Below are 57671 nucleotides of genomic sequence, written 5' to 3' on the forward strand. Positions count from 1 at the left end.
CGGATCGTCGACTACAAGAACCGTCTGCTCACCGCCATGCTCCCCGACTTCGAGCCGTTCGACGACGCTCGGGTCGTCGAGGAATACCTGGGATACGCCGAACGTCTCCGCCCGTTCGTCGCCGACGCCACTTCCAAGCTGCACGAGGCGGTCGCCGCCGGTCGCAGGTTGATGTTCGAGGGGGCCCAGGGCTCTTTGCTTGACATCGACCACGGCAGTTTTCCGTATGTGACCAGTTCCAGCAGCAGCGCGGTGGGAACGGCCCCGGGCTCAGGCGTGCCGGCGCGGTACATCGACCGCTGGATCGGCGTGGTCAAGGCGTACACGACCCGCGTCGGCGGCGGTCCGTTCCCGACCGAGCAGGACAACGAGATCGGCGAGCAGATCCGCCGCATCGGCCGCGAGTACGGCACCGTCACGGGCCGCCCTCGGCGCTGCGGATGGTTCGACGCCGTGGCCGTCCGTTACTCGGCCCGCGTCAGCGGCACGACCGAACTGGCCGTCATGCTGCTGGACGTCCTCAGCGGACACAAGGAACTGAACGTCGCCGTCTCCTACGAGAACAACGGCCGCAAGGTCGACGTCCTGCCGGCCTCCTTGGCCGACCTGGAACGCTGCCAACCGGTCTATGAAACGCTCCCCGGCTGGACCGAGGATCTCACCGCCGCGAGGTCATGGGACGACCTGCCGAAGACGGCGCGCGACTACGTCGAATACCTGGGACGGATCGTGGGCGTGCCGGTGTCGATCGTGTCGGTCGGGCCGGACCGCCGCCAGACGATCATGGTCCCTCGGGGCTGAAGACGCTATGAGAGCAGACGACCGCCCTCCGTTGAACATCACCGAGGAAGGCCGCTCGCGGCTGGACTCCTGGGGATTGAAGCCCGAACAACTCCCCCGGCACGTTGCCATCATCATGGATGGCAACGGCCGGTGGGCTCAGAATCGCGGCTTTCCCCGGGTGGTCGGCCATCGCCGAGGCATTCAGAGCGTCCGCGCGATGGTCGAGGAGGGCGTTCGGATCGGGCTGGAACAGCTCACGCTCTACTGCCTGTCGGTCGAGAACTGGAAGCGGCCGGCGCGGGAGCTTCGGTTTCTGATGCGCCTGCTCCGGCACTTCCTCGTCGCCGAGCGGGCCGAGCTGATGGATCAGAACGTGCGCCTTCAGGTCATCGGCCGACGCGACGGTCTGCCGCCTGAGGTGCTGGCTGAGATGGACCGAACCGTCGCCGAGACGGCCGGCAACACCGGGATGATCCTGCGGTTGGCGGTCAACTACGGCGGCCGGACGGAGATCCTCGACGCCGCCCGTCGGATCGCCGAGGAGGCGCGCGACGGCCGCCTCAATCCGGCGACCCTCGACGAGGCCACGTTCGCGTCGTACCTGGAAACCGCCGGCGCGGCCGATCCCGATCTCCTCATCCGCACGGCCGGCGAGATGCGGATCAGCAACTTCCTCCTCTGGCAGGTTTCTTACACGGAACTCTGGGTGACGCCCACGCTCTGGCCCGATTTCCGAGGCGGCGACCTGCTTCAGGCCTGCGTCGACTACGCAGCTCGCACGCGCAAGTTCGGCGGACTGCCGACCTCCTCGCTGGCCGCGGGAACGTCCGCGGGTTAGAGTGGATCGTTCGCCGCCCTCGCCTGAAGGGCCGGCGCTTTCGGAGACCTCTCGCCCCGCTGGTATTCATGCTTCGCACCCGCGTCGTCAGCGGCGTTCTGCTCGTCGCCTCCCTGATTCTGCTTCTTTACATCGACCAGGGGCTCGCCCCCTGGTTCCCGCTTTGGTTCCTGCTGGCGGCGTTCGTCATGGCGGCGGCCGGATGGGAACTGAACGGGTTGATGAAAGAGAGCCCGTCCCGGCCGAACCCTCAGGTTCTGGCCGGCGGCCTGCTGGCGATGCTCGCAGCCAACTGGCTGCCGCACCTGGTTCAGGACTGTCGCACATCCGAGGCGGTCTCGGCGATCGTGACGGAACCAAGCTCGACGGTGGCGGTCCTGGCCTGGCCGTTCCTCAGCTTCACCGTCGTCGTGATGGCGGCCTTCGTCGTCGAGAGCCTCCGGTTCACCCAGCCCGGTCGGTCGGTCGCATCGATCGCGGGGACGATTCTGGTCGTCGCCTACGTGGGAATCCTTGGGACGTTCATGATCCAGATGCGCTGGCTCGACGGCTCCAAGCACGGACTCGTCCCCCTGGCGTTCCTGATCGCCTCGGCGAAGGGAGCCGACACCGGGGCTTACACGGTCGGACGCATCGCCGGACGTCGCAAGCTCTGGCCGGCGATCAGCCCAAACAAGACAGTCGAAGGGGCGCTCGGCGGGCTGGCCTTCGCCACGATCGCGGCGGTTCTCGTCGAGGCGTTCGCGCGTCGCCTTCCCGTCGACGCACTGGGCTGGGCCGGAGCGGCGTTCTTCGGCCTGACGATCGGCGTGATCGGCCAGCTCGGCGATTTGATGGAGTCTCTCATCAAGCGTGACTGCCAGCGTAAGGACGCCTCGGCGGTCGTCCCAGGTTTCGGGGGCGTGCTGGATGTGCTAGATTCCCTACTCTTCGCCGCGCCCGTCGCCTACGGAATCTGGGCCTGGCTGGGACCATGAACGAGAATTCATCTTGCCTTCCCCCGTATTGTTTTCGACTCCCGGATTGGTAGCATATTTTATATGAAGGAGATGGCCGGGCCGGTCCCGAGTTGCTTCGCCGCCAGGGCGGATGCACTCATTTGGGCCGGTGAAAGGGGAGGTATGCCAGAAGTCACCATCGCGCTCGAGGGCCAGAACGAAGAGCTTGCGGTCTTCGGCAGCCGCGATCAGCACCTCCGGCAGATCCGCGACGCGCTGGGGGTGAAGGTTCTGGCCCGCCACGGCGAGGTCCGCGTCGAGGGCGAACCTACCCGCGTCGAGCAGGCCCGGGAGATTTTCGAGGGCCTGCGCTCCCTTTACCGCACTCGACGGACGATCCTCTCGGCCGACGTGGCCGAGCTCATCGACAAGGCCGTCCAGGCCCCCACCGAGCCCGGGATGGTGGAAATCCGCGAGGGAAGCCGCGTCGTTCGCCCACGGACGTCGGGGCAGAATCGCTATCTCCAGGCCCTCCGCGACAACGCCCTGGTTCTCTGCGTCGGCCCGGCGGGGACGGGCAAGACGTATCTGGCGGTGTCGCAAGCGGTTTCGTTGCTGCGACAGGGCCGGATCAAGAAGATCGTGCTGGTGCGGCCGGCCGTCGAGGCGGGCGAACACCTGGGCTTCCTCCCCGGCGACCTGGAAGCCAAGATCAACCCGTACCTCCGCCCCTTGCTCGACGCTCTCCACGACCTGATGCCCTACGACCAGATCCGCCGCTACATGGACAACGACCTGATTGAGATCGCCCCCCTCGCCTACATGCGCGGGCGGACTCTCAACGACGCGGCGATCATCCTGGACGAAGGGCAGAACGCGACGGTCTCCCAGATGAAGATGTTCCTGACCCGAATGGGCCAGAACTCACGAATCGTCGTCACGGGAGACGTCACCCAGGTCGACCTGCCGCCGGCGACCCGCAGCGGCCTGGCCGACGCGCTTGAGCGGATGTCGAGCGTCCCTGGCGTCGCCGCGGTGACGCTCGACCGGTCCGATATCGTCCGGCATCCCCTGGTTCAAGCCATCGTCGACGCCTACGAGGCGGCGGAAACCTCCGCCGCCGACCCACAGGAACGGATCGGGACGCCTGCGCGTCCCCATACCGAACCGGTCCAAACGCCCGCCTCCGAGGCGGAGCGAGCAACGACGTGAGGAACCTCTCCCGCCCCCCGCAACGTGCCTTCGTCGGCAAGGCCGACGACCCGCCTCGGGGATCGGTCGTGGTGCGCACGAGGCCGTGTGGCCTCGGCGCCGATCAGCGCGGCTCGCTTGAAGCGACGGCCGCGGCGATTCGAGTCGTCATCCATGAGCATCGGTAAACGGCGCCCGAAACCGAATCGGGCCCAACTTCGGTCCTTCCCCAGCGTCTCGCTCCAGCAGAGCCGCAACGCGAGACAGCGAGCGCGCCTCGTGAGCTTTTCGCTCATCGCGCTGACCGCTCTGGTGACCTCCGCCATCGTCCACGGCTCCGGACCGCCGTTCGTCTACCGCCTGGGCCAACGCCCTGAGCGCGAAATCCGCGTCAAGGTCAAGGAGTTCCGCATCCGGAACCAGACCAAGACCAGCAACCTCCGCCAGGCCGCCGCCGACCAGGTGCCTCTGGTCATGGTCAACGATCCGGCCCCGATCCGGGATCTCGCCGAACGGCTGGACGACCTGACCGTCACCATCGCCAAGTCGCAACGCTACGAGGATATGGACCCGGTCCTGATCTCGACCTGGAAGCTCAAGCCCGAAGCGTACCTCGACATCAAGGCCGCGACCGACACCCCCCAACGTCGGGACAACCTGCACGTCCAGATCACCAAGGCGTTTGAGCCGCTGCTGGACGCCGGCGTCCTCGGCCCTGGGGCTCTGCCGCGCAACGAGGAGTCGAGCCGGACGCTCTCGATCCGCAACGTCGGCCAATCGCCTGACGAGGCAAGGATCTTTCAGCGCGAGCGCGTGGTCCCGGAGCGGATCGTCAAGCCGGACGGCGCCGTCGCCAAGGAGTTCGTCGCGGCGTTCACCCCGAGCCGCGTGGGCGAGACCCTATTCCAACTCGTCGCCGACCGCCTGGACGGCCGTCCCACTCTGACCTTCGACCAGGAGGAGACCGCCCGCCTCCGCGAGGTCGCCCGCAACGAGGTCGGCGAGTGGTACGACCCCTACCGTGAAGGCCAGGTTCTGGTCGAACAGGGCCAGGCCATCGGCGAAGAGCAGCTCATCCTGCTTCGGATGGAACACGACGCCGCGATCGCCGAGCTGACCTTCGCCGAGAAGCTCCAGCGGGCCGGCGGCATCCTTGCCCTGGTCTGCTCGTTGTTCGTCCTGGCCGGATTCTACGTCGCCCGTCACGAGCGACGGATCGCGACTGACCTTGGCCGGACCGCCATGCTCTGCGCGCTGGTCGTCCTCTGTCTGGGAGTCGTCCGACTTCTCGCCAGCCAGGCGCTGAACGCCGAGTTGATTCCCGTAGCGGCCTCGGCGATGATCCTGGCGATCGCCTACAACCCGAGCTTCGGCCTGATGGCGACCTTCTCGCTGTCGCTGCTGACCTGTATGGCACTGGGGACGGGGATCGCCCACTTCCTCGTCCTGCTGGGAGGTACGGCTGCCGGCGTGCTGGGACTCAACGAGGTACGCACCCGCACCAAGTTGATCAAGGTGGGAGCGATTTCAGCAGCCGTCTATCTGATCCTCACCTGGGCCGCCGGCCTGTGGGAACACCAGCCGATCGAGCTGATCCGGAACGACGGCCTCTGGCGCGCAGGCTGGGGCTTGATGGCCGGCTTCCTCATGGGAGGCAGCCTCCCCTTCCTGGAGAACGCCTTCGGGATCGTCACGGGGATCAGCTTGCTGGAGTTGGGGGACAACACCCATCCCCTGCTCCAGGAACTCGTCCGACGGGCGCCGGGCACCCACAACCACTCGATCACCGTCGGCGCCATCGCCGAGGCGGCGGCCGAGCGGATCGGCGCCGACGGACTGCTCGTGCGGATCGGGGCTTATTTCCACGACATCGGCAAGATGCTGAAGCCCCACTACTTCATTGAGAATCAGGTGGGCTCCACAAACCGACACGCCAACCTCGCGCCGGCGATGAGCACGCTGATCATCATCGGCCACGTCAAGGACGGCGTCGACCTGGGCCGGCAGCATCACCTGCCCGAGCGGATCATTGACCTGATCGAGCAGCACCACGGCACGACTCTGGTGGAATACTTCTTCCACGAGGCGAATCGCCGGAACGGGGGCAATCCCGACGCCGCCGTCGTGCAGGAGAGCGCCTTCCGGTACCCTGGTCCCAAGCCGCAGACCAAGGAGGCCGGCATCCTGATGATGTCGGACTGCGTGGAAAGCGCCAGCCGCACTCTGTCCGAACCGACGCCGTCGCGAATCGAGGGCCTGGTCAGCGAGCTGATCGACAAGCGGCTCCGCGACGGCCAGTTCGACGAATCCGGACTGACGCTCCGCGAGATCGCCGAGATCCGCGACAGCCTCATCAAGTCGCTGATCGGGATCTACCACGGCCGCGTCAAGTATCCCGAACAGAGGACCGCCTGAACGTGTTCCCGCCGGACGACTCCATCCTTGACGACGAGTACGAAGACGAGGTCGAGGCCCCCGCGCGTCCCGACTTCGAGGTGGACGTCGTCGACTCCCAGACCTTCGTCGCAATCGACCGCCAGACCGTGCGGACGCTGGTCGAACGCGTTCTCCGCGGCGAGGGTGTGGAAGCCGCCTCGATCTCCCTGGCGTTCGTCGACGATCCGACGATCCATCGGGTCAACCGCGAACATCTCGACCACGACGAGCCGACCGACATCGTCACCTTCGCCCTGTCGGACGAAGGGGAAGACCAGCTCTCCGGCGAGTTGGTGATCTCGACTGAGACCGCTGCACGCCTGGCCGCCGAGCTGGGAGTCGACCCCTGGCATGAAACGGCCCTCTACATCGTCCACGGCCTGCTCCACCTCTGCGGTTGCGACGACCTGGATCCCGAGTCGGCCGCCGAGATGCGTATCCGCGAAGAAGCAGCCCTGACCCGCGTCGGCCTTCCCAATCCATTCCCCGCCGGCCGCCGTCCTACTTCCTGAACTGTTCCGACTCTGGAGACACCTCCGCGTGGACGGGCCGAGCTGGACCTGGATTGCGATCGTCTGCACGCCAATCTTCGTGGTGCATCTGATCGCAGTCGCACTGAACAAGGCGATCCAGTCGTATTCGAGGAGCCGCCTGGAAGAGCTAACGGAGGCTCGCGGCCGCCCGGATCGCGCCGAGGAGATCGACCGGCTGGACGTGCGGACGGGCCGTGCGGCGGAGGCCCTCGGCTTCCTGACCGGCCTGTTTCTGGCCACGGCCGCCGGGTTGGTGCTCGACCGTCAGGAGACGCTTGCCGACGATTTGCTCACGGTGCTGGCGATCGCCGCGCTGGGGGTCGGCGGCTACCTCGCGGCGGGCGTCGTTGGCCGTCTCTACGCGGAGTCGATCCTGGATCGAATCTGGCCGGCGACGGGGCTCGTTCGCCTCGCCGGCGCGCCCCTGAACGCCGCCTCGGCCTGGCTGGAGGAGCTTGTCGAGTGGGCCTCCGGTTCTGGGGAGAGCGTGGCTCGGCCGGCGAGCGTCGAGATCGAGGTGCCGGCCGACGTCGAGGACGACGAGGACCAGGAGCCCGAACTCCCCGAACTCGCTCGCGACGTCATCAGCGAGGTCGTGGAGTTGACCCGAACGGCCGTCTCGGAAATCATGCAGCCTCGAACGGCGATCGTCATGATTCCCGCGTCCGCTTCTGCGCGCGAGGCCGCTGAGAGCTTCCGCAAGACCGGCCGCAGCCGGATACCCCTCTATGGGCGTAATCGGGACGACGTCGTCGGCGTTCTCCTGGTCCGCGACCTGCTCGATCGTCTCGCCGCGGCTGCTCCGGGTGAGAACGTGCCCCTGGCCTCGATCGCTCGCGAAGCTTACTTCGTCCCCGAGACCAAGAACGCCTTCCAGCTTCTGGAAGACATGCGGTTCCGCCGCGCCCCGATGGCGCTGGTCATGGACGAATACGGCGGGGTCGCCGGCCTGGTCACGATGGAAGATCTCGTCGAACAACTCGTCGGCCCGATCCACGACGAGTACGACGCCCCCAGCGCCGACGACCCGGTCGTCCCGCTGGGCGACTCGGTGTTCGAGGTCGACGCCAGCGTCGACCTCGAGGAGCTGAACGAACGGTTCGGCATCCAACTCCCCACCGACGAGGAATATCAGACGGTCGGCGGGCTGGCGCTCCACGCGCTCGGCCGTCTTCCCGACCCTGGCGCATCGTTCCGTCGGGACGGCGTCGAGTTCACCGTTCTGGACGTGGGCGACCGTTCCATCCGACGTGTGAAGCTGGATCTCGCCCCGCACCCAGAGAAGGCCCGCGAGGCTGGCTCCTGACCGAAACTTCGCCTCAGCCGGCCACGCCCTTCCTGGACCGGAACAGGGCCGAGAGCAGGTAATAGACGATCGCCACCCAGAGCAACGACTGGAAGCCGCCGACCACCGACAGGTTCTCGCTCAAGCCTCCGAGGATCACGCCGCCCACGTTCGACCCGAAATCGACGTCCGGCCGCTGACTGTCCCGGAACGAGGTCGCGAAGATCACCCCGGCGAAGAAGACCGGCAGAAAGACCACCGTGCAGGAAACGACGGTCCGGATCGCCGGGGCGAGCGCCAGGTATTCACTCATGGGGATGAGGCTGTTCACCCCCAGCAGGAGGATCAGCAGGACGTAGTAAGGTGCGAGATTGCGGGGCCGGACCTTGAGCACATACAGATTGCTGACGAGGATCATCGCCAGGATCGCGCCGAAGACGACCGAGTTGACGACCCAGGTCGAGCCAAAGAGGAGGGCCATGTGGACGACCCCCTTGGTCTCCAGCAGCATGAAGCCCGCCCCCAGGAAGAACATCCTCCCGTTCGGCCGCACCGTCCGCACCGGGGCGAAGATCGCCAACAGCAGGGCGGACAGTCCCCCCACCACGGCCATCCCGCGCAGGCTGAGACCCGGAATCGAGGGTTCCTTCAGATACAGAAACGGCCAGTCGTCGGTCGGCGTGCGGTCGCCCGCGGCGACAGTCACCTGGGCCGGGCCGATCTTCTTGACGTGCTCGTCCTCGGGACCCCGGCCGTTCGACGGCGAGGCGCCGAAGTTCGTCATCGGCCGAGTTCCGTTCGGGTCGTCGGTCATCCAGTAGAATTCAGCCCCCGCGAACTTCGAGCGGATCCGCTCGACCACGTCCGAGCCAGGCTGGCCGACGAGCAGGAAGGTGATGAACCCCCGCTGGTTGTTGTCGGGGGAGATCTCGCCCTGGTAGGGGAGTGAGATCACCAGGGGCTTGGTCCCAAAGACCTTCTCCGCCAGGGTGACCAGGCGTCCGACGACCCATCCCTGGCGATAGTAGTTGTAGAGGGCGAACACGCCGTTGGGCTTGAGCTTCGCCTTTACGTCGCGGAAGGCCTGCTCGGTGAACAGGAAGCTCTCCAGGCGAAGGCTCGAATAGCCCGAATGGAGCACCAGCGAATCGACCAGGGCGTAGACCGCCAGGTCGTACTCTCGATCGGTGCGGCGGACGAAGCTGCGGCCGTCGTCCAGGTGGATCGAGACCCGAGGGTCGTCGTAGGGCTTGTTCGGATGGTCTCGGCGGCCGATCCCGTTGATGACGGGGTCGATTTCGACCGCGTCGACGTGTTTCGCGTCGTCGAGTAGGGCCGCGGAGACGTCGTTGCCCGACCCTGCGCCCACGATCACCACGTCGTCGAACGGCTTGCCGCCGGAGTCGCGGTTGAGCAGGTAGGGAAGCTGATATCCGGTCGCGTCGCCGCCGATCTTGTACATCGCCTGATGGTTCAGGTTGTTGACGTCGATGAACGCCTTGTCGGGCTTGTATGAGACCAGATAGTAGGGCGACCAGGTGTTCTCAACCGTCGTGCCCGCTGGCGCCGGCGGATGATCGACGCGAGCCGCGACCAGGAGAGCCAGGGCCGCAGCCGCCACGTGCGCTGATCGCCACTTCCAGCCGCGAACCAACGGCAGGCTCAGGACGAAGACGATCGCGAACCACGCCGACGAAGGGAGCTGATAGTAGGACGCCAGGCCAAACGCGATGATGCCCGCCAGGCTGCCGAGGATGTCGGCCGTGTAGGCGGCGATGCGGTCGGGGATCGCGTCGAACCGCCGCCCCATCTCCTGTCCCAGCCCGATGAACGCCACGGCGATCAGGACGAAGAAGAGCCCGGCGACGACCTCGATGGGAATTACGAACGAGGCCACGTCGCGAACGCGGGCGTCGGTCCCGAAAAAGATGAGTTGAGGCGACTTCTGGTCGCCCACGTCGATCAGAAGCCTCTCGAACCGGGCGTACGACCAGAGGATCGCGTAGCTGGCGGCGATCGCCGCGGCGGCGATGGGGCCGAATACGTTCGCCAGCGAAATCCGCCGTCGAGCGGCAAGACAGCCGACGGAGACGCCCAGGAACGAGGCCATCAGCACGCAGTTCGTGAAGAACGTCAGGAAGACGACCGTCGCCCCGAACCAACGGATGCAGGCCAACTCGTGGAAGAGGATCAGGAAGCTGACCAGGAAGAGGCCCAGGGCGGGCCGTTGGAAGGTCTCCCCTGCGGCCTCACTCTCGTTCGCCGCCGTCGCCGCACCGTCGCTCGTCACGGGCTTCTCCGATTCGCGCCGTCCTGCCCCTCGGGGTTCGCGACGCCTCTCGTGATCGTCAGGCCGTGAAAGCTCGCGGCCGCCGTCTCTCCCACGGGCGGCGTCCCACCGGGCGCCGTCGTCACGTGAGCATGGTACACGATCGCTCCCGGCCGCCGCGACTCCCCATCGCCCGTGGAGAGCGTGAGGGATTCATCCGGTTTCAAATAGTAGCGGGCGGCCTCCATCGGCTCGCGGATGAACCTCGGATCGCCGGCGTGGACCACGACGACCGCCTCTCCTCCCTGCCCCCGAATCCAGGCGGCGGCCGCTCGCCAATCGGCCTTATGGTTGGGCGCGTAGGTGACGACGGCCAGGCCGTAAGCCGCCAGGGCGGTGGCGGACGCCATGAGCGCGAGCCGCAGCCATCGAGGAACCTCGGCCAGCCCCGACGCGATCAGGAGAAAGTACGCCGGCGCGATGAACAACGTGTAGCGAGCTTGCCCGAAAATCGGCTGTCGAAGCCACGAGTAACCGTATATGAGGGTCGGCGGCACGACGAACCACGCCAGAGCCGCCAGCGAGGGTTCAGGCGTTCGCACGCGCAGGCGACCTTCGGAAAAGGTCGCCAGCCCGACGACGATCACGACGCCCCAGACCAACAGGCTAAGGCTGTTCCCGCCGAAGTATTCAATGGGCGTCGCCAGCAGGAATCGGATCGGATAGCGGGGGATCGGATAGTCGGTCTTCTGACCCAGGTATCGCGGCAGCCACGGCGCTGCGACGGCCGCGGCTCCGATCATCGCGGCCGCCCAACGCCCGGCGGGAAGTTTGCCGCAAAGCACCCCGATGATCCCGACCAACCCGTGCGCGGCGATCATGAAAACCGCCAGCGGATGAGCGTAGAAGAGCAGAGCCAACAACGCCCCATAAGCAATCCAGTAACGCGGTCGAGGATCGCGCCAGGCTGCCAAGAGCGCCATCCATGAGGCGACCGCCAGCAAGACGACCAGGGAGTACATCCTCACTTCCTGCGAGTAATACACCAGCGGCGGACAGACCGCGCAGAACCATGCTGCGATCTCACCGACGCGGTCGCTCCAGGCCCATCGCCCCTGCGCCAGGACCAACGCAACCGTCGCGACTCCCAGCGCGACGCTCAGCAGCCGGGCCGAAACCGACGAATCGCCGAAGGCTCGCATCCAGCCATGGAGCAACAACGGATGCAACGGCGCCCGCGAGCCGTCGATCCGGTCAAGCGTCTGAACGAGCTGCGCGACCGACGGTTCCCGCGCGGTCCGGATCGTGACGATCTCGTCGAACCAGAGGCTCCGGTCGTCGAGCCGGTACAGCCGCAGTCCCAACGCGACGGCCCCAATCAAGGCCCAGCGCAAGAGCCGGGGATCGACCCGAAAAGCGATGAAATCGGCGGCGGCGGGTCGGCCCTTTCGGTTGAACATCGCGGTACAATTGAATAGGGGTCGTGGCGGAATGGACGCGTCCTTGGGAGGGATTGTACCGTGCCCGCGAATCGCTCGCTGGCCCTGGTGGTCCGTACGGTCGACGTCTTCGACACCAGCACGGTGGCGACGCTCTTCACCCGAGAGATGGGGAAGGTCGCCGCGCTGGCGAAGGGGGGCCGGCGGTTGAAGTCGCCGTTCCAGGGTGGCCTTGACCTCCTGGGAGTATCCGATATCGTGCTGCTTCCCAAGGCGTCGGAAGCCCTCGATCTGTTGACCGAGGCCGCGCCGGTGGAGCGGTTCCCATGTCTGCGCCGCGATCTTGCGGCCCTGTATGCCGGCTACTACATCGCCGAACTGCTGACCGACCTGACCGACTACCACGACCCACATCCCAAGCTGTTCGACGCGGCGAGGATCACCTTGCGGCATCTGGGCCACGGAAGTTTGCGGGCGCGACGGGTCCTGAGGTTCGAGCTGGCCTGCCTGCGAGAGATCGGCCTGATGCCGACGCTCGACAGGTGCTCCCAGTGCGGCGAACCCCGGGAGCTGGGGGAATCGACGGCGTTCGGACCGGCGACCGGCGGAGTTCTCTGCCCGGCCTGCCGACCCGGCCAGCCCCACGTCATGACCGTCGCCGAGCGGACGATCGAGGCCCTTCAGGACCTCGCCAGCCCCGGCAACGCGTGGCGAGAGCGGGAAATGGCCGGATCCGAACTGGCCTCGGCCCGTCAAACGGTCGGCGCCGTGATCAGTCACGTTCTGGGCCATCGACCGCGGGTCTGGCCGTTCCTGGGAGTCTGAGCCGGTGGAATCGCCGAAAACGATCGTCGGCTCGAATCTAAACCGCGTCCCCGCGCTTCGAGTACGAGGTACCATGCCCCGATCGTCTCGAATCCAGGTCGTCGCGAAGTCGATGGTGGTCGTGGCGCTCGCGGCTGCGTCGACCGGCTGCCAGAGCTTCTCCCGGTCGTTCGCGCAATGGCGGGCGAGCTACGACTCCGACCTCGCGAAGCCCATCGACAAGGATGAGCTGGCCCGAGCCAAGACCGAAAAAATCGCCGACTCCAACACGCTGCTCAAGCGCTGGCTGAGCCCTCGCGACCCCGAGGCCGGCGGCGACGACAAATCGGGCGGAGCGGCCGCCGACCGCAATCCGACCGGCGAGGTTCTGGGCTCCAACGGCTGGCGGCCGTTCGCCAAACCTCCGCTCAATCCCGACGCCCAGAAGGAGCTCGGCGAAGCCGTCGCCCTTTTCGAGGCGGGCAAGCTCGCGGAGGCGGAGAAGGCGTTCATCAAGATCGCCAAGGATCGCAAGGAATCCCCGTTCGGCGAGAAGGCCCAGCTCTTCCTGGCCGAGACCCAATTCAAGCGCAAGAAGTACGTCGCCGCTCACGACAGCTACGAGAAGCTCTACGCCGACTATCCGGGAACTCTGCACACCGACAAGATCGCCAGCCGCGAGTACGAGATCGCCCAGATCTGGATGGCCCAGAGCGACAGCAAGGTGAAATCCGATGAGCAACTCGCCTGGTACACGCACTTCACCGGCGAGCAGCCGTTGATCGACACGCGCGGTTCGGCCCTGAAGGCGCTGGAGCACGCACGGCACAGGTCCCCCGACGGCCCGCTCGCCGACGACTCCGTCATGCAGATCGCCGATTACCACATGGAAAACGCCGACTTCGAATCGGCCGCGATCTACTACGACGAGATGATCCAGAGCCATCCCAAGAGCCCGTTCCTCCAGAAGGCCTATCTCGGAGCGATCGACGCCCGGATGAAGGGCTACCTCGGCCCCGCCTACGACGGCGAAGGCCTCGAAGAGGCCCGCAAGCTCGTCCGCCAGACGCTGGCCGCCTTCCCAGAGGATCAGGCGAACTCCGAGCACCTGTATCACACGCTCGACCTGATCAACGACCAGGACGCCGAACGGACCTACAACATGGGCGCCTACTATAAAAAGGTCGGGAAGGTCACGGCGGCCGAGTATTACTTCGGCAAGATCCCCCAGCGCTGGCCCAACAGCCCCTGGGCCGTGAAAGCCAAGGAAGACCTGGCGCAGCTCGCCAAGATGCCGCGCAAGGCGACGCTCCCCAGCAAGATCCTCTCGCAGCCCGGCGCCAACGATCCCTACTACAGCGCCGGCTCCGGCATGATGGGCGGAATGGGCGGGATGGGCGGCGGAATGGGCGGCATGGGAATGAATCCCGGCGGCATGATGTGAGCGTCCACGAAGGAACGATCCCGCGGCGCTTCGTAACGGCCGACGGGAAGATGGCCCAGGAAGAGGCTGCCATGCTTCGTCTCCCCCTCCCGATCGCGGTCGCCGGGCTTCGGCTCGGCGTCGCCGTTGCGATGCTCCTGTGCGTCGGCGGCTGCGGATACTCGTTCCGCGCCCCTTACGACAAGACGGTGCAGACGGTCTTCGTACCGATGTTCAAGTCCCAGACCTTCACGCGCGACGTCGAGAAGATGCTGACGGAGCTCGTTCAAAAAGAGATCAGCCGGCGGACCCCCTATCGGCTCGTCTCCGATCCGGACCGGGCCGACACCGTCCTCAGCGGCACGGTGAACTTCGTCGACAAGAACATCGTCGTCGAGAGCCCGTTCAACCTGCCTCGCCAGTTGACCCGGACGGTCAACGCCAGCGTCAACTGGGTCCACAACCCGCCGACGGAAGCCGAGAAGAACCGGCAGCCGACGATCATCTCCGACACCACCAACTTCGTCACCGAAGTCGGCGAGACGTCGCTCACGGCGACCTACCAACTCTGCCAGCGCCTCGCCGACCAGATCGTCGATATGATGGAACAACCGTGGTACACCGAGGAAGACCTGAGGTAATGCGTCGGGGGCGTCGATCGTGGCAGTCGTCTGGGAATCGCGGAACCGGGTCCTGATCGCCGACCCTGTCCCCCGCGTCATGGGAATCGTCAACGTCACTCCGGACAGCTTCTCCGACGGCGGCCGATGGGCCGGTGCGGACGCGGCCGTCGAGCACGGCCTGCAGCTCGTCGAGGAGGAAGCCGACATCCTGGACGTTGGCGGGGAGTCCACCCGCCCCGGAGCCGACGTCGTCCCCGTCGCCGAGGAGATCCGCCGCGTCGTCCCCGTCATCGAGCGACTCGTCGCGGCCGGCCGGCCGATCTCGGTCGACACAATGAAGCCCGAGGTCGCCCGCGAGGCCCTCGCGGCCGGAGCCTGCATCATCAACGACGTCTCCGGACTCCGCGAGCCAGCGATGGCCGAAATCGCCGTCGACGCCGGTGCGGCGGTCGTCGTCATGCACATGAAGGGAACGCCCCAGACGATGCAGGACGACCCTCAATATCACGACGTCGTCGCCGAGGTCTTCGACTACCTCGCCGAGCGGGTCCGATGGTGCGAGTCGATGGGGATCCCCCGTTCGCGGGTGGCCGTCGATCCGGGGATCGGATTCGGCAAGACGTACGAGCACAACCTGCTCCTCTTGCGGAACCTGGATCGATTCGCGACGCTGGAATGCGCCCTCTTACTGGGCGTCTCGCGGAAGGGTCTGCTCAAAACGATGACCGGCAAGGGGATGGCCCAGCGGCTGACGTCGTCGGTCGTCTGCTCGCTGGTCGGCTGTACGCTGGGCGCGAACATTGTCCGCGTGCACGACGTCGGACCGATGATCGACGCGATCAAGGTCTGGAAGGAAATTCGAGGTTGGGGGTCGGACGATGGCTACCGGGACGGAATCGGCGGTTGAAACCCTGAATGAAGACGCCCGGGACGTTGAGACGATCTGCCGTGAGTTGGCCGTCCGCGCCCGCCAGGCCGCCCGCTCGCTGGCGACGGTCGGCCCCGGCGCCAAGGACGCCTGGCTCGCCGCGGCGGCGAGGGCTCTGGAGACCCGCACCGACGAACTACTGGCGGCCAACGCCCTCGACGTTCAGGCTGCGCCCGGGCTCGGCCTGAACGCGGCGGCCATCGATCGCCTGACGCTCAACCCCAAGCGGATCGGCGAGATGGCGCAGGCCCTCCTCGACGTGGCCGCTCTGCCCGACCCCGTCGGCGAGGTCGTCCGGTCGAGCCGTCGCCCCAACGGGATCGAGGCCGTCCAGGTCCGCGTGCCGCTGGGGGTGATCTTCATGATCTATGAGAGCCGCCCCAACGTCACGGTCGACGCCGCCGCCATCTGCGTCAAGAGCGGCAACGCCGCGATCCTCCGCGGCGGCAAGGAGGCGATCCACTCCAATCGAGCGCTTCACCGGATCCTCGCCGACGAGCTTCCCTCGCACGGACTTCCCGCCCACGCCGTTCAGCTCGTCCCCACGACCGACCGCGCCGCGGTGGGGACTCTGCTGAACCTGCCCGAGTACATCGACCTGGCCATTCCCCGGGGCGGCGAGGGCCTCATCCGTCGCGTCGTCGCGGAGGCCCGCATGCCCGTGATGAAGCACTATCAGGGCATCTGTTCGGTCTACGTCGACCAGGCCGCCGATCCGGACGTCGCCACCCGAATCATCGTCAACGCCAAGGCCCAGCGACCCGGCGTCTGCAACGCGGCCGAGACGCTTCTGATCCACCGCGCGATCGCCCCTTCTTGGCTGCCTCAGGCGGCCGTGGCTCTCAAGGCGGCCGGCGTTACGCTCCGCGGCGACGAGAAAGCCTGCGAGATCGTGCCCGACGCCGCGCCGGCTTCTCCGATGGACTGGGACACGGAGTTCCTCGACAAGATCCTGGCCGTCAAGGTGGTGGACTCGATGGACGAGGCGATCGATCACATCGCCCGCCACGGCTCGTCCCACACGGAGGCCATCATCACCCGCGACCTCGCCGCAGCCCGTCGATTCGTCGCCTGCGTCGACAGTTCGGCCGTCATGGTCAACGCCAGCACCCGGTTCAACGACGGCGGCCAGCTTGGCCTCGGCGCTGAGATCGGCATCAGCACCGACAAATACCACGCCCGCGGCCCCTGCGGACTCCGCGAGCTGACCTCCACCAAGTGGATCGTCTACGGCGACGGCCAGATCCGCGAATAACGTCCCTGATCGGGTCGGCGTTCGGCGAAGGTTCGACAAGCGGCACTTGCGCGGCAAGACTGTCCTGAACGAACCACGAGCCGGACACCGACACGATGAGGGCGCATTCATGAAGTCGCGACGAACCCAGGCGTACCGTCCGCTGGCGGAGCAGGTGGAAGAACGATTTCTAACCGCGTCGATCGCCGACCTGCGAGCCGCGCGTGCTGAACATCTGGCCGAAGTCCGCGCCCTCCGGGCGAACAACGCCGCGCTGAGACGCCTGTCCGCGCACACGCCTGGCGTCACCATGCCCGGCGCGAACGGCCCGACCACCAACGTCGGAGCGGGTTCGCTGGGAAATCAGGGCGCCCCCACCGGTGCGGATTCGACCGGCAACGTCTACTACGGCGTCGTCACGATCAAGAACACGACCCAGGCGACTGTCTCGTTCAACATCTCAGCGTCGACCTACCAGGGGGGCAAGTTCTTCGCCTTTACGCTCAAGCCAGGCAAGAGCGAGGTCTTTTACGCCCCTTACGGCGGCCCGCTCAACTCCGCGCCTTCGTTCCAGGTGAGCTTCGACTCAACCAACCGAAACGTGACGTTGCTCGCCGACGTGAAAACCGTCTACGCCTCGGCGAGGTGGACGCCGACCAACGTGAACCTCGGCCGTCCCTACGCGATCATCGCCGGCACCGGCTACCTTCAAGTGGTTCCCACCTGACCGCTATTCGGGCGCATAAGAAAGGGCCGGCCGCCCCCGCATGGAGACGGCCGGCCCGTACATTTGATTGCAACGCTTCCCGAATCAGCGGACGTTCGGGGCCGAGAGTTCGCGGGCCTTCTGCACCATCCGCATGAACTCGCTCCGGTATCCCGAGGGATCGTGGGCGAGCGTCGGCGAGGCCAGTTCGATCACGGCGGAGTAAGTCAGGCTCCCGACCGACGGCGAGTGCCTCAGGAGCATGCCGAACCCGGCGACGGAAGAGGCGAACTTGAAGTCGTCCGAGGCCTCCGAGTAGTCCAGCCCCCGGTCGGCGACCGGACGCTCGATCAGGGCGCTGACGTTCCCCTCGGGCTTCTTGTAACGGATCCGGACCGTGAACGAGTCGGGCGACATCGCGCCGGCCGTGGGTTTGGCCGGGGCTTCGGCGGGGACGATCTCGTAGAGAGCCGTGACGTGGTGCCCAGCGCCGACCTCGCCGCCGTCCTTCTGGTCGTTGGCGAAGTCTTGGTTGGGCATGACTCGGTTTTCATAACCGATCAGCCGGTAAGCCTTCACGAGTTCAGGCTTGAACTCGACCTGAATCTTGACGTCCTTGGCGATGACGTCGAGCGTCGCGCCCATCTCCTCGACGAGGACCTTGTGGGCCTCCTCGGGTTGGTCGATGTAGGCGTAGTGGCCGTTTCCCTTGTCGGCGAGCTTCTCCAGCGTGCCGTCCTTGAGGTTGTCCATGCCGAAGCCGAGCACGGTGAGGAAGATCGGCTGAGCCCCCTTGGCCTTCGACTCGACCTGTTGCACCAGTTCGTCCTGGTTGGTGACGCCGACGTTGAAGTCGCCGTCGGTGGCCAGGATGACGCGGTTGATGCCGCCGTTGATGAAGTTGGACGCGGCCTGGGAATAGGCGAGCTGGATCCCCGCCCCGCCGTTGGTCGAGCCGCCGGCCTTAAGCTCCTCGATCCGGGCCAGGATCTCCGCCTTCTTCAGGCACGAAGTCGACGGCAGGACCAGTCCGGACGCCCCGGCGTAGACGACGATCGCCACCCGGTCGTTTTCGCCCAACTGCTCGACGAGCTTCTGGAGGCCCCACTGCACCAGCGGCAGCTTGTTAGGCTGATCCATCGAGCCTGAGACGTCGACCAGGAAGATGAGGTTGCTGGGCTTCCGAGCCGCCTGCCCCAGCGGCTTGCCGGCGATCCCGATCCGGGCCAGTCGGTGGCCGCCGTTCCACGGGCAGCGGGCGGTCTCGACGTGGATCGCGAACGGGTCCGGGCTGTTGGCGGCCGGCGGAGCGTCCTGATAGGGGAAGTAGTTGAGCAGTTCCTCGATCCGAACCTCGTCCCGAGCCGGCAACTGATTCTGCTGAAGCAGAGAGCGGCGGACGATCGAGTACGAGGCAGTGTCAACGTCGATGGCGAAGGTCGAAGCCGCCTCCTGGCTCGTCAGAACGAACGGGTTCTCCTCGACGACAGGCTCGGGCTCAGACTGTGCGGCCGGGGCGTCCGCGAGTTGCTCGTGGTCACGGACCTGGACCGACGGATCGACGGCCTGCAGTTGCTGCATGACCTCAGACTCTTTCTGGACCCCTGGCTGGCCTGCGGCAAGGGCCGAGGGCACCTGGCCGGGTTGTTGATCAGACTGCTGATCTCGACCGGCTTGCTGGCCCTGCTGCTGACCTTGGCCTTGCTGTCCTTGCTGCTGGGCTTGAGCCTGGCCTCGCTGCCCCTGTTCACCAGCCTGGAGCTGATCCTTGCCGCCCTGCTGGTTCTTCCGGTCTGACCCTTGGAGCCCCGGGATCTGGCCGGCGTCGAACGCGAGGGACTTGTCGGACAACTCCTTGACGGCCATCGAGTCCGACTTCGCTCTCGATGAGGCCGCTGAGAGCGACTCCTGGGACGGCTTGGCTTCGGAAAGTCGGACGTCCGCCTCCGGCTTGATCCCCAGCGCCACCGCGGGGCCAGTCGAGGCGGCCGCGGCTTCACCCCGAGGCTGTGAAACACGCCCTCGGAGCTTCTCCAACTCCTCAGCCTCTTGCTTCATTGGGGATAGGGACCGAGTCGAGTTCTGAGCGAGCGCTAGATCCGAACGCCCGAACGATTCCTGAGTCTGTCCAAGGCTCTTCTGCTCTGGGACAAGGCCCCGTTGATTTGCAGGCTGCTGTCCAGGCTCCCCAGGGTTCGATGCCTGCGCCTCGCGGCCGATAGCGGGCCGACCGCTGGCAAGTCGATTCGCCCGTCTCGCTTCCGACGTGGGGTTCCTCATTGCGATAGGCGCCTGTGGAGGTCCACCAGCCAATCCCGGTCCCGCCATGCCGCCCATCATTCCGGGTCCGATCATGCCGCCCATTCCGCCCATCGATTTCGATGCGTCGCCAGGAGAACCCGGTGTGGCATCGACGAGCTTTCCGTAACGGGGAGCCACAGACGGCCTCGCCGCGGACGCCGAACCGAAGCGTACGTCACTCGGCTGAGAGGCCGCGGGCGGAGCCGGATTGGAGGCGAGAGACGACATTTCGTCGCTCGGCCCAGGATTCGCCATGCGGGCGCGAGTCGCATCGGGGGTCGGCCCAGGATCCCTGGTACGGACATGAGTCGCACGCGGTTGAACTTCTTGAACTTTCCACGCCGCGTAGCGGGCCGTCAGTTCCGGCTGCATCGTCGGCCACAGAACGCCGATCGTCACGGCGACCATCACCGTCGCGGCGAGCGAGAGGACGGCCGGCGATCTCCAAAACGGTCGCGGCTTGCGGGTCGGCTCGTCCGCGGCGACAAGGCGCGGAGCGGTCGAGACAGCCGGCGCGAAGTCGGCGGTCTCGCGGGTTTGCTCGTCGTGGAGTTGTTCGGTCAGCCAGCTTGCGGTCAGGCGGATCTGTTCGACCTCGCGGGCCAGGTCGGGGTGATCGGCCAGGAGTCGTTCGATGGTATTCTTCTCGGCCTCGTCCAGTTCGCCGAGGGCGAAGGCGGTGAGCCGGGGGTCGTCGATGTCGAAGCTCATCTTCGGTCTCTCCTTTCTGGGCTCGCGGTTCAGGCGCCCGCCTCGGCGGGCTGGCCGTCGAACAGGCGGCTCCGGAGGGTCTTGATCCCGGCGTGGATCAGATAGCCGACGTTGGAAACGCTATGGCCGCTGATCCGGCTGATCTCCTGGTAAGAGAAACCGTTCTGAAACTTCAGACGAATGACCTCGCGTTGATTGGGGGGCAGCGTGTCCAGCAACGTGAGGACTCTCGCCCCCATGTCGTGGCGCTCGGCGACGTCGTGCGGCCCTGGGGTCGGGCTCAGGCAGCGGTCGACTTGCTCGTCGTGCAATCGTGTCATGCGATGCTCCTTCCGCAGGACGTCCAGCGCGCGATTGCGGCAGACTGTGAACAGCCATTCGGCCAGATGGCCGTCGACCTCCGATCGAGGCCGGGCGCAGAGGCGCAGGAAGACGTCCTGCACCACGTCGCGGGCCGCTTCGGAGTCGTTGAGGAGACGTCGCGCGTAGAGCGTGAGGGGGCCCTCATAACGAGAGACCGCGTCGCGCACCCACGCGTCGCCTTGGGGGTCGGGTTCACCTGCCATCGGCGTGCTCGATAAGGGACGTGTTCCCGTTCATCCTGACAACGGCCCAGTCCGAAGCCTCTTAGGCCCGGCCGAGAATTTCGTCGAAATCCCCGACCGTCGCCGTCGCGAGTCGCACCTCGGCGCTGGCGTCGGCCGCGCCCGCCTCTTATGCTGGCGATGCGGTCCAGCCGCCCAGAATACCATCGAAAGCCGTACCCGAGCGGCACTTGGAGAATCTCCCGGATGTCCAGACTCCGTCGATCGGCCCCCCTCCTCCTCTCCTTTCTACTCGCCCTCATCGCCAGACCACTCCCCGGCCAGGAGCCGACGCCCCTCGGCTTTTCGCCGGCAGCCCGCGCCCCGCACCTGGACGCCGAGCGCAAGGCCCAGGCCGTCCCGACCGCCGACAACGCCCGCAAGTGGCTGCGGACGATCACCGCCGAGCCCCACCCCGCGGGCTCCCCGGCCGACGAAAAAACTGCGAAGTTCGTCCGCGACAGGCTCGTCGAATGGGGATGGAAGGCCGAGATCGTCCCCTATGAGGTGCTCCTCAACCAACCCTCCGCGCCGCCGACGCTCGGCATCGACCGCCCCGACGCCCTCGATCTGGACATCGACGAGGAGCCGATAGCGACCGACAAGGACTCAGCCAACTCCAACGCCTTCCCCCCCTTCCACGGCTTCGGCGTCTCGGGCTCGGCGTCCGGACAGGTCGTCTACGCCAACTACGGCAAGCCGGAGGACTTCAAGCAGCTCGAGGATCTGGGAATCGACGTCCGCGACAAGATCGTCCTCTGCCGGTACGGCGGCCTCTTCCGCGGATTGAAGGTTCTGAACGCCCAGCGCCGGGGAGCGAAGGGGATCCTGATTTACTCCGACCCCGGCGACGACGGCTTCGCCAAGGGGGACGTCTACCCCGACGGTCCCTTCCGCCCCGATTCGGCCGTCCAGCGCGGGAGCGTCCAGTTCCTTTCGCTCGGCCCCGGCGACCCCTCCACCCCCAACGGCCCGTCGATCGCCGGCGCGGCTCGACTGCCGATCGACGTTCGCTTCGGCTTCCCGCTCCAGTTCGACGAGCAGGTCAAGGAATGGGAGGCGAAGACCGGCCTCAAACGCCACGAGTATTTCGCGACGATCCCCTCGATCCCGATCGGCTACCGCGCGGCGAACGAGCTGCTGACTCGACTGGCCGGCGCCAACGCCCCTAACGGCTGGCAAGGCGGACTGCCGACCGCCTATCACGTCGGCCCCGGACCGGCCGAAGCGACGATGACCGTCTCGACCGAGTACAAGGTCAGGACGATCTGGAACGTGATCGCCGTACTCCCCGGCTCGGTCGAACCCGATCGCTGGGTCATGCTGGGCAACCACCGCGACGCCTGGGTCCACGGGGCCGTCGACCCCGGCAGCGGCACGGCCGCGACCCTGGAGACCTGCCGGGCGCTCGGCAAGGCCGTGAAAGACGGCTGGAAGCCGCGCCGGACGATCCTCTACGCAAGCTGGGACGCCGAGGAATACGGCCTGATCGGCTCGACCGAGTGGGCCGAGCAGTTCGCCGCCGACGTCGACCGCAAGGCGGCCCTCATGCTCAACGTCGATTCGGCCGTCAGCGGTCCCGAGCTGAGCGCCTCGGGCGTTCCCTCGCTCCGCGACCTGGTCCTCGACGCCGCCGCCACGGTGACGGACGCCCGCACGGGCCGCCCCCTGCGCGACATCTGGCTCAGCGCCCGGCGCTCGGGCTGGGTGTCGTCGAGCCCTCTCGTCCTGGCCGACCCGTTCTGGGCCCGCAACGGCCAGCCGGCGAAGCCGCTGGGCTTCGTCCCGCAGATGGGTCCGCTTGGTTCCGGTTCGGACTACACGGCGTTCCTGGACCACCTGGGCGTGCCGGCGATGGACGTCGATTTCTCCGGCAAGTACGGCGTGTATCACTCGATCTACGACGACTTCAACTGGATGGAAAAGTTCGGCGACCCCGAGTTCCTCACGCACGCGACCGCCGCCCGGCTCTACACGGCGATCCTGATGCGAGCTGCCGGCGCTGAGGTCCTCCCCTTCCGCTTCACCGCGTACGCCGACGCCCTCCGCGGCTACGTCGACGAGTTGCGGCTGATGCACGTTCGCCAGGTCCGCAAGGCGGCGACTCCCCCAGCCGACGAGAACTTCGAGGGCCTCCCCGCCCTGGCCGACGCCGTCCTCGCCTTCGACGCCGAGGCCCGCGCGCTCGATGCCGCCCTCGTCGCGGTGGCGAACCAGGACGGCGCGCGTCCTGAAAAGCTAGAGGCGTTGAACGAGGCCCTGACGCGCATTGAGCGTGCGTTTCTGCTCCCCGAAGGACTCCCCGGCCGAACCTGGTTCAAGCACGGCGTCTACGCGCCGGGGCTCACCACCGGATATGCCTCGTGGCCGCTGCCAGCGATCCGCGAAGGGATCGAGCTGAACAAGCCCGACCTCGTCAAAACGGGCGTCCCAGCCACCGTCCAGGCCATCGCCCGCGCCTCCGCCGCGATCCACCAGGCCGCCGCGATCGCGACGCAACCCTGACGAATCGCCGCGACGTTCAACACGGCTCGCCGATCATTTCGAGTATTAGTCGATACATTTTTACATCAATATCAGTTTGAAATCGGGTGCCATGGCCACGCTTGCGTGGCCATGTGATCGGCGACGGCCAAGCGTTCACACACAACGGACGGCCGATCCTTCCTCGGTCGTGTTGAGCGAGGAATGTTCGACGATCAGCCGCCTCGCTCCATCTACGGTTTTCGCCGTTGACAACTACGGTGAAAACCGTAGACTCATACGCACGGTCGGACGAAAGATCGACGACCTTCATCCGGGAAAGGAGTCTCGATCCCCATGGCGCGTCCCCGCGCGGAGCAGCCGACGCCCGGCGAGCTTGAGGTCTTGAAGGTGCTCTGGGAGATGTCCCGGCCGGCGACGGTCCGGGAGGTCCTCGACGTCCTCAACGCCCAGGCGGAGAAGCCTCGGGCCTACACGTCGGCCATGAGTCTGCTGAATGTGATGACGGACAAGGGCCTGCTGCGACGATCGCCGCAAGGTCGGGCCTTCGTCTACGAGCCCGAAAGCGGCCGCGAGCCGACTCTGCGATCCATGCTGGGCGAGACCCTGCGCCGGGCCTACGACGGCTCGGCCCGCCTCCTCGTCGCCCACCTGCTCGACCAGTCGTCGCCCTCGGCCGAGGAGCTGGACGCCATCCGCACGCTCCTCGACGAATACGCATCCAAAACCCCCGAGCCCGACCCGAAAGGAGGCGGATCATGCTCGACTTCGCGACCGAGGCGACGCAAGGGCTAAGCGATCTGATCTGGCTGGCTCTGCTGCATTCAACCTGGATCGGCCTGGCGATCGGCTCAATCTCGGCCGTCGCCGCCTGGCTGATCCCCCCGGCCGCGCACCGCGCCCGGCACCTGATGCACCTCGCGGCTCTCGCCCTCCTGTTCGGTGGATCCCTGGTTGGAGGCGTCGTCCAGACAGGGTTCAGTCGAAGCGAGACCGAACCGCGGGTCCAGGGGGTCCCCAGCGCCGTTGAACGCTCCCCGGAATCGATCACTCTGCGGATCACCCCGACCGAACCGGCGGAGTCGCCGCCGCCGTCTCCCTCACCCCGCGGAGAAACGCACGTCGATGTTGGATGGATCAAGGCCAGGGCCGCGTCGGTCGTCCAGGCATTGCGACCCGTCGCGATGGCCGCGTGGTGCCTCGGGGCCGCGACGTTCGGGTTGATGCTGGTGCTGGGCTCGTCGAGCCTGAGGAGGATTCGTCGGGAGTCGACGCCGGCCGAAGTCCTCGACGGCCGCGCCCGGACGTTCTCAAGGCTGCTGCGACTCCGCCGCGTCCCCGAAATCCGCGTCCATTCGGGGATCTCCGAGCCATGCCTCGCCGGCCTCGTTCGGCCGGTCGTGCTGCTCCCAGCCGACTGGCTCGCAACGGCGACCGTCGACGAGGTCAACGCCGTCCTCGCCCACGAGTTGTCCCACGCCCGACGCCTCGACCACCTGACGTATCCAGCGCTCCGATTCGTCCAAGCGTGCTTGTTCTTTCACCCCTGCGTCTACTGGCTGTCTCGAAACGCCCGACGCGAGGCCGAGCACGCCGCCGACATCCTTGCCGCACGGATCACAGGCGATCCGGCTGCGCTGGCCCGAGCCCTGGAATCGGTCGCGCGCCTTCAAACCCGTCGCCCCACCATTCATCGACTCGGTCTCGCCCTCGGCGGCGAGCGCTCCTCACTTCTGCCTCGAATTCAGGAGTTGCTCGGCATGACGCCCAAACGCCCTCGCCCAATCATTTGGCCCCTCGCCGCGTTCCCGGCCGCCGTCGTCTTCGCGGGGATCGCCGCGACGGCTCGTCCCGTGCCGAACCTGGACGGCCCTTCGGCCTTCCCCTCCGCCGCATCGGCACCGACTCCCAAGAGATATTTCCCACGTCCGAAGCCGCCCGCCGCGCCGGTCCCTCTGACCCGAGAGGAGCGCAAGCGGTTGTTATGGATGGACCGGCAGAAAATTACGGCCGAGGACCAACGGAGGCTCGACTCTCTCGCCAAGATCTCCTTCAAACTCCAAACCTTGAATATGACGGAATCCGCCTGGCGTCGACTCTCCAAAGAGGGATACCACGATCTGAGCACGCTGCAACCCGGCCGTGCCTGGCGAGTAGACACGACGACCCTGAATACGGAACTGAGTCGGCTCGACTCCTCCGAGCTTAAGAGGACGCCGGGGACCCCCAACACGCAAACTTATTACGAGGGTGTTCAGGGTGGAATTCGATTGATACACGGCGGCACGAGCACAGCCTCGTCCTGGACGGCATGTACGAACCAGAGCGACTTCCGCCTGACGGTTGGTCTGCCGTTTCGCGATGGGACTTTGGTCGACGCGCTCCGGACCGAGTACGAACTGAAGATCGAACTCGAACAGCTCGTCGGTGCCGTCGCGTTGAAGGTTGTTCTCGACGTCCAGCCGTCCGTCAGAACACTGATCACATGGAAGGAGGAGGGGCAATCCTCGGAGATGCAAGAAACGCAACTCAATAATTGGATACCTCTCGAAGTCGAGGGCTGGGTGCCTGCAGGATCGTCGGTGCTGCTCGACACAGCGGTGTCGGTCGGTGCTGAGCCGATCGATCCGAAACATCTCGAGGATCGATTGGGGGACAGACGCGACTACATACTCATCACCCCAACTGCGGCGGTCGAGTCGGAGTAGCCGACCATACCCGATCGCCTGGAAGAATGGCCTTTCGTAGGGTGGGTACGGCATTCGGACGATTCCGTATCGGGCGTAGACCATATTCCTCAATCAACCCGGGAGGATGAGGAGGCGAACCATGTCAGGATTCCCTACCCCAACGCTGCTGCAGTTGAGCGATCTGGTCTGGATGTCGCTGCTGCACGCGACCTGGCTCGGGTTCGTCATGAGCCTCGCGGCCAAGGTGGCTGCATCGCTCGGATGGCCTGCGTCGCATCGAGGCCGGCACGCCTTGTTCGTCGCGGGCCTGGGACTCGTCGCAGTCGGCGGTCCAGGCATGGGGGTTGCGCACCGAGTCTGTGTATCCGAGTCAACCGAGCCAACGACCTTTCGCACGACGATCACGCCGGGTTCGGTTGACTTTTCATCATCGGCCGCTTCAGCACGCCCGGTTGTTTCACCACGACCGGAGACCGCGAGGCCGGTGGGCTCTCGCCTCTGGGAGTGGATCGCCTTGGCCTGCGGTTGGGTCGACTCCTCGCGAGGATACGTCACAGCCATGTGGGCGGTGGGCGCGTCGGCCTGCGGCTCGGCGCTGCTGATCGGAGCGCTGACGTTGCCCCGACTACGCCGCCAGGCGAGTCCCAGCCCGATCCTGCAAAGCCAAGCCTTGCGACTGGTGAGGCTGTTGCGCCTGCGTCGAATCCCAGCCGTTCTTGAGCATCCCCGGATCGTCGAACCCTGCCTCACCGGCGTCGTTCGACCGATCATCCTGCTGCCGTCGAATTGGCTGGCCTCGGCTTCCGGGGACGAAATCGACGCCGTTCTCGCCCACGAGCTGGCCCACGCGAAAAGGCTCGATCACTGGACGAACCTTTTCCAACGCGCTGTCGAAGCCCTGCTCTTCTTCCACCCCGGCGTCCTGGGCCTTTCCCGGCGCGCCCGCCTCGGGGCCGAGTTCGCCGCCGACGCCCTGGCCGCCCGCCTGACGGGCGACCCACTGGCCCTGGCTCGCGCCCTCGATTCCGTCGCCCGCTCGAAACCGCCTCGTCAGCGTCCCATGTCCTTCCGTCTCGCCGTGACTGGTGACCGCACCGCCCTGTTCTCTCGCATTCAGGAGCTGCTCGGCATGAAGCCCAACCGTCCTCGCCTGACGTTCGGATCACTCGCGGCCCTGCCGGTCGCTGCGGCAACGGTGATCTTCACCGTCAACTCCGGCGTGGGTTCACCCCCTCCTCAGCCTGCGGAGCCGATGCAGGTCCGAGTCGATGGTGTGAAGACCAACCGCCCTCCCGCCGAGTTGAATGGTCGCGATCTCCCCCAGGATGTCCTCAAGCGGCTCAGTACGACGCGGCCCAGAAACCTTTCACACGACGACCTTGTCACACTCGTCCGAACCATTCCCCATGACAAAGGCGATCCGGCGCGATTGTCGCGTGATGAGTTGTTGGCGATCGCCGCGCCGAACCAGGTCAGCTTCGAGGTGAGGTATTTCAGCGTACCCGTCAACCCGAGCGGCATGAGGCCCAGCGTCGTAGCCATGGAGGACAAACCGGCCTTGGTCTTTCCAAACATCAGCAATTCGATTCTGCCCGACGACCTCTTCAAGTGGTCGTCCAAGACCGGTTTGAGATCGCCCCGAGTCACCACCTGGGAACGTGCTTCCGCGATCCTATCCGCCGGTTCGCTCGTCGTTCCCGACGACCCCATGTTGCTTGCGGTCCGAACGGCCGGCGATCAGGGCCGTCTCGACGAGCGAATCGTCGGTCGCCTCGACGGAGCCACGCAGGACCCGACGACGGTCGCGTCCGTCATCGACGGAGCCGGAGCGCGACTGGTTCTGCAACTATCCGCCGTACGCAAACCAGGAGGCCATGCGGTGGAGGTGCGTTTCCTCGGTTCGCTGCCCGAGAACCGAAACGTCCCTGAGGGCGCGAGGCGAACCGTCCAGCGTCGCGCGACCCTCAACGTTCCCGACGGGTGCGGCATTCAACTCGATACCGGACTGGACATCGTCGGAGCCGGCGACGCACCACCTCCAGGGCCACATCTCCGAACGATCGCCGTCATCTCCCTTCTCCATATACCCAACGACGAGGAAGAGGAGGCGATGGAAGGCCCCGTCGTCGAATTCCCGCCCGTCCAAACCAGCCCGCACTGACGAATCGGCCGAAACCAGCCGACGACAGGCCCCCGACCGCCACGGCTTCCGATGTCCCGAATCCGTGGCGGTCGGCGAACAGCAAGGCAAGCTGTGAGTAAACTCTCTGTAGGGATAACCTCCGCGAGCAGGCTCTTTGACATCTCGGTTGGATTGCCAGGGCGACCGCGCACGAAATACGGGTCGCTGCGAAGCCGCCGTCGGCTGCCGGCACCCCATTCCTCGCCGATCGAAGCCAGCGGCACGTTCGTCGGAAATCGCCATTTGACAACGCGTTACGCCCATACCGCAGGCTTGAATCAAGGGCGATCGAAGCCAAAATCGAAGCCGATCAGCGAGGGGATCGGAGGCCGATGAGGGCTACGAAGGGAGCCAGATCTCGTCAGTCGAAGCGTCCGACAACCCCGACGAGTATCACGGAAAACGAGCGAACGAAGCCACGACGATCTCGGCCGCAACGACTTGATTTCCAAGGCTTTGCAGTCAGATCCGAGCAGAACCCTCGAAGCGATCGAACCCAAAGTCGAGGCTCCCTTTGACTCGATCCGAGCAAACGTTCTCGCCCCAGGTTTGCTGAGCCGCGGGGGCCCATTGGGACGGTCGTCCTCAACTCGCTCCGATGACCTGGGCTCTGACGATCCCGACCATTAGGGCGCTTGCCGAGGGCCGGAGGGCCTGGCACCGGGCTTTCGCGCGGGCTCCCCTTTATGGTGGAATACGTCCTCCCTTGCACCCGGAAGAACGACGCAACGCCCGGGTCTTCGAGCCGAGGAATCGCTGCATGGAAACTCAGACAATCTCGTCCCCTGCGCCCGCGCAGACGCAACCCGTCGTCTTGCCGCGCGTGCTGGGGCCGATCGCCGCGCTCTGCGTGGTGGTCGGGTCGGTCATCGGCTCGGGGATCTTCATCGTGCCGGCCCGCGTGGCGCATGAACTCCCCTTTCTGGGCGGGATCATCGGGATCTGGATCGTCGCGGGAGCCTTCACCACCGCCGGGGCGCTGACGCTCGCCGAGTTGGGGGCGATGATCCCGCAGGCGGGCGGGCCTTACGTCTACCTTCGCGAGGCCTACGGTAAGCTGCCGGCCTTTCTCTTCGGCTGGTCAGAGCTGACCGTTTCCCGCGCCGGGTCGATGGCGACGCTCGCGGCGGCCTTCGCCCGTTACTTCGCCCAGATCTTCCCCGCGCCGGAATCGATCCACGGGGCCGTCTGGCAGGCGATGGCCGCCGTCAGCGCCATCACCATCGTCACCTTCATCAACGTGTTGGGGACGAAGGGGGGCGGCGGGTTGCAGGTGGTCGGCACAGCGCTGAAGGTCGGCGGCGTTCTCACGCTCATCGCCCTGCCGTTCATCGTGGGGGGCGGCAGCGTCCAGAACCTCTCGCCCTGGAGCCTCCCGGCCGACTACAAGGGGAGCCTCTTCTCGGCCGCGATGGTCGCCATGGTCGGCGTCCTCTGGGCCTACGACGGCTGGATGAACGTCACGCCGCTGGCCGAGGAAATCCGAGACCCCGGCCGCAACATCCCGATGGCGATGGTTCTGGGAATGTCCAGCCTCGTCGCGATCTACCTCACGATGACGATCGCCTATCACTACGTCCTGCCGATGGCCGCCGTCTCCGCCGCTCACGATGCCAGTAGCGCGAACATCGCGAACGCGGTCGCCGCCGTCTACTGCAAGACGCTGCTCGGGGCGAACGGCGTTCTTGCGATCTCCGCGTTGGTGATGTGCTCGACCTTCATCTCGCTCAACGGCAACGCTCTGACCGGCCCTCGCTCCTACTTCGCGATGGCCCGCGACGGCCTGTTGCCGGCCTGGTTCGACCGGATCCACCCCCGGTTCCAGACGCCTTCCAACGCGATCATCGCCCAGGCGATCTGGGCGATCACGCTGACCATCGTGGGGACGGCCATGATCCTCGTGCCGCCGCCGACCTCGTCGGGCTGGCTGCCCGACTTCGTCACGTCCGCCTGGACGACCCTCAACCGCAAGCACCTGTACGACATCCTGCTGGACTACGTCATCTTCGGCGCAACGGTCTTCTACATGCTGGCGATCACCAGCGTGTTCGTCCTCCGGAAGACCCGGCCCGACACTCCCCGCCCGTACAAGACCTGGGGCTATCCCTTCACCCCCATGCTCTTCGTGGGCGCCTCGCTGCTGCTCCTGGGCTCGATGCTGGCCAACCATGAGACCCGGATGCAGGCCCTCGGCGGCGGCGTGCTGATCCTCCTGGGCGTGCCGGCGTACTACCTGCTGAGGCGCAAACCGACGCTCGCCGAATCAGCCGGCTGAGCCTCTCGCCATCGCTCGCACGGCCTCCTCGACGGGAGGTCGTTCGAGAGTCGGGAGGAGGGCGGCCAGCCGGGACGTGTCGAGCGAGACGTCGGCCGGGCGAGGCTCCGAGAAGGAGGCCTCGGCCCGGCTGTTGGATCGGACGAGGCTCCCGTCCAGCCCCAGGCCGCGAGCGACCTTCGTCATCAACTCGAACCGGCTGAGACGCTCCGCCCCTCCGACGTGGACGATCCCTCGGAAGTCCGACGCCGCCAGCATCGCCAACGCCCGCGCGGCCGTCGCATAGTCGAGGGGCGTGCGGAACTCGTCGTCGAAGAACGTCTGGGGCGCGCCCGCTCGGAGCTGGCCGACGGCCTTGTCGTAGAAGGTCTCGCGATCGCAGAGCGTCGGGCCGTAAAGCAGGCAGATCCGGGCGACGACGGAATCGGGGGCTTTCAGGGCCTCCAACTCGGCCGCTCGTTTGGTCGCGCCGTAGGCCAGGATCGGCCTCGGCTCGTCGGACTCGGTCGACCAGGGCTTCGTACCGTCGAAGACCATGTCGGTCGAGGTGAAGACCAGGCGTCGTCCCCTTGCCGCGCACCACTCGGAGATCCAGGCGACGGCCTCCACGTTGATCGTCCGCGCCCGGTCGGGATCGCGGCGGCACGTCTCGGCGTCGCTGATGGCTGCGGCGTGCAGGACGACGTCGGCATCGGCCTGATCGAGGCCCCGCGAGACGGCCCCAGGATCCGTCAAGTCGACCGCATGGGAACCCGCCCAGCGGACGACCTCCCAGCCCCGCATGTTCAGAGGATCGCGTAAATACGCGCCGATCCTTCCCGTCGCGCCCGTCAACAGAATCCGCATGGTCCGCGCATCCTCCGAGTGCCTCGAAAAACCTCGCCATTACGTCGCAAGGACGCCTTTTCTCCGACCGATGATAGGCGACGGACACCTCCGAGGAAAACGATCAAGTGACGACGCGCGTCCCTTCACCTGGACCGCCGCGCGACGTGGGAGCGGCCGAGATGGACATCCGCAACGTGGCTCTGGACGACCTGGTCCTCGACCCCGACCTCAACCTGCGCGACCGCCTGGACGACTTCACCGTCGAGCGATACGCCGAGGCGTGGGACCGGCTCCCTCCCATCACCGTCTACGAGGTCGACGAGCGCTGGCTGCTCGCCGACGGCTTCCACCGCCACGCCGCGGCCATCATGCTCGGCAAGCGGACGATCCCGGCCGAGATCCGCCCCGGCTCGTTCAACGAAGCTCTCGACTACGTCTCCAGCGTCAACCTCTTCCACGGCCTCCCGCTCTCACGGACGGAGCGTCGGCGGGCCGTCGAGGTCAAGCTCAAGCTGCACCACGACTGGTCGGACCGTCGCACGGCCGAGGAGCTGGGCGTCTCGCGTGAGCTGGTGGCGAAGATCCGCAAGCAGCTCATCGACGGCCACCAGATCCCCAACAATCCAGGCCGCGTCGGGGCCGACGGCAAGCTCTACACCACGGCCGGTCTGCCCAAGGATCCCAACGAGAACCGTCCGCGCGACAACCTGTCCGGCGGCGCTTCGCCCGAGACCGCCGAACGCGGCCGCCGGAACATGTCGGCGGCCACCGCTCCCTGGGACGAAGAGGCCCCGGCGCGGGCGTCCTCCGGCCCGCCGATCGCCGAGGAGGTCCACTTCGCCGGCGGCGTCGATCCTCGGATCGTCGCCATGCAGGCCCCCGTTGAGGTGGAGGCCCCTTCGATCGACGAGCTGCTCAACGTCATGGCCAAGCAGATCATGGACGTCGTCGGCTGGACCGAGGCCGAGGGCTTCATCGAGAGCTATCGCACCGCCAGCTCCAACGCGCGAGGCGTCTTCCACGCCGCAGTCATCAAGATGGCTGCACGAGCCGATCGGTTGCGACGGGCCTGAGGTTCAAACGACCTCACAAAGGACGCGGTCGGCAAGGAACCGCCCCTCGTGCGTCAACCTCACGCGCCGGCCGTCGTCCTCCAACAGCCCCTCGCCGACGAAGCGGACGATCACCGGACCGAGCAACGTGTCGAGATCGTAGCCCGTCCTCAGCCGGAAGTCGGCGCGATCGATCCCCAGGATCGTCCGTCGCAGCATGAGCATGGCCGTCTCGCGGGCCCGTTCCTCGGGGCCGAGACGCTCGTTCGGCCCGGTCGCCGATTCGCCGGCCTCGATCCGCTTCAGATACGCCTGCATATCCCGGGTGTTGACTGTCCGGGTGCCTTCGACGTACTCCGCAGCGCCCAGGCCGAGGCCCCAGTAGGCGTCGTTCGCCCAGTAGACCAGGTTGTGCCGCGACTCATGCCCGGGCCGAGCGTAGTTCGAGATCTCGTACAGGTGCAATCCGGCCTGTTCGAGTCGGTCCATCACCAACTCGTACATCTCGCGTTCGACGTCCTCCACGACGGGCTCGACCTCGCCGCGCTGGAGTTGCTTCCAGAGGGCCGTCCCCTTCTCGTAAACCAGGCCGTAGCAGGAGAGATGCGAGGGATCGAGCGCGAGCGTCGCATCCAGGTCGGCCTTCCAGTCGTCGATGTTTGAGCCTGGGACGCCGAAGATCAGGTCGAGCGACCATCGTGGGAAGCGGTCGCGGACGATCGCCACCGCGCGGCCGACTTCCTCCGGCGCGTGATTCCGCTCCAATGCGGCGAGCAACCGGGGCTGGAACGACTGGGCGCCCAGGCTGACGCGATTGACGCCGGCCGCCGCCAGGACGTCGGCCTTGGCTGCGTCGAGTGTGCCCGGGTTGGCCTCGACGGTCCACTCACCCCCCTCCGCCAGCGGAAGCCAGTGAGCGACCATCCGGGCGAGCCGCTCGAGGGCCGGCGCCTCCAGACGGGTCGGCGTACCGCCGCCGATGAAGATCGTGTCGACTTCGTGGGGCTCACCGAGCTTGGCGGCCGTCTCACGTTCAAGCGCATCGAGATACCGGTCGGCCAGGTGGTCGGCCCCGGCGAGCGACGCGAAGTCGCAATAGCCGCACTTGTGCGCGCAGAAGGGTATGTGGACGTAGGCCGCCCTCGGCCGGAGCCAGGGAGGTGCCTCATGGGCTGTCGACGACAGCGCGGCGGAAACACCAGGATTGGTTGCGCCGGCGCTCAGGGGATCGCTTCCAGGAACCGGACTTCGGGAACCTCGGCCTTGACGATCTGTTCGACGAACATCGTCGTAACGTGGACCGAGGAGCCGCAGCCCTGGCACGCACCGAGGAGTCGGATCTGAACGATCCCATCCTCATCAATGCTCACGACCTCGACGTCCCCCCCCTCGGCCTGGAGTTCGGGGCGAACGCGCTCATCGACGACGCGCCGGATGTGTTCTAGCCGCCGCTCGCGGACATCGACTGAGGAGGCAGGTGCATTCATTAGATGCGGCTCAAGCAATTCACGACCAAAGGGGCCGCGCCGGCGTGGCGCGTTCCCTTCGACAAAAGTGCCGACGGTGGAGATTGTCGCCTCTCACCGGACCAGGGACGGACCTCTTAGTAGTGTATCCCTGTGCCTGCGGGCCGGCGAGTCTACATCCTCAATAATCGTCGCCGTATCCGCCGCCGCCGCGGTATCCACCACCGCCGCCGCCGCGGTATCCACCGCCGCCGCCACCGCCGCCGCCCGGAGTGCGCGGCCGTGCTTCGTTGACGGTCAAACGACGGCCGTCATGGTCCTGGCCGTCCAACGACTCGATGGCATTCTGCGCCTCGTCGTCGTTGGGCATCTCGACGAAGCCAAAGCCACGGCTTCGGCCGGTTTCCCGATCGCTGAGAACCTGAGCCGAGGAGACCGCACCGAATTGCTCGAAGATTTCCTGAAGCTGTTCTGAAGTCACCGTGTACTTCAGGTTGCCGACGTATAGCCGCTTCGCCATAACAATCGCCCGCAGGCTCTCCACCGATCGACCGAAACAAGCCAGTCATCGCGGCATCTCGGCCCCGTCAGGAAGGCGGAAGCCGTTCTGCATCGCCACTCCAGAATCGGCGGCTGGCCTGTCGGCCGACCCCGGACCCTCGTCGCCTACTCTGAAGCGTCTGGCAATGTATCCGCTCTTTTCAAAGGGTTCAACAAAAAAACCCATGAACCGACTTCCTCGCTGCTCCGACCGTGTCAAGAGGTCTTGGCGCTTGCAAGTCTCCGCGCCTTGCCGCACATTGAACGCTCACCAACCACATCCTCCGACGAGGCTGAAGGGACATGCGACATCCCACCGCAAGACGCATTGCGCAATTCGCTCTGACGGCTCTGGCGTTCCTGACCTGTCCGGTCTGGGCCGTCTCCCAGACGACGCCCCACAGGCTCCGGATCTCCACTCCCGTCCCGGCCGACATCCCCGTGACGCTGGCCGCGCCCGCCGGCCTGTCCCCAGGGCTTTACAGTTTGAAACCGGCCGATGGCCCGGCGATCCCCGCAGTCGTCCTGTCCGAGGGCGAGCATCGCTCACTCACCTTCATCGCCGGGGGAACGTCTAACTCAACGGAATTCACCCTCACGCCAGCCTCGGCCCCGACCAAGCCGGAAGGGGGCGTGTCGATCACGTCGGAAGGCTCGAATCTGAAGATCGACATCAACGGCGCTCCGGTGGCGGTGCACCGAATCGACGGGCCTTACAAGCCGTTCCTCTTCCCATTGCTCGGTCCCTCGGGTCAGCGAATGACTCGCTCGTACCCCATGGAAAAGATCGAGGGCGACGACACGGACCATCCTCACCACGAGTCCTTCTGGTTCACCCACGGCAAGGTCAACGGCATCGACTTCTGGGACGTCAAGAAAGGATTGATCCGTGAGACGGCCCGCAAGATCGAGGCTGCGGGCCCCGTGCTGGGACGGGTCCGAACCCACGACGACTGGATCAGCCCAGACGGCTCCAAGGTCTGCGAGGACGAGCGCGTCCTGACCATCTACAACACCAAGGGCGTGCGCATCCTCGACTTCGATGCGACCCTCAAAGCGACCGACAAACCGGTCGTTATGGGCGAAACGAAGGAAGGGAGCTTCGGTCTACGGGTGGCCTCGTCGATGGACGCCGAGCACAAGGACAAGACGAAGCCGAACGGCCAGATCGTCAACGCCGAAGGCCTCAAGGACGCCGCGGCCTGGGGCAAGCCCTCGGCGTGGGTCGACTACTCCGGACCGATCGACGGCAAGACCGCCGGCATCACGATCCTCAATAGTCCCCGGAGCTTCCGCTACCCCACGACCTGGCACGTCCGGACATATGGCCTCTTCGCCGCGAATCCGTTCGGAGGTCCCGACTTCAAGACCCCTGGATATGGGGAATACACCATCGCGCCAGGCCAGTCGATCCGGTTCGCATATCGCGTGATCCTTCACGACGGCGCAGGCGACCCCGCCGACATCGCCCGCTGGTTCGCTCTCTACGCCGAGCCGCCGGCCGCCTCCTGGGGCGAGTGAGGCCGGACCAGGATACGAGTCGCCGTGACCACCCCATTCAGGGGTGCGTCATGGGGCTCGACGGGAAGCGCGTCGAGGATCTGGACGTCGAACGCCGCGGCCCAGACCTCGACGCCCTTTCGGAGTTTCGGCAGAAGGCGGTCGTAATGCCCCGCTCCTCGGCCGACTCGGTTACAGCGCGCATCGAAGGCGACGCCCGGCGCAAGGACCCACTCAATCGACTCGGGGGCGATGTCCGGCGCGTCAGGTCGAGGTTCGGGAATCCCGAGCGTCCCCGCGCGCAGATCGACCGCCGGGTCGCTGATCGCGTGCAGTACCATCCCTCTTGAGGCACGATCGACCCGCGGGCAGACCAGTCGCTTACCGGACTTCAAGGCGTCCGAAAGCAAAGGGGCCGTATCGATCTCTTCCGGGAAGGCCTTGATATAGAGGAGAACGCTCTCAGCCGCCTGATACGACGGAATCTCGATCACCCTATCCAGGATGCGCCGCTCCTGCTCGGCCCGATCTGATTCGCTCAGGTTCAGGACGGCGGAGATCGTCTCGACTCTTAGACGTCGTTTCTCAGGCGTCGTGGGCATGCGACCGCTCTGGGGCCGTCGGCCCAGAAAAAAAATGAGCCCGTGACTCCCCATCGAAATGGGGGGACACGGGCGGAAGACCTCCACCGCAATGCCGTTGAGGCGCTTTTGAGAACCCGCAGTTCAGGTGGGAGCCGCAGACCTTCGAGAAGACTAGCTCCAAGAGGCCGATTTGGGATCCCTACGGGTTAAACGTTGGTTCGCCAAAAGGACCGCCCCGTGTCGAACATGGCAGAGGCTCGTCCAGCCGAAGCCGGACTCCCGGATACTAGCCGATGAGGCCGGAGAAATCAAGGAAAACCGGCCCTCGCTATGAACGCCCGAACATGTTTCTTTTAACTCAGCCTGGGGCCTGGCGTTCGGCGTTTTGGTGCTCGGTCAGGCGACGGATTTCGTCGCGGATCCGGGCGGCCTCTTCGTAGCTCTCGTGGGCGATGGCTTCGCGCAGTTCGTCCTCGAGTCGAACGAGCGGGCCCTTGGGTCGATCCCGGTCGACGTCGGCCCGCCAGCGGAGCAGGAAGTTCAACTCGGAGCAGTCGGCCTCGCGGTCGGCCTGATTATACTCGCCGAGGAAGTCTCGGATTCGGCGGATTCCCTCGTCGATCCGGTCAAGCGCCGCCCCGACGTCGCTTCTCCCCAGTTCCTTGAGAGCGCGGGCGCGCGTGTTCATCATGGTGACGTAGGGACGATACTGATCGAACTCGATCTTGTCGCGGTTCCTCTCCGCATGGCGCGAGACGAAGGCGAAAAGGCGCAGGTTCCGCTCCGTGTCCCGAGCCACCATGTCGTAGAGCTGCAGGTGAAAGGCGGAGAGATAGCGGTGGTAATACTGCAGGCCTTCGCGCATCAAGGCCGCACAGTCGGACGGCTCGACAGTGAACTCGTCGCCGGCGTCGAGAGCCTCCTGGCGGCGGTTCTCGAAGTGCTCGAGCAGCGATTCGACTCCGAACGGCCGACGACCGTCGGGTCGGCCCTCGCATTCCATCTGGAGCACGCCCAGGTCGACGCGCATCTGGATCTTGTCGCGGCCGTCGTCGCCGGTGATGAGGCGGACCTGCAGATCGTCGGGATGGAAATCCCAGTCCGCCAGAACTCCGGTGATATCAAAACTCAAGACGACTCCCCCCGCCCCGCCGCCGGGGCCCTCAGCGCGGCGACGCCTTCCGGGGTCGCCTCAAATCAATTCATATCACTCTACGGCCGGCCACCCGCGCCGGCAACCGCCGCGCAAACGATCGCCCGCGGTCAACGCCCGAAAAGGCGACGACCGCGGGCGATGGTATTGGAGGCCGACGACGCGGATTAGATCTCGTTGCCGTCGTGGATCATCGGCTCAAGTTCCTTGGTGTTGCGTTCGACGGCCAGGACGATCGTCCGCTCTTCCACGCCGTCGGCGCTGGCGGCGACAGCCGGGATGATCTGCCGCGAGTCGGGCAGGCTGAAGCGGACGGTGAAGGTGCCGTCGGGACGCAACTGCACAGGCTCGCCCTGAAGCGTGACCTGAGCGTTGGGCTCCGTAGTCCCGTAAACGATCAACTCCGCGTCGATCTCGAAGTGGAACCGACGGCCCAGCCCCGGCAGGGCGCCAAGCGACAGGTTCTGCATCGAGAGGCTCGACAGGGGCCGTCGCAGCCGCTCTTCAAAGAGGTCGTTGAGGTCGATCGAGCTTGAGGAATTCTGCTTGGCCGCGTGGAGCGTCGACGGGTTCTGGACCCGCTCGAACTGCTGCTGAACGCTGGCCCAGTTCTCCTCAAGCGCGTCGGTGACGCCGGCTTTGGGGGTGGTCACGATGTTCGAGCGGGCCAGCACGTAGAACTTGCCCCGCCGCGAGAGGTAGCCGACGTCGATCCGGTAGGACCGCGGGGGCTTGACCACGTCGATGTACCAGTTGTTGACGCCGCCGTGGATCGGGATGTCGCGGACGTGACGCTCAGTCGCGTTCGTCGTGTCCTCGCTGGTGACGTCCATCAGGCGGAGGATCGGTTGGGCGCTGTGCCATTCTTGCCCCAGGGCGGCCTGGGCGCGGGCCAACGTCGTCCGGCTCAACTCCCAGTGGGCGTGAAGCCAGTACGGGTCGCGGGCCAGGACGATGATCCGATCTTTCTGCGAGGCGTGGTCGAGAGTGTGAGAGACCGGAGCCGCAACCGGCGTGGCGGTCGGACGACGGACGGCGACGGGAGCAACCGGCGCCGGGGCGGCGGCCGCCGGCCGCTTCACGTTCTTGGGCGCCCGAGGAGCCGGTCGGTCCTTCTTGGCGCGAGCGGCGGCCGGACGGGCTGCCGACAAGGCCCGGATCAACTGGTCCTTCCGCATCGCGTGCCACCCGGCGATGCCCCGCTCCTTGGCCATTTGCGACAGGTGCTTCTTGTTACAGTCCTTGAGCGCGTCGACGGTCATTCGGGGCCACTCCAGCGCCTGGGACGCGGCGGACGCGTTCAGGCGGACGACGGTTGCGGGATTCTTCCGTGAGTGGACCGATCCGGAAAACTCCCTGTGTCCCGGATGAGGCTGGTCGAAAGCAAGCCGCCATGAATGGGATGGTCGCGAAAGGGACGCGTCGAGGACGAAAAAAAAACGGCCGTCGACCCATGCGGGCCGAGACCGTTATGCATTCATCCAGATTCGATTCGTCAAGTGCCAACGCGACGTCATCTCGGTTCCCCCTCGAATCTTCTGCCGGGGAGGTCGGGCAACCTTCGTTGCGACGACCGATTCGGTGCTCGCCATGATCGGGGATACCACATTGACACAAACACTGTCAATTCCGATTTCCTCAGGGCGCGGCCAGATACGACCGGCCTTCTCGCCTGGCGAAAGTAGGAGGGTTCGGCGGGCCCAACTCCATCCCCGGGGCCGCCGAGGCGACTTCGTGAAAAATTTCCCAAACTGGCCCTCCGGGTGATTGACAGGGGGCCTTTCGTACTGCTTAATGGTACCTGCGTGCGACACGTTCCCCCCGGACGTCCATCGGACCACCCCCGCCCCGCGCATCGGCCTGACGGCTGACGGGTTCGAGGTGCGTCCCATCCTCGCTTCGGCGACCGGAGACGGACGTGGACCACGACGAGGACTCGAGATCGGCGGTTTCGGTGGGTATGGCGTGGGGGACGCGCGTGACGGCCGTCGCCCTGGAGTTCGCCGTCCCCGGGGCCCTCGGTTACGCTCTGGACCTCTGGTTGGGTACGTCCCCCGGCTTCACTCTCGGGGGGGCGATCCTCGGCCTGGCGATGGGGATGTATCACGTCCTCCAACTGCCCGCCGAGATGGCGCGAGCCCAACAGAATCGCCGCAGCCCGACGATGGACGGCGGCCCCGAACAAGACAAACACAGGCCTTAAGCGTCGATCGACGTCCCAGGTTCGCCCCGGCCGGATCACGAAAGAAGACCCGACCCCACCATGGCAGCACACGACCCCCTCGCCCACGTCGTCGACCATCCCACCCTGGAACTCCCATGGCCTGTCGGACCGACGTACCAGCTTGAGCTCCACCTGCCGAACATCCTGGGGTTCCAGATCACCCGATTCATGGTGATGGAACTCATCGCGGCCGGGCTGGCCCTGGCGGTCCTGATCCCGACGGTGCGGCACATGCGCCGCAACGCCGTCACCAAGGGGGGGTTCTTCAACGCGATCGAGGCGATCCTCCTGTTCATCCGCGATCAGGTGGCCCGTCCGGCGATCGGTGGCCATGGGGCCGACAAGTTTCTGCCCTACCTTTGGACGGCCTTCTTCTTCGTGCTCTTCAGCAACCTGCTGGGAATGTTCCCGGGGTTCGCCTCGTCGACGGGGAACATCAACGTCACGGCGGTCCTGGCGCTCTCGACGCTGGGGGTCGTGGCCTGGGCGGGGATTCAGGAGTATGGGGTCGCGGGCTTCTTCAAGAACCTCGTGCCCCACGTGGACGTTCCTAAGCCGCTGAACTACTTCTTCTGGCCTCTCATGTTCGTCATCGAGCTGATGGGCCTTCTGATCAAGCACCTGGTCCTGGCGGTGCGACTCTTCGCCAACATGTTCGCCGGCCACGTCGTCCTCGCGGTGATCCTGGGATTCATCGTGGCGGCGCAGGGCTGGCTGTTCTATCTTGTCGCCCCGGCCAGCGTCGCGGGCGTCGTGGCGCTCAGCCTGCTGGAGTTGTTCGTCGCCTTCTTGCAGGCCTACGTCTTCACGTTCCTCTCGGCGATCTTCATCGGCTCGGCAGTGCACTCGCACTGACCTGACCGCCGGGGCCCGAGAGGCCCGCTCCGGGCGCGTCGCGGCCGCCCGGCGGGGACTGAGACCGAATCGTCCGCGAATGTCCGTCGAAGGGGGACGCCGACGAGGGAGCGTCCGACGTCGATCCGACGGATCGAGACGTCGGCGGTCCCTAGGAAAGTCCTCCGCTCTCCGCAGTCGTCACCAACTAGTCACCCGAGGGTTCGATGAAACTGATCAAGTTCGGCGTTGTCGCTTTCGCCATGCTGCTCATGAGCCAGGGGGCCGCCGAGGCCCAGACCACCGAAGTCGCGGTCAAGGCCGTCGACTACCGCCCGATCGGCGCCGGCCTCATCATCATCGGCGCCGGCGTTGGCATCGGCATGCTGGCCAAGGCCGCCGTCGAGAGCATGGCCCGACAGCCGGAGATCGCCGGCAACATCCAGGGCGCCATGATCATCGCCGCGGCCCTCATCGAAGGCGCCACGTTCTTCGCGCTGCTGCTGCAGCTCATCAGCTGAATCCCTCCGGACCGGTCCGCGCTCCCTCGGGGCGCGGGCCGGCGCGGGATCGCCCACGACCCCGCAGTCGACGGCCCGACCCGTTCCCGATCCGTGAACCTGAGAACCATTCCCATGCTCCGCTTCCTGAAGTCCGCCCTGGGGTCCGGACTGGTCGCGACGGCCGCGGCGGCCCTCCTCGCCCCGCAAGCCTCCGCGATCGAGGAGCCCCCGGCGGCCCACGCGGCTCCGGCCCAGGCCGCGGCGCACGCCCCCGCAGCCCCGGCTAGCTCCGTCGCTGCGGCTCCGGCCCACGCCGCAACGGCCCCGGCCCACGAAGAAGAACACAAGGCCAACCCGATGGAGCCCCAGATGGGGCTGGCCATCTGGACGGTCGTCGTTTTCGGCTGCCTCTTCGCTCTCCTCAGCAAGTACGCCTGGGGGCCGCTGACCGAGGCCCTCCACAGCCGCGAGGAACATCTGGAGCACACGCTGCACCAGACCGAGAAGGCCCGCAACGACGCCGAGCTGCTCCTGGCCGAACACCGCAAGCTCATGGCTGAGTCCGACGACAAGGTCCGCGACCTGCTGTACCAGGCCCAGCGCAAGGCTGAGACCCGCGCCACGGAGATCCTCCGCCAGGCCCAGTCCGACGCCGACGCCTCCCGCGACCGCGCCCAGCGCGAGATCGCCGCGGCCCGCGACCAGGCCCTGGCCGACATCTGGACCCGCACGGCGGACGTCGCCGTCACGGTCGCCGGCCGCGCCCTGTCGCGTGAGCTGAGCGACAACGAGCGCAGCCGCCTGCTCGACGAGGCGATCCGCGATCTGCCGGCCGCCCCGGCGAAATCGGGAGGCGCCTCCGCATGACGACCCAGAGCCCCCCCGAGCGGTCCCGACGGCCCCTCTCCGAAGACGAGGCCGAGGCCGCCCACTCCTACGCCTCGGCCCTCCTCGGCGCCGCCGGCGGGGACGACGCGGTCGCCTCCACGCTTGAGGACCTCGACGCCTTCCGCGCCGAGGTGCTCGACGCCAACCCGAAGTTCTCCGACGTCCTCGCCTCCCCCAAGATCCCGACGTCCGACAAGGACCGGATCCTCGTGGACCTGTGCGAGGGGCGCGTCCAGGACGTCACGCTCCGCTTCCTCCGCGTCCTCAACCGCCACGGCCGACTCGGCCTGGCCGCCGCCGTCGCCGAAGAGGCCCGCCGGCTTTGGGACCGTCGCCGGGGACGAGTCGCCGTCAAGGTCCGCACAGCAGCCCCCCTCGACCCGGCCCAGACCGAGGCGCTCCGCGCCAAGCTCGCCGGCCTGACTCAGGGAGGCGAACCCGTCCTCAACGTCGTCACGGACCCCGACCTTATCGGCGGCCTCGTCGTCCAGATCGGCGACGTGGTCCTCGACGCCTCGGTGCGAAACCGTCTTGAACAGATACGCCAGCGGCTGATCGAAGGAAAGACGCATGAAATTCAGAAGCGAAGAGATCAGTTCAGTCATCCAGCGTGAAATCGAGCGGTTCTCCCCCGAGGTCACCCGGACGGAAGTCGGCACGGTTCTCGAAGTCGGCGACGGCATCGCGCGCGTCCACGGCCTCTCCGGCGTCATGGCCGGCGAGATGGTCGCCTTCAAGAACGGCGCCAAGGGCATCGCCCTGAACCTCGAGGAAGCGTCGGTCGGCGTCATCGTCCTCGGCGAGTACACCGCGATCGAGGAAGGGGACGAGGTCGTCGCCACCGGCCAGCTCCTCCGCGTCCCGGTCGGCGACGCCCTGATCGGCCGCGTGGTCGACCCGCTGGGCAACCCGCTCGACGAGGGCGGCCCGATCAGCACCACGCTCAGCCGGGCCATTGAGTCCCCCGCCGCCGGCATCGCCAACCGCCAGCCGGTCGACGAGCCGCTGCAGACCGGGGTCAAGGCCATCGACGCCATGATCCCGATCGGCCGCGGCCAGCGCCAGCTGATCATCGGCGACCGCAAGACGGGCAAGACGGCCATCGCCATCGACACGATCCTCAACCAGAAGGGGACCGGCGTCATCTGCGTGTACGTGGCGATCGCTCAGAAGGAGTCGACGACCGCCGGTCTGGTCGACATCCTTCGCCGCCACGGTGCCATGGACTACACGATCGTCGTCGCCTCCGGCGCCAGCGATCCGGCCCCGCTCCAGTACATCGCCCCGTACGCCGGCTGCGCCATGGCCGAGTACTTCATGTACGAGCAGGGCAAGCCGACTCTGTGCATCTACGACGACCTCTCGAAGCAGGCCGTGGCCTACCGCGAGGTCTCGCTGCTGCTCCGTCGTCCTCCCGGCCGTGAAGCCTACCCGGGCGACATCTTCTACGCTCACTCCCGCCTCCTCGAGCGTTCGGCCAAGCTGGCGAACAGGTACGTCATCGTCCCCGAGTCGACCAAGGCCGCGGACGCGACCGAAGACAAGGGCGTGAACAAGAAGGTCTACGTCGGCGTCCCCGGCGCCGAGGAAGCCGCCCACGACCTCAAAGAGAAGTTCCCGACCGGCCACAAGGTCGCCAAGACGCCCACCTCGGGCGGCTCGATGACCGCGCTGCCGATCATCGAGACGCTTGAAGGCGAGGTCTCGGCCTACATTCCGACGAACGTGATCTCGATCACGGACGGCCAGATCTACCTTCAGCCGGACCTCTTCTTCGCGGGCGTGCGGCCGGCTATCGACGTCGGCATCAGCGTCTCCCGCGTGGGCGGCAAGGCTCAGATCGGCGCCATGCGTAAGGTCTCCGGCGGTCTCCGCCTCGACCTCGCGGCCTTCCGCGAGCTTGAAGCGTTCGCCCAGCTCGGCACCGACCTGGACAAGGCGACGCAGGCCCAGCTTGACCGCGGCTACCGCATGGTCGAGCTGCTCAAGCAGCCGCAGTACCGCCCGCTCTCGGCCATCGATCAGGCCATGAGCATCTTCGCCGCCTCGGCCGGAGCGCTCGACGACATCGCGGTTCGCGAAGTTCAGCGCTTCGAGCAGGAGTTCCTCGAGTTCGTCCACACCGAGCGGAAGAAGCTCGTCGACGACCTGACCCGCGAGCAGAAGCTGACCGACCCGATCGTCGCCGACTTGAAGGCCGCCATCAAGGACTTCAAGTCGAAGTTCAAGCACGCCGGCCTGACCGCTCCGGCGGCCGTCGCGGCCAAGTCCTGATTTCCGTAACCGGCCGGCCGCCGACGCCGCTCCTCCCGGGGCGGCGTCGGCCGAGCCGCCGAGCGAATCCCAAGAGAACTCACGATGGCCAAGGCCCGCGCGATCATCAAACGCCGCAAGGCGGTCGACAACATCCGGAAGATCACCCGGACGATGGAACTCATCGCCACCGCCCGGTTCCGCAAGGCGATGGACCGGGCCGTCGAGGCCGAGGCCTACACCCGCAAGATCGCCGAGATGGCCGCCGACCTGGGCGACTCGTCCACCACCGTCTCCCACCCGCTCCTCCAGAAGCGGCCCGTCGCCAACGCCCTGCTGCTGGTCCTGTCCAGCAACCGAGGCCTCGCCGGCGGCTACAACGGCAACGTCCTCCGCGCCGGCATCCGCGACTACCAGGACCTCCAGGCCGAAGGCGCCGGGGTCACGGTCGAGGTCTCCGGCAAGCGCGGGGTGAACTTCTGGAAGTACCGCAAGCTCCCCATGACCTCCACGTACTTCCATTTCGAGGACAAGCCGGCCTTCCACGAGGTCGAGGTCCTGGCGAACAAGTACATGGCGATGTTCCTGGAAGGGAAGATCGACCGCCTGGACGTCGCCTACACCAAGTTCATCAACACGGCCCGCCAGGAGGCCGTCGTCGAGACCCTGCTGCCGATCGTCCAGGAGGCCCCGGCCGAGGATTCGACGAAGGCGAAGGACAAGTCGGCCGGCATCGAGCGCAAGCGGGCTCCCTACGAGTTCCTGCCTGACGCCGCGGGAATCCTCGAAGAGATGGTGCCCGTCTCCTTCAAGGTCCGGCTGTTCAAGTGCTTCCTGGACGCCGCCGTGAGCGAGCAGATCGCCCGGATGGTGGCCATGAAGGGAGCCTCGCAGAACGCCGACGACCTGTCGAAGACCCTGACCCGCCAGTACAACCGGGCGCGCCAGTCTCAGATCACCGGCGACCTGGCCGACATCGTCGGGGCCGCCATCGCGCTGCAGTGACCGCCGCCGGCCTCCGGCTTGCCAACCAACACACATAAGAAGATCCACGCGTCCCAGGCGCTTGAAGACGAGGAATCCCGCGATATGGCGACTGCAACGAGGACCGGAAGAATCGCCCAGGTGATCGGCTCGACCTTCGACGCCGAGTTCGACGAGGGCGATCTGCCGAACATTTACAACGCCCTGAAGATCGACACCCAGGAGAAGGGGGTCGAGATTCACCTGACCGGCGAGGTTCAGCAGCACCTTGGCGGCAACCGGGTCCGCTGCGTGGCCCTGGGCTCGACCGACGGCCTGGTCCGTGGCATGCCGGTCCTCGACACCGGCGCCCCGGTGAGCGTCCCGGTCGGCAAGGAATCGCTGGGCCGCGTCTTCAACCTGCTGGGTCAGCCGATCGACGGCCGCGGCGACGTCCACGCTCCGGAGAGCTGGCCGATCCACCGCGACCCGCCCTCGTTCGACCAGCTCTCCCCGAAGACCGAGCTGTTCGAGACCGGCATCAAGGTCGTCGACCTGCTGACGCCGTTCGTCCGCGGCGGCAAGATCGGCCTGTTCGGCGGCGCCGGGCTGGGCAAGACGGTCATCCTTCAGGAGATGATCTCGCGTATCGCGTCGGTCCACAGCGGCTATTCCGTCTTCGCCGGCGTCGGCGAGCGGACCCGCGAGGGGAACGACCTCTGGCTCGAAATGCAGGAAACGAAGGTCGGCAGCACGGGCAAGTCGGTCATCGACAGCACCGTGATGTGCTTCGGCCAGATGAACGAGCCCCCGGGCGCCCGCCTCCGCGTCGCCCTGACGGCCCTCACGATGGCCGAATGGTTCCGCGACGCCACCGGCGCCGACACCCTGCTGTTCATCGACAACATCTTCCGGTTCAGCCAGGCCGGCTCTGAGGTCTCCGCCCTCCTCGGCCGTATGCCGTCGAACGTCGGCTACCAGCCGACGCTGGCCACGGAGATGGGCGCCCTCCAGGAGCGGATCACCTCCACCAAGAAGGGTGCCATCACGTCGGTGCAGGCCGTGTACGTCCCCGCCGACGACCTCACGGACCCGGCTCCGGCCACGACCTTCGGCTTCCTCGACGCCTTCATCGTGCTCTCGCGGTCGATCTCCGAGAAGGGCATCTACCCGGCCATCGACCCGCTGGCGTCCAGCTCCCGCATCCTCGACCCGCAGTACGTCGGTCAGGAGCACTACGACGTCGCCCAGCGCGTCCTGCGAATCCTCCAGCGCTACAAGGAACTCCGCGACATCATCGCGATCCTCGGCGTCGACGAGCTTTCCGAAGACGACAAGCTGATCGTCCATCGCGCCCGCCGAATCGAGCGCTTCCTGTCGCAGCCGTTCTTCGTCGCCGAAGTCTTCCTCAACAAGCCGGGCGAGTACACCAAGCTGCCGGACACGATCCGCAGCTTCAAGGAGATCTGCGACGGCAAGTGGGATCACCTGCCGGAGTCGGCCTTCATGTACGTCGGCCCCATCGAGCAGGCCGAGGAACAGGCCAAGAAGATGGGCGCGATCTGACCGGACACCAGCCCGAGAGGGAGCCCCCATCATGGCCCACAAAACCCTCGCCGACGCAGAAGTCGCCGCCCCCCCGGGGACGCTCCTGTGCCAGGTGATCACTCCTGAGAAAACCGTCTTCGCCAAGACCGTCGACTTCGTCGCGCTCCCCCTGTACGACGGGGAACTCGGCGTCTTCCCCAGCCGTGCGCCGATGCTCGGTCGGCTGGGATACGGCGAGCTTCGCGTGAAGATCGGCGGAACGACGGAATCGTACTTCGTGGACGGCGGGTTCGCCCAGGTCCGCGACAACGTCGTCACCGTCCTGACCAACCGCGCTCTGGCGCCCTCCGCCATCGAAATGAACGGCACGGCGGCGAAGCTCGACGAAGCCCTGAAGCGTCCCGCCGTCACAGACGCCGAGGTCGCCGAGAAGACCAAGGAAGTCGCTCGCCTCCGTGCGATGATTCACGTCAGCCAGAAGAGCTGAGCTTTTCCCCCAAATGCCCAAGCCGGGGCCGGACGGTCGTCGCGACGACGCGTCCGGTCCCGATTTTGCTTATAATACCTCTTCCAACGCTCCCCCCAACGCTCCCGGCCCTGGAGGCCACCTCGATGACCGACCACGACCACCCCCACGACGAATCCTGCGGCTGCGGGCACGACCACGAGCACGACGACGAAATGGTTGAGATCGTCTACTCGGCCAAGGAAGACGTCCTGGAGAAGCTGGGCATCTCCGCCGAAGAATTCGCCGAGGCGCTCGACAAGGCCATCGACGGCCTCGAAGAGCTGGCCATGCGTGAGGACGTCAAGGATGAAGACATCCCGGCCATGGAAGACCTCGTCCTGACCATCAAGGGGAAGGACTACCCGCTCCACGAACTGGCCGACATCTCCTTCGAAGGCGAATTCGACGAGGAAGAGTTCGACGACGAAGAGGAGTTCGACGAGGAAGAGGCCGAGGAAGTCCAGGAAGACTGAGCCACGCCTCCCCTTCGACATTTGGGTCGGATTGGGTCCGTTCGCAACTGAGCGAACGGACCCTTTGCATTTGTAGAGTGTTTACCTGCAAGACATTGCATCGATCTCTTCCTGCCCAACGATTGGCTTCCTTCGACTCATTTCTCATGACGTTTCTAGGCTGCTCGGCGTCTCGCCTCGCGTCGGACAGACTCGAATCACGCCTCGTGAATCAAACCGCCTATATCAACCATACCTCCAGGGCGGGAATTCTGTTCCGCTCGATCAGCCACGACCTTCGGGTCATATCGCCTCCTGTCCGGTCCTCTTTTTTGACCGCGCGATGAACCGAACCGCCCCTTCACCCGACTCTGTTCTGCGAGAGTCGTTCAAAGGGGAAATCATGGATCGGAATCTCACAGACCTATCGCTGGCCTTGCTGGTCGTCCGCTGCCAACGCGGGGAACGCTCCGCCTTCGAGGAGTTGATCGCGGCCTGCGAGCGTCGGCTGTTCGTCTACATTCGCAAGCTTGTCGGCGATGAGGAGGCGTCGTGGAACCTGCTCCAAGACGTCTGGCTTCGCCTCTTCCGTGGGCTGCCATCAATCCGTGATCCTCGCCGATTCCGGGTGTGGATCTACCAGGTGGCAAGAAACACCGCCATGGACCACCTACGCCATCGTTACGGGCAACCTGCCGCGCTCGTTGACGATCCTCCGGTCGACGGCCCGGATCCGTTGGAGCGCTGCGATGACATCGAACTGGTGCATCACGGTCTCTCGCGGTTGTGCCTGGCCGATCGTGACGCCCTGACTCTCTTCTTTCTGGACGACCTCAGCATCGAAGAAACGGCCGAGGTACTCGGCATCCCGCCGGGCACGGTCAAGTCACGCCTCTTCAAGGCCAAGCGCGCGCTCCGCGCCGTGATCGAACAAGAAGGAGCCTCCCATGACCAACGCTGACGAGATCCGACCGGACTTCATCGACTTCGAACCGGAGACCCCTGAGCTGCGGCGCAGGTACGACGCCCTCAAGAAAGCTCGCCTCGGCGAGGGCTGGCTCCTCGGGCGTAGGACCCGATACATCCTGGTGGGCGCCGCCGGCCTGATCGGCTTCGTCGTCGCCGGCTCCCTGAGCATCACGGAACCGGTCACGACCCCTCTCGCGACAAGGGCCCTGCTGGCCCTCCTCGCCTTCCTTGGACTCGGGTGGATGGTTTTCGCCACCTGGATGCTGGCGAGACATCGGGGCGATTATCCGGCCGAGCGTGCGATGGCTTTTCAGATCGCTTTGGCCTTTGCCCTCATCGCCACGGTCGGCCTGGGCGCGGCCGCATCGGCCCTCCACAAGGAGGCCGCCGCCGCGCCGATGCTTCTGGCTTCTCTCGGCTTCACTCTGCTCGCGGGATTCGGATTGATCGGAGCCCGAATCCAGCAGGCCGAACTCTCGATCCAGGAACAACTCTTACACCTGGAGCTTCGACTGTCGGGCTCCCCGAACGGCCCCAAACACAGATCATGAAGAGGCTTACGGCGTTATGGTCGGTCTTAGACGACCTCGTAGAATCCATCTCGACACTCAATCGGCCGCGTCGCCCAGCCGTCGTTCGTCCACGCATGATGGACGACCAGGACGTCGGAACCGTCGAGGGTGACCTCCAGAAAGCCAGGCGGGTTGTCGCCTCGACGGTCGACCAGGAGCGGGGCTCCGGCGTTCAGGCAAAGCTGGTTCGGCACGCTGACCGGCGAAAACGCCCAGGCGTGGTGGACGTGGCCGCAGCAGAACAGGTGCGGCCCGATCGTCGCCAGCCATTCACCCAGTTCTCCGGCGTTGTAGAGCCGCTTCCAGTAAAGTTCCTCGCGAAGCTCCCCAGGTGCCTCGACCGGATAGTGACACGCGACGATCAGGCGGTCGATCGATTCCCGGTTCGATTCCCATAGGCTGCGGGCGGCTTCGAGCTGTGCTATCGGCATCCGCCCCCGCGCCGTGATCGCCGGCCGACAGGGGTCGAGGCCCAGGATCGCCGTGCGATTGGCGACGAACCGGAGCCAGGGGAACCGATCGCCCCCCAGGAACGGGCCGAACGCCCGCTCGAAGCGGCGCTCCCCGGCCGCGCCCGGAGTGTAGCGGTCGTGGTTGCCGGGGACGAGGGTCGCCCGGTCGGGGTCGTTGAGAAGCGGAGCGAGCGCCTGGCGGGCGTCGGCGAACTCGGCGGAGAGGGCCGTCGTGGTCAGATCGCCGCTGATGAGAATGTGGTCGGGACGAAGCGACTGGACCCGCGAGACGACCTCGGGGAGCCGCTCCAGGCGGAACCGGTCGGCCCGGCCGAGGAGTAGTTCCGCCATGCCGACCGCCCGCTTGCCCAGAAGTCGAAGCGGATTGAAGGTGAACCGCCAGACGTGGACGTCGGAAAGGTGGACGAGCCGAAAGGCGGCCAAATCAAAGGTCCAGGCGACGAGGACGGAGGCAGGGAGACTGGGCGCCAGCCCGGGCCGTCACCCGTTCCAGCCGACCCAACCGACCAGGACATCGTACGCCGTATGAGTCCCGACTGCGACGCCGAACCCTCGCAGGATGAAGACCCAGGCGAAGAAGACCCCCGCCATCCAGCGGAAAATGAACGCGAACCAGGTGAACGCCTCGCCCGGATTCCCCGCATGGTGAGCCAGCGAGAACAAGAGCGCCGAACCGCTCACCGCCAGGGCGCTGGCAAGGACCTGAGGAGCCTGCAGCCCGCGCAGGAGATAATAGAAGACCGGAACCAGGAGGAGCCGGAAGAGCGCCTCCTCGTACACGCCCGCCCCGAGGAATCCAATGAACTGCTCCGCCGCAGCCGAATCCCCGACCGTCGCTCCGGGAGCAGCCTGCAGCAGCGAGGCCGGCGCCGGGGTCTGCTCCATCAGGTCGAACCCTAGACTCACCAACCGGCTCACCCCGACCAGCGCTACGGCCAGGATGAGGCTCTCCACCACCATTCCCACGATCACCGCCGGCGAGAACTTCCAGCCTTTGGGCTGCATCGCCTGCCAGCCGAGCAGGACCAGGAAGAGCGAGAGCGGCAGCAGCCAGTGGTCGGTCAGGCCGACCGCGGCCAGGCTCTGGCGGATCCAGGCGTCGGCCCCCGTGCGAAGGGTCTGCGACGCCCCGCCCCCCAGCCAGACCACGCCGAATTCATAAGCCAGAACGATCGGCGCGACCAGAATCAGCGAGGGGAGCGGCTTGCGGGTGGTCTTCCAGTAACCGGGAGGCGGATCGTCGATGGGCTCGACGTAAACCAGCCGGCGCAGCCGCTTCTTCCGCGCCTGGCTGCTGGACATCTCGTGGAGGTCGGTGTCCTTGGCGGGCATGAATTCGTCATCCCTCCGGGCGCGCGCCGGTCGTCCGGCCGCGAGAGCGGTCGTGCGTTCGTGAGATCCGAGAAATCCGTCGCGGCCGTATTCTTCGAACCCGTCGAAGAATACGAAATGCCCGTCCGGCTTGTGGGGTTTGCGACGGGCGGCTACGATAACCTTACCATACGGACGAGGCGTCAGCGCGATGACCCGTGGATGGGCCCGAATTTCACCGATCCGGCCCTCCGGTCGCTCGCAGCTCAGCCACTAACGTCGACGTTCGTAGGGCGTCGCCGGCGCACGGTCGGACCGCCCGTCCCCCGCGTCGTCGTTTCGACGCTCAAGCAGTCCCGGCCCCGGATCCCGACCTGTCGGGAGAGCCGACGCCCCCTCGCGGCCCAGCGTCGCGACGAGTCCCTGGAGAAGTTGGCGTGATCGTGCGACGGCGTTCCGTGCTCGGCCTCGGCCTCGCGACCCTCCTCTCGCTTGTGGTTGGATGTTCGGACGCCGACCTTGTCGGCCCGATCGTCTACGAGGAACAGCCCGCCCTCTCTCGTGAGATCGAGGGTAAGGCCCACCTCGCGGACAAGCCCAAGATCCAGGCGAAGGCCCGCGCCGCCCTGACCAAGCTCTACGGCCCCGACCCGAGGGAGATCCACGTCCCCGAAGGTGCGCCGTTGGTCAAGGACGAGAAAGGCCGCGTCGGGACCCTGCTGGCGAACCACGTTCAAACGGCCCAGGGCCGAGAGAAACTCAACCATCCCGGCGGCTACGCCCTCTACCGCCGCAACTGCCTCCACTGCCACGGGGTCACCGGCGCGGGCGACGGCCCGACGGCCCCGTTCGTCTTCCCCGCTCCGCGAGATTTCCGCCAGGGGCTGTTCAAGTTCACGTCGACCCCCAACGGCGCACGTCCCGACCGCGACGACCTTCGGCGAACCATCCGCGACGGCCTTCACGGAACCTCGATGCCCGCCTTCGAGGCGCTCCTGTCGCCCGCGGAGATCGAACAGGTCATCGACTACGTCACCTTCCTGAGCCTTCGCGGCGAGACCGAGTTGGCCTTCATCGAGGAAGGCTTCGTCGGCGACGACACCGATGAAGACGCCCTCGGGGACGACATCGTCGAGGAACTTGTCCAGGGGGTCTTCAGCAAGTGGGAGGACGCCAAGGAATCGGTCGTCGACCCGCCCTCGGAACGGACGCCCTCCTCGCTCGAGAGCATCGTCCGCGGCCGCGATCTGTTCCTGGGTCGGACCAAGGAGAAGCTCGAATGCGCCGGCTGTCACGGCTCGAAGGGGAAAGGCGACGGCCAGAGTTTCGTCGACGTGAAGACCTTCAACAGGGTCGTCTTCGGCGGCGACCCCAGTAAGATGCCCGAGCGCGTGGCCGAGCTGGACGCCCCCACTCGCGATCTCTGGAAGCAGAAGCTGGACGGCTGGGGCAACCCGCTGCGGCCGGCCGATCTTTCGCGGGCTGTGTATAAAGGGGGGCGGCGTCCCATCGACCTTTACTGGCGGATCGCCAAGGGGATCACCGGCGCCCAGATGCCGGCCCACTACCCTGGCGTGAACGAAGCGCAGATCTGGGACCTCGTGAACTTCGTCCTGGCCCTCCCCTACCAGCCCGAGCTGCTCGAGGTCGAGTCGGCCGGCGCGAAGGGGGTGACGGCGGACGCCGGGACGGTTCGACGATGACCGCCGGAGCCGTCGCGGGGGCGGTCGGATTTCGACGCCGACGCGGCCCATCGGATATCCTGTGACCGAGACCGAAACCCCGAGCCAGGCCGATCGACCTTCTGCGAGGCGGCCCCGAGCGGCGGGACGTGGGAGCGACTCTTCTTGCGATACTGGAGCCTGATCTTCGCCCTTGCGGCCCTTTTCGGCGTTGGCGCCTTCGCCTACGCCCCGTTCTCGGCCGACTGGTGGCTCCCCAACCCCGCCGACTCCCCAGGCCGCGCCGTTTCGACGTCCGGCCGGGAGATCGATGCGCTGTTCCTCATCATCCTCTGGCTGACCTCCGCCGTCTTCGTCGGCACCCAGGCGGCCCTCGTCTGGGCGCAGTACCGCTACGCGGACCGCCTCGACGCCGAAGGGAAGCCCGCCCGCCCGGCGCGTTACTTCCACGGCAGCCAGCGGCTTGAGGTCGTCTGGACGATCATCCCGGCCGCGATCCTCGTCTTCCTGGCCCTCTACCAGATGGAGACCTGGGCGAACATCAAGTTTCGCTCGGCCGCCCCGAAGACGCCCCCCCTCGCCGAGGTGACCGGGCGGCAGTTCCAGTGGGTGATCAAGTACCCCGGCCCAGACGGCAAGCTCAACACGCCCGACGACCTCTTCACGGTCAACGACCTCCATCTTGTGAAGGACAAGACGGCGTTGATCCACCTGAAGGCGGCGGACGTGATCCACTCGTTCTTCCTCCCCCAGATGCGGATCAAGCAGGACGCCGTCCCCGGGATGACCATCCCGGTGTGGTTCGACTGCGACCGCGCCGGCCGCTACGAACTGGCCTGCGCCGAGCTTTGCGGCTGGGGACACTACAAGATGCGAGGCGACGTCGTGGTCCACGAGACCGAAGCGGAATTCCAGGCCTGGCAGACGGCGAAGCTCACCGAACAGGGCCGCAGCCGGCTTGAGCCGAAGGGCGACGACGCCGAGGGAGGGAAGCCGTGAGTCACGATCAGATCCACCCCGCCCCCCGGAACCCGCTGACCCGCTACATCTTCTCGACCGACCACAAGGTCATCGGCGTCCAGTTCCTCTTCTCCGGGCTGATCTTCATGCTGCTGGGCGGCCTGATGGCGATGGCCATCCGCTGGCAGCTCGGGTGGCCCTGGAAGCCGATGCCGATCCTGGCGAAGTGGCTCTGGTCGGCCCCCAACCTGGGCGGGCAGATGCCGCCCGAGTTTTACAACAAGCTCGTCACGATGCACGCGACGATCATGATCTTCTTCGTGATCATCCCGATCCTGACCGGTGCCTTCGGCAACTACCTCATCCCGCTAATGATCGGCGCGCGGGACATGGCGTTTCCGAAGTTGAACATGTTCTCCTACTGGATCATGTGGCCGGGCTTCGCCTTCCTGATCTGGTCATTCTATGTGGAAGGCGGCTCGTCGGAGGCCGGCTGGACGGGCTACCCGCCGCTGTCCACCATGAAGTGGGCCTCGCCCGGGTCGCTCAACGGCCAAACGCTCTGGCTGCTGGCACTCCTCTGCGCGGGAATCTCCTCGCTGTCGGGCTCGATCAACTACATCACGACGATCGTGATGCTGCGGGCGCCGGGAATGAAGATGCTTCGGATGCCGATGACCGTCTGGGCGCTGTTCATCACGGCGCTGCTCCAGGCGTTCGCGCTCCCCGTACTGACCTCCGGGCTGCTGATGCAGACGCTCGACCGCGTGGCCGGGACGAACTTCTTCAGCCCGGTCGGCGGTTCGGTGGGAAATGCGCCGGGAGTGGTGGGCGGCGGGGCTCCGCTGCTCTTCCAGCACCTCTTCTGGTTCTACTCGCACCCGGCCGTCTATGTGATGATCCTGCCTGCGATGGGGATTGCCTCGGATGTGATCTCGACGTTCTCGCGGAAGCCGCTGTTCGGCTACAAGCCGATGGTGATCGCCATGGGGTCGATCGCCGGGCTGGGCTTCATCGTCTGGGGCCATCACATGTTCCAGTCGGGCATGAACCCCGCGCTGGCGGCGACGTTCACCGTGTCGACGATGATGATCGCGCTTCCTTCGGCCATCAAGGTCTTCAACTGGATCGGCACCATGTGGGGAGGCCGTGTCCAGTTCACGACGGCCATGCTGCACGCGATGGCCTTCGTCTCGATGTTCATCATCGGCGGGCTGTCGGGCATCTTCATGGCGGCGACGCCGGTGGACGTGCACATCCACGACACCTACTTCATCGTCGGCCACATCCACTACGTCCTGTTCGGCGGCAGCATGTTCGCCATCTTCGCCGCGACGTATTACTGGTTCCCCAAGATCTTCGGCCGGATGATGAACGAGCGGATCGGCTGGATCCACTTCGGCCTGACGTTCGTCTTCATGACGGGCACGTTCTTCTTCATGCACGTCGTCGGCTGGCACGGCCACATGAGGCGCATCCCTGACCCGACCGTCTACAAGTTCCTCAGCGAACCGGGCGTGGTCTGGATGAACCAGTTCATGAGCGTTTGTGCGTTCGGTCTGGGAATCGTGCAGGTGCTTTTCGTGGGGAACTTCTTCTACAGCCTGGTGCTCGGCCCGGTGGCCGGCCCGAACCCGTGGAAGGCGAACTCGCTGGAATGGACGACGTCGTCGCCGCCTCCGCATTATAATTTCGAGACGCTGCCGCAGGTGTTCCACCCCCCGTACGAGTTCAGCCTCCCGGGGAGCGAGGACGACTACCTGCCCCAGACCAGCCCCCTGCCGCCGAACATCACGCTCGACCCGATCATGGCGTGACCGCCCCGCTTCAATTTCAAGGAACCCGCCGAAGCGACGCCCGAGGTCGCCGAGGCCCTGATCCCATGACGAACCCGACAGCGACCCCGAACGAACGCCCTCTCGCCTACCGCGCTGCACCCCACTGGGCGGCGGTGCTGGCCGGCGTCCTGACGCTCCCTCTGCTCTATGTGGGCGGCTCCGTGACGACGTACCGCGTCGGCATGGCCGTCCCCGATTGGCCGAGGACGTTCGGCGAGAACATGTTCACGTACAACTTCTGGGACGCCCCGTTCGGAGTCCAGCTCGAACACTCGCACCGGCTGTATGGGTCGGCGGTCGGAGTGGCGACGATCGCGCTCTGCGTGGCGTTCTTCGCCTTCGACAAGCGCAAGTGGGCGAAGAGTCTGGCGGTCGCCGCGCTGGCGATCGTGATCATCCAGGGCTTGCTGGGCGGGTATCGGGTCCGGTTGAACTCGACGATGGTGGCCGCCCTGCACGGCTGCCTCGCCCAGGTCTTCTTCGCCCTGACCGTCGCTCTGGCGACCTTCACCGGCCGCGACTGGCTCAGCGACGCTAAACCGACTCCCGATGCGAAGGGCGTACGCGGCCTGGCCGTGGTCACGCTCCTCCTCGTCGCCGCTCAGATCGGCCTCGGAGCGGTGCTCCGCCATTTCAGTGGCCGGCATGCGGCGTACACCCACGCGGTTCTCGGCGTGGCGATCCTCGGCGTCGCGGCGCACCTGTTCGTGAAGGCCAAGCGGCACGATCCGCCCAAGCCATCGCTACGGTCAGCGGCCCGTTGGGTGGAGGTCCTCGCCGGACTCCAGATCCTGCTGGGCGTCGTCGCCTTCGTCATGCTCTGGCCGTTCGACGGCATGCCCCGACCCGTGACCACCGCTCAGGCGGCGTTCCGCACCCTCCACCAGACGAACGGCGCCGTGCTACTGGCTGCCTCGGTGGTGGCGACGCTGCGGGCGTTCCGCCACTTCGGACCTGCGGCGAAGCCCGGTTCGATCACTTCTCCGTCCACGTCCCCGACCGACCTGGAGGCCGTCGCTTGAATAACGCCGCCGCCACGATGGGCGACAGCGCCCTCGCCGCCGCACCGCCCTCCGACGTCGCCGCTCTGGACGAGATCGGCGGCCGGATGTCGGCTTTCCTGACGCTGACCAAGCCGCGGATTGTGATCATGGAGCTGATCACCGTCGGCGTGGGCTTCCTGCTGGGAGCCCGCGGCAGCGCCCACCCGGCGACGTTCCTCGCAACGCTGCTAGGGGCCGGACTGGTCGCCGGCGGCGCCGGCGCGCTGAACATGGTGCTGGAACGGGAACGCGACGCACAAATGCGGCGGACCAAGCGCCGGCCGCTGCCCAGCGGTCGGCTGGAGCCGATCGAGGCGGCCGCCTTCGGCTCGCTGCTGGCGATCTCCGGAACGCTCCTGCTGTTGTTCGGGGCCGGAGCGACGGCCGCCGCGGTGGCCTTCGCGACGCTCGTCCTCTACGTCTGGGTCTACACCCCGCTCAAGACGCGGACGACGCTCAACACGGCCGTCGGCGCGATCCCCGGCGCTCTGCCGCCGGTCATCGGCTGGTCGGCCGCGACGGGGACGCTGGGCATCGAGGCCTGGACGCTCTTCCTGATCGTCTTTCTCTGGCAGTTCCCGCACTTCCTGGCCATCGCCTGGATCGCCCGCGAGGACTACGACCGAGGCGGCATGAAGATGCTCCCGTGCGTCGACCCCGAAGGCTTCATGACGGGTCGCCAGGCGACGCTGCACGCCCTGGCCCTGATCCCGGCCGGCCTCCTGCCGACGGTGATCGGACTGGCCGGCGCGGTCTACTTCGTCGGGGCCCTGGCTCTGGGCCTGTTCTACCTGGCGGCCTCCGCCCGGTTCTGGGCCGATGTCAACGACGCCACCGCCCGGAAACTGCTGCGGGCGTCGCTTCTGTACC

General features: G+C 66.3%; 51 protein-coding genes (2 of these 51 cut by a window edge). 38 read left to right on the forward strand and 13 right to left on the reverse strand.

What is annotated here, in order from left to right:
* From G5C50_RS02295 to G5C50_RS02325, 7 genes are all read left to right on the forward strand, one after another.
* Window positions 1-801, forward strand: partial view of an adenylosuccinate synthase gene (locus G5C50_RS02295; protein ID WP_165064218.1) — the 3' portion only. Its footprint begins 492 nt before the window's first position; only the last 801 of its 1293 coding nucleotides appear in the window; the start codon falls outside the window, past its left edge; the stop codon is at window positions 799-801.
* 7 nt (window positions 802-808) lie between these two features.
* Window positions 809-1621, forward strand: coding sequence for an isoprenyl transferase (locus G5C50_RS02300; protein ID WP_165064221.1), 813 nt, complete (start codon window positions 809-811; stop codon window positions 1619-1621).
* Between the two features lie 68 nt (window positions 1622-1689).
* Window positions 1690-2598, forward strand: coding sequence for a phosphatidate cytidylyltransferase (locus tag G5C50_RS02305; RefSeq protein WP_165064224.1), 909 nt, complete (start codon window positions 1690-1692; stop codon window positions 2596-2598).
* Between the two features lie 144 nt (window positions 2599-2742).
* Window positions 2743-3771, forward strand: a complete 1029-nt coding sequence (locus tag G5C50_RS02310; protein WP_165064227.1) for a PhoH family protein — start codon at window positions 2743-2745, stop codon at window positions 3769-3771.
* Window positions 3772-4029: 258 nt separating this feature from the next.
* The gene (locus G5C50_RS02315; RefSeq protein ID WP_240906917.1) at window positions 4030-6165 is read left to right on the forward strand and encodes an HD family phosphohydrolase; all 2136 of its coding nucleotides are present in this window, start codon (window positions 4030-4032) and stop codon (window positions 6163-6165) included.
* Between the two features lie 2 nt (window positions 6166-6167).
* Window positions 6168-6698 (forward strand): rRNA maturation RNase YbeY, encoded by a 531-nt coding sequence (ybeY, locus tag G5C50_RS02320; protein ID WP_240906918.1) that lies wholly within the window; start codon window positions 6168-6170, stop codon window positions 6696-6698.
* A 28-nt stretch (window positions 6699-6726) separates the two neighbouring features.
* Window positions 6727-8025 carry a hemolysin family protein gene (locus G5C50_RS02325; protein WP_165064233.1) on the forward strand — a complete coding sequence of 433 codons (1299 nt, stop codon included), beginning with the start codon at window positions 6727-6729 and terminating at the stop codon, window positions 8023-8025.
* A 13-nt stretch (window positions 8026-8038) separates the two neighbouring features.
* Here the strand turns inward: G5C50_RS02325 and G5C50_RS02330 are convergent, their stop codons facing one another.
* Both G5C50_RS02330 and G5C50_RS02335 read right to left on the reverse strand, forming a co-directional pair.
* Window positions 8039-10294 carry a spermidine synthase gene (locus G5C50_RS02330; RefSeq protein WP_165064236.1) on the reverse strand — a complete coding sequence of 752 codons (2256 nt, stop codon included), beginning with the start codon at window positions 10292-10294 and terminating at the stop codon, window positions 8039-8041.
* On the reverse strand, window positions 10291-11733 hold the full coding sequence (locus G5C50_RS02335) for a glycosyltransferase family 39 protein (protein WP_165064239.1): 1443 nt from the start codon (window positions 11731-11733) through the stop codon (window positions 10291-10293). Before G5C50_RS02335 ends, G5C50_RS02330 begins: the two co-directional genes overlap by 4 nt.
* Before the next feature lie 60 nt (window positions 11734-11793).
* Here G5C50_RS02335 and recO point away from each other — a divergent pair, with 60 nt between their 5' ends.
* The 6 genes from recO (at window position 11794) to G5C50_RS02365 (ending at window position 17451) form a co-directional block, all read left to right on the forward strand.
* The gene (recO, locus tag G5C50_RS02340) at window positions 11794-12537 is read left to right on the forward strand and encodes a DNA repair protein RecO (RefSeq protein ID WP_165064242.1); all 744 of its coding nucleotides are present in this window, start codon (window positions 11794-11796) and stop codon (window positions 12535-12537) included.
* A gap of 73 nt (window positions 12538-12610) precedes the next feature.
* Window positions 12611-13960, forward strand: a complete 1350-nt coding sequence (locus G5C50_RS02345; RefSeq protein WP_165064245.1) for a tetratricopeptide repeat protein — start codon at window positions 12611-12613, stop codon at window positions 13958-13960.
* A 71-nt stretch (window positions 13961-14031) separates the two neighbouring features.
* Window positions 14032-14580 carry an LPS assembly lipoprotein LptE gene (gene lptE, locus G5C50_RS02350; protein WP_165064248.1) on the forward strand — a complete coding sequence of 183 codons (549 nt, stop codon included), beginning with the start codon at window positions 14032-14034 and terminating at the stop codon, window positions 14578-14580.
* Window positions 14581-14599: 19 nt separating this feature from the next.
* Window positions 14600-15469: a dihydropteroate synthase gene (folP, locus tag G5C50_RS02355; RefSeq protein ID WP_240906919.1), complete on the forward strand. Its 870-nt coding sequence runs from the start codon at window positions 14600-14602 to the stop codon at window positions 15467-15469.
* Window positions 15441-16745, forward strand: a complete 1305-nt coding sequence (locus tag G5C50_RS02360) for a glutamate-5-semialdehyde dehydrogenase (RefSeq protein ID WP_165064251.1) — start codon at window positions 15441-15443, stop codon at window positions 16743-16745. Before folP ends, G5C50_RS02360 begins: the two co-directional genes overlap by 29 nt.
* A 109-nt stretch (window positions 16746-16854) precedes the next feature.
* A complete protein-coding gene (locus G5C50_RS02365) occupies window positions 16855-17451 on the forward strand; it encodes a hypothetical protein (RefSeq protein ID WP_165064254.1) in 597 nt (198 codons plus the stop codon).
* A gap of 84 nt (window positions 17452-17535) precedes the next feature.
* On the opposite strand, the gene G5C50_RS02370 is transcribed toward G5C50_RS02365, so the two are convergent.
* On the reverse strand, window positions 17536-19011 hold the full coding sequence (locus G5C50_RS02370) for a vWA domain-containing protein (RefSeq protein ID WP_165064257.1): 1476 nt from the start codon (window positions 19009-19011) through the stop codon (window positions 17536-17538).
* Here G5C50_RS02370 and G5C50_RS02375 point away from each other — a divergent pair.
* Entirely contained in the window at window positions 19003-19227 is a 225-nt protein-coding gene (locus G5C50_RS02375) for a hypothetical protein (protein ID WP_165064260.1), read from the forward strand. The genes G5C50_RS02370 and G5C50_RS02375 overlap by 9 nt on opposite strands.
* A gap of 1244 nt (window positions 19228-20471) precedes the next feature.
* Here G5C50_RS02375 and G5C50_RS02380 read toward each other — a convergent pair.
* The gene (locus G5C50_RS02380; RefSeq protein WP_165064262.1) at window positions 20472-21008 is read right to left on the reverse strand and encodes an RNA polymerase sigma factor; all 537 of its coding nucleotides are present in this window, start codon (window positions 21006-21008) and stop codon (window positions 20472-20474) included.
* A gap of 225 nt (window positions 21009-21233) precedes the next feature.
* Between G5C50_RS02380 and G5C50_RS02385 the strand changes: the two genes are divergently transcribed.
* The 5 genes from G5C50_RS02385 (at window position 21234) to G5C50_RS02405 (ending at window position 30657) form a co-directional block, all read left to right on the forward strand.
* Entirely contained in the window at window positions 21234-23531 is a 2298-nt protein-coding gene (locus G5C50_RS02385) for a M28 family metallopeptidase (RefSeq protein WP_165064265.1), read from the forward strand.
* 315 nt (window positions 23532-23846) lie between these two features.
* Complete coding sequence (locus G5C50_RS02390) at window positions 23847-24305, forward strand: BlaI/MecI/CopY family transcriptional regulator (protein WP_165064268.1); 459 nt, start codon at window positions 23847-23849, stop codon at window positions 24303-24305.
* Window positions 24269-26218 (forward strand): M56 family metallopeptidase, encoded by a 1950-nt coding sequence (locus G5C50_RS02395; protein ID WP_165064272.1) that lies wholly within the window; start codon window positions 24269-24271, stop codon window positions 26216-26218. Before G5C50_RS02390 ends, G5C50_RS02395 begins: the two co-directional genes overlap by 37 nt.
* Before the next feature lie 121 nt (window positions 26219-26339).
* The gene (locus tag G5C50_RS02400) at window positions 26340-28361 is read left to right on the forward strand and encodes a M56 family metallopeptidase (RefSeq protein ID WP_165064275.1); all 2022 of its coding nucleotides are present in this window, start codon (window positions 26340-26342) and stop codon (window positions 28359-28361) included.
* A 781-nt stretch (window positions 28362-29142) separates the two neighbouring features.
* Window positions 29143-30657 (forward strand): APC family permease, encoded by a 1515-nt coding sequence (locus G5C50_RS02405; protein WP_165064278.1) that lies wholly within the window; start codon window positions 29143-29145, stop codon window positions 30655-30657.
* Here the strand turns inward: G5C50_RS02405 and G5C50_RS02410 are convergent.
* On the reverse strand, window positions 30646-31503 hold the full coding sequence (locus tag G5C50_RS02410) for an SDR family oxidoreductase (protein ID WP_165064281.1): 858 nt from the start codon (window positions 31501-31503) through the stop codon (window positions 30646-30648). The two genes, G5C50_RS02405 and G5C50_RS02410, sit on opposite strands and share 12 nt — an antisense overlap.
* 107 nt (window positions 31504-31610) lie before the next feature.
* Between G5C50_RS02410 and G5C50_RS02415 the strand changes: the two genes are divergently transcribed.
* Complete coding sequence (locus G5C50_RS02415; protein ID WP_240906920.1) at window positions 31611-32558, forward strand: ParB/RepB/Spo0J family partition protein; 948 nt, start codon at window positions 31611-31613, stop codon at window positions 32556-32558.
* Between the two features lie 3 nt (window positions 32559-32561).
* Here G5C50_RS02415 and hemW read toward each other — a convergent pair whose 3' ends face one another.
* The 3 genes from hemW to G5C50_RS02430 form a co-directional block, all read right to left on the reverse strand.
* Window positions 32562-33722: a radical SAM family heme chaperone HemW gene (gene hemW, locus G5C50_RS02420; protein WP_165064494.1), complete on the reverse strand. Its 1161-nt coding sequence runs from the start codon at window positions 33720-33722 to the stop codon at window positions 32562-32564.
* 35 nt (window positions 33723-33757) lie between these two features.
* On the reverse strand, window positions 33758-34024 hold the full coding sequence (locus G5C50_RS02425) for a NifU family protein (RefSeq protein ID WP_165064284.1): 267 nt from the start codon (window positions 34022-34024) through the stop codon (window positions 33758-33760).
* Between the two features lie 160 nt (window positions 34025-34184).
* Window positions 34185-34547, reverse strand: a complete 363-nt coding sequence (locus tag G5C50_RS02430; RefSeq protein WP_407673471.1) for an RNA recognition motif domain-containing protein — start codon at window positions 34545-34547, stop codon at window positions 34185-34187.
* Window positions 34548-34846: 299 nt separating this feature from the next.
* Between G5C50_RS02430 and G5C50_RS02435 the strand changes: the two genes are divergently transcribed.
* Window positions 34847-36064: a DUF6807 domain-containing protein gene (locus G5C50_RS02435; RefSeq protein WP_165064287.1), complete on the forward strand. Its 1218-nt coding sequence runs from the start codon at window positions 34847-34849 to the stop codon at window positions 36062-36064.
* Here G5C50_RS02435 and G5C50_RS02440 read toward each other — a convergent pair.
* The 3 genes from G5C50_RS02440 to G5C50_RS02450 all read right to left on the reverse strand — a co-directional run bounded on the left by G5C50_RS02440 (window position 36028) and on the right by G5C50_RS02450 (window position 39042).
* The gene (locus tag G5C50_RS02440; protein WP_165064290.1) at window positions 36028-36645 is read right to left on the reverse strand and encodes a 5-formyltetrahydrofolate cyclo-ligase; all 618 of its coding nucleotides are present in this window, start codon (window positions 36643-36645) and stop codon (window positions 36028-36030) included. The two genes, G5C50_RS02435 and G5C50_RS02440, sit on opposite strands and share 37 nt — an antisense overlap.
* Before the next feature lie 340 nt (window positions 36646-36985).
* On the reverse strand, window positions 36986-37759 hold the full coding sequence (locus tag G5C50_RS02445) for a UvrB/UvrC motif-containing protein (RefSeq protein WP_165064293.1): 774 nt from the start codon (window positions 37757-37759) through the stop codon (window positions 36986-36988).
* 188 nt (window positions 37760-37947) lie between these two features.
* The gene (locus G5C50_RS02450) at window positions 37948-39042 is read right to left on the reverse strand and encodes a DUF4912 domain-containing protein (protein ID WP_165064296.1); all 1095 of its coding nucleotides are present in this window, start codon (window positions 39040-39042) and stop codon (window positions 37948-37950) included.
* Between the two features lie 656 nt (window positions 39043-39698).
* Here G5C50_RS02450 and G5C50_RS02455 point away from each other — a divergent pair.
* The 12 genes from G5C50_RS02455 to G5C50_RS02510 all read left to right on the forward strand — a co-directional run bounded on the left by G5C50_RS02455 (window position 39699) and on the right by G5C50_RS02510 (window position 49473).
* A complete protein-coding gene (locus tag G5C50_RS02455; RefSeq protein ID WP_165064299.1) occupies window positions 39699-39983 on the forward strand; it encodes an AtpZ/AtpI family protein in 285 nt (94 codons plus the stop codon).
* Between the two features lie 60 nt (window positions 39984-40043).
* On the forward strand, window positions 40044-40859 hold the full coding sequence (gene atpB, locus G5C50_RS02460; RefSeq protein WP_165064302.1) for a F0F1 ATP synthase subunit A: 816 nt from the start codon (window positions 40044-40046) through the stop codon (window positions 40857-40859).
* Between the two features lie 206 nt (window positions 40860-41065).
* On the forward strand, window positions 41066-41359 hold the full coding sequence (atpE, locus tag G5C50_RS02465; RefSeq protein WP_165064305.1) for an ATP synthase F0 subunit C: 294 nt from the start codon (window positions 41066-41068) through the stop codon (window positions 41357-41359).
* Between the two features lie 114 nt (window positions 41360-41473).
* Window positions 41474-42208, forward strand: a complete 735-nt coding sequence (gene atpF, locus G5C50_RS02470; protein WP_165064309.1) for a F0F1 ATP synthase subunit B — start codon at window positions 41474-41476, stop codon at window positions 42206-42208.
* A complete protein-coding gene (atpH, locus tag G5C50_RS02475; protein WP_165064312.1) occupies window positions 42205-42843 on the forward strand; it encodes an ATP synthase F1 subunit delta in 639 nt (212 codons plus the stop codon). Before atpF ends, atpH begins: the two co-directional genes overlap by 4 nt.
* Window positions 42800-44503, forward strand: coding sequence for a F0F1 ATP synthase subunit alpha (atpA, locus tag G5C50_RS02480; protein ID WP_165064315.1), 1704 nt, complete (start codon window positions 42800-42802; stop codon window positions 44501-44503). The genes atpH and atpA overlap by 44 nt, the downstream gene beginning before the upstream one ends.
* A gap of 84 nt (window positions 44504-44587) precedes the next feature.
* The gene (gene atpG / locus G5C50_RS02485; protein WP_165064318.1) at window positions 44588-45487 is read left to right on the forward strand and encodes an ATP synthase F1 subunit gamma; all 900 of its coding nucleotides are present in this window, start codon (window positions 44588-44590) and stop codon (window positions 45485-45487) included.
* A gap of 84 nt (window positions 45488-45571) precedes the next feature.
* Window positions 45572-47011 (forward strand): F0F1 ATP synthase subunit beta, encoded by a 1440-nt coding sequence (gene atpD, locus G5C50_RS02490; RefSeq protein WP_165064322.1) that lies wholly within the window; start codon window positions 45572-45574, stop codon window positions 47009-47011.
* A 31-nt stretch (window positions 47012-47042) separates the two neighbouring features.
* Window positions 47043-47480, forward strand: a complete 438-nt coding sequence (gene atpC / locus G5C50_RS02495) for an ATP synthase F1 subunit epsilon (RefSeq protein WP_165064325.1) — start codon at window positions 47043-47045, stop codon at window positions 47478-47480.
* A gap of 125 nt (window positions 47481-47605) precedes the next feature.
* Complete coding sequence (locus G5C50_RS02500) at window positions 47606-47974, forward strand: hypothetical protein (RefSeq protein ID WP_165064328.1); 369 nt, start codon at window positions 47606-47608, stop codon at window positions 47972-47974.
* 382 nt (window positions 47975-48356) lie between these two features.
* Entirely contained in the window at window positions 48357-48914 is a 558-nt protein-coding gene (locus G5C50_RS02505; protein WP_165064331.1) for an RNA polymerase sigma factor, read from the forward strand.
* Entirely contained in the window at window positions 48901-49473 is a 573-nt protein-coding gene (locus G5C50_RS02510; RefSeq protein WP_165064334.1) for a hypothetical protein, read from the forward strand. The genes G5C50_RS02505 and G5C50_RS02510 overlap by 14 nt, the downstream gene beginning before the upstream one ends.
* A gap of 26 nt (window positions 49474-49499) precedes the next feature.
* On the opposite strand, the gene G5C50_RS02515 is transcribed toward G5C50_RS02510, so the two are convergent.
* Together G5C50_RS02515 and G5C50_RS02520 are read right to left on the reverse strand one after the other, a co-directional pair.
* The gene (locus G5C50_RS02515) at window positions 49500-50390 is read right to left on the reverse strand and encodes a metallophosphoesterase family protein (RefSeq protein WP_165064337.1); all 891 of its coding nucleotides are present in this window, start codon (window positions 50388-50390) and stop codon (window positions 49500-49502) included.
* Between the two features lie 57 nt (window positions 50391-50447).
* Entirely contained in the window at window positions 50448-51299 is an 852-nt protein-coding gene (locus tag G5C50_RS02520) for a CPBP family intramembrane glutamic endopeptidase (protein ID WP_165064340.1), read from the reverse strand.
* Window positions 51300-51715: 416 nt separating this feature from the next.
* On the opposite strand from G5C50_RS02520, the gene G5C50_RS02525 reads away from it, so the two are divergent.
* The 5 genes from G5C50_RS02525 to cyoE all read left to right on the forward strand — a co-directional run.
* Complete coding sequence (locus G5C50_RS02525; protein WP_165064343.1) at window positions 51716-52981, forward strand: c-type cytochrome; 1266 nt, start codon at window positions 51716-51718, stop codon at window positions 52979-52981.
* A 144-nt stretch (window positions 52982-53125) separates the two neighbouring features.
* Window positions 53126-53959 carry a cytochrome c oxidase subunit II gene (locus tag G5C50_RS02530; RefSeq protein WP_165064346.1) on the forward strand — a complete coding sequence of 278 codons (834 nt, stop codon included), beginning with the start codon at window positions 53126-53128 and terminating at the stop codon, window positions 53957-53959.
* Window positions 53956-55737 carry a cytochrome c oxidase subunit I gene (locus G5C50_RS02535; protein ID WP_165064349.1) on the forward strand — a complete coding sequence of 594 codons (1782 nt, stop codon included), beginning with the start codon at window positions 53956-53958 and terminating at the stop codon, window positions 55735-55737. Before G5C50_RS02530 ends, G5C50_RS02535 begins: the two co-directional genes overlap by 4 nt.
* Before the next feature lie 65 nt (window positions 55738-55802).
* Entirely contained in the window at window positions 55803-56780 is a 978-nt protein-coding gene (locus G5C50_RS02540) for a COX15/CtaA family protein (RefSeq protein ID WP_165064352.1), read from the forward strand.
* A protein-coding gene (gene cyoE / locus G5C50_RS02545; protein ID WP_240906922.1) for a heme o synthase crosses the window boundary here: on the forward strand, window positions 56777-57671 show its 5' portion. The gene runs 47 nt beyond the window's last position; 895 of the gene's 942 nt are visible here — the first part of the coding sequence; the start codon lies at window positions 56777-56779; the stop codon falls past the right edge of the window. Before G5C50_RS02540 ends, cyoE begins: the two co-directional genes overlap by 4 nt.

Origin of the sequence: Paludisphaera rhizosphaerae (assembly GCF_011065895.1) — a bacterium.
Classification (GTDB): domain Bacteria; phylum Planctomycetota; class Planctomycetia; order Isosphaerales; family Isosphaeraceae; genus Paludisphaera; species Paludisphaera rhizosphaerae.

What these genes read in the sequence shown, in the direction of transcription:
- G5C50_RS02300 (WP_165064221.1), top strand. Translation starts at nt 809, where the DNA reads ATGAGAGCAGACGACCGCCCTCCGTTGAACATCACCGAGGAAGGCCGC.
- G5C50_RS02305 (WP_165064224.1), top strand. Translation starts at nt 1,690, where the DNA reads ATGCTTCGCACCCGCGTCGTCAGCGGCGTTCTGCTCGTCGCCTCCCTG.
- G5C50_RS02310 (WP_165064227.1), top strand. Translation starts at nt 2,743, where the DNA reads ATGCCAGAAGTCACCATCGCGCTCGAGGGCCAGAACGAAGAGCTTGCG.
- G5C50_RS02335 (WP_165064239.1), bottom strand. Translation starts at nt 11,733, where the DNA reads ATGTTCAACCGAAAGGGCCGACCCGCCGCCGCCGATTTCATCGCTTTT.
- G5C50_RS02345 (WP_165064245.1), top strand. Translation starts at nt 12,611, where the DNA reads ATGCCCCGATCGTCTCGAATCCAGGTCGTCGCGAAGTCGATGGTGGTC.
- lptE (WP_165064248.1), top strand. Translation starts at nt 14,032, where the DNA reads ATGCTTCGTCTCCCCCTCCCGATCGCGGTCGCCGGGCTTCGGCTCGGC.
- G5C50_RS02360 (WP_165064251.1), top strand. Translation starts at nt 15,441, where the DNA reads ATGGCTACCGGGACGGAATCGGCGGTTGAAACCCTGAATGAAGACGCC.
- G5C50_RS02365 (WP_165064254.1), top strand. Translation starts at nt 16,855, where the DNA reads ATGAAGTCGCGACGAACCCAGGCGTACCGTCCGCTGGCGGAGCAGGTG.
- G5C50_RS02370 (WP_165064257.1), bottom strand. Translation starts at nt 19,011, where the DNA reads ATGCAGCAACTGCAGGCCGTCGATCCGTCGGTCCAGGTCCGTGACCAC.
- G5C50_RS02380 (WP_165064262.1), bottom strand. Translation starts at nt 21,008, where the DNA reads ATGGCAGGTGAACCCGACCCCCAAGGCGACGCGTGGGTGCGCGACGCG.
- G5C50_RS02385 (WP_165064265.1), top strand. Translation starts at nt 21,234, where the DNA reads ATGTCCAGACTCCGTCGATCGGCCCCCCTCCTCCTCTCCTTTCTACTC.
- G5C50_RS02390 (WP_165064268.1), top strand. Translation starts at nt 23,847, where the DNA reads ATGGCGCGTCCCCGCGCGGAGCAGCCGACGCCCGGCGAGCTTGAGGTC.
- G5C50_RS02395 (WP_165064272.1), top strand. Translation starts at nt 24,269, where the DNA reads ATGCTCGACTTCGCGACCGAGGCGACGCAAGGGCTAAGCGATCTGATC.
- G5C50_RS02400 (WP_165064275.1), top strand. Translation starts at nt 26,340, where the DNA reads ATGTCAGGATTCCCTACCCCAACGCTGCTGCAGTTGAGCGATCTGGTC.
- G5C50_RS02405 (WP_165064278.1), top strand. Translation starts at nt 29,143, where the DNA reads ATGGAAACTCAGACAATCTCGTCCCCTGCGCCCGCGCAGACGCAACCC.
- G5C50_RS02410 (WP_165064281.1), bottom strand. Translation starts at nt 31,503, where the DNA reads ATGCGGATTCTGTTGACGGGCGCGACGGGAAGGATCGGCGCGTATTTA.
- G5C50_RS02425 (WP_165064284.1), bottom strand. Translation starts at nt 34,024, where the DNA reads ATGAATGCACCTGCCTCCTCAGTCGATGTCCGCGAGCGGCGGCTAGAA.
- G5C50_RS02435 (WP_165064287.1), top strand. Translation starts at nt 34,847, where the DNA reads ATGCGACATCCCACCGCAAGACGCATTGCGCAATTCGCTCTGACGGCT.
- G5C50_RS02440 (WP_165064290.1), bottom strand. Translation starts at nt 36,645, where the DNA reads ATGCCCACGACGCCTGAGAAACGACGTCTAAGAGTCGAGACGATCTCC.
- G5C50_RS02450 (WP_165064296.1), bottom strand. Translation starts at nt 39,042, where the DNA reads ATGACCGTCGACGCGCTCAAGGACTGTAACAAGAAGCACCTGTCGCAA.
- atpB (WP_165064302.1), top strand. Translation starts at nt 40,044, where the DNA reads ATGGCAGCACACGACCCCCTCGCCCACGTCGTCGACCATCCCACCCTG.
- atpE (WP_165064305.1), top strand. Translation starts at nt 41,066, where the DNA reads ATGAAACTGATCAAGTTCGGCGTTGTCGCTTTCGCCATGCTGCTCATG.
- atpF (WP_165064309.1), top strand. Translation starts at nt 41,474, where the DNA reads ATGCTCCGCTTCCTGAAGTCCGCCCTGGGGTCCGGACTGGTCGCGACG.
- atpH (WP_165064312.1), top strand. Translation starts at nt 42,205, where the DNA reads ATGACGACCCAGAGCCCCCCCGAGCGGTCCCGACGGCCCCTCTCCGAA.
- atpA (WP_165064315.1), top strand. Translation starts at nt 42,800, where the DNA reads ATGAAATTCAGAAGCGAAGAGATCAGTTCAGTCATCCAGCGTGAAATC.
- atpG (WP_165064318.1), top strand. Translation starts at nt 44,588, where the DNA reads ATGGCCAAGGCCCGCGCGATCATCAAACGCCGCAAGGCGGTCGACAAC.
- atpD (WP_165064322.1), top strand. Translation starts at nt 45,572, where the DNA reads ATGGCGACTGCAACGAGGACCGGAAGAATCGCCCAGGTGATCGGCTCG.
- atpC (WP_165064325.1), top strand. Translation starts at nt 47,043, where the DNA reads ATGGCCCACAAAACCCTCGCCGACGCAGAAGTCGCCGCCCCCCCGGGG.
- G5C50_RS02500 (WP_165064328.1), top strand. Translation starts at nt 47,606, where the DNA reads ATGACCGACCACGACCACCCCCACGACGAATCCTGCGGCTGCGGGCAC.
- G5C50_RS02505 (WP_165064331.1), top strand. Translation starts at nt 48,357, where the DNA reads ATGGATCGGAATCTCACAGACCTATCGCTGGCCTTGCTGGTCGTCCGC.
- G5C50_RS02510 (WP_165064334.1), top strand. Translation starts at nt 48,901, where the DNA reads ATGACCAACGCTGACGAGATCCGACCGGACTTCATCGACTTCGAACCG.
- G5C50_RS02520 (WP_165064340.1), bottom strand. Translation starts at nt 51,299, where the DNA reads ATGCCCGCCAAGGACACCGACCTCCACGAGATGTCCAGCAGCCAGGCG.
- G5C50_RS02540 (WP_165064352.1), top strand. Translation starts at nt 55,803, where the DNA reads ATGACGAACCCGACAGCGACCCCGAACGAACGCCCTCTCGCCTACCGC.